The sequence below is a fragment of the Inquilinus sp. CA228 genome, from assembly GCF_052078665.1.
Taxonomy (GTDB): Bacteria; Pseudomonadota; Alphaproteobacteria; order DSM-16000; family Inquilinaceae; genus Inquilinus.
The window spans coordinates 1-55,206 of record NZ_JBQJIK010000032.1 but is presented as its reverse complement, the minus strand read 5'-3'; the positions used below and the strand labels follow the sequence as shown (position 1 = coordinate 55,206).

The 55,206-nt window shown below is 69.4% G+C and carries 53 protein-coding genes, 1 pseudogene and 1 riboswitch (1 of these 55 only partly in view); of the genes and pseudogenes, 20 read left to right on the top strand and 34 right to left on the bottom strand.

Annotated features, from left to right (window positions below):
* Positions 1-1,276: the 3' portion of an elongation factor G gene (locus ACTOWL_RS17520; protein WP_441322541.1), read on the top strand. It extends 761 nt beyond the left edge of the window; the window shows 1,276 of its 2,037 coding nt (coding positions 762-2,037); the start codon falls outside the window, past its left edge; it ends in the stop codon at positions 1,274-1,276.
* Between the two features lie 98 nt (positions 1,277-1,374).
* The gene (pseH, locus tag ACTOWL_RS17515) at positions 1,375-1,929 is read left to right on the top strand and encodes a UDP-4-amino-4,6-dideoxy-N-acetyl-beta-L-altrosamine N-acetyltransferase (RefSeq protein WP_441322540.1); all 555 of its coding nucleotides are present in this window, start codon (positions 1,375-1,377) and stop codon (positions 1,927-1,929) included.
* A 5-nt stretch (positions 1,930-1,934) separates the two neighbouring features.
* Here the strand turns inward: pseH and ACTOWL_RS17510 are convergent, their stop codons facing one another.
* The gene (locus ACTOWL_RS17510) at positions 1,935-2,681 is read right to left on the bottom strand and encodes a hypothetical protein (protein WP_441322539.1); all 747 of its coding nucleotides are present in this window, start codon (positions 2,679-2,681) and stop codon (positions 1,935-1,937) included.
* 224 nt (positions 2,682-2,905) lie between these two features.
* Here ACTOWL_RS17510 and ACTOWL_RS17505 point away from each other — a divergent pair, with 224 nt between their 5' ends.
* A complete protein-coding gene (locus ACTOWL_RS17505; protein ID WP_441322538.1) occupies positions 2,906-4,411 on the top strand; it encodes a S10 family peptidase in 1,506 nt (501 codons plus the stop codon).
* Here ACTOWL_RS17505 and ACTOWL_RS17500 read toward each other — a convergent pair.
* Positions 4,408-5,403, bottom strand: coding sequence for a serine hydrolase domain-containing protein (locus ACTOWL_RS17500; RefSeq protein ID WP_441322537.1), 996 nt, complete (start codon positions 5,401-5,403; stop codon positions 4,408-4,410). The genes ACTOWL_RS17505 and ACTOWL_RS17500 overlap by 4 nt on opposite strands.
* A gap of 306 nt (positions 5,404-5,709) precedes the next feature.
* Here ACTOWL_RS17500 and ACTOWL_RS17495 point away from each other — a divergent pair, with 306 nt between their 5' ends.
* Genes ACTOWL_RS17495 through ACTOWL_RS17470 form a run of 6 tightly spaced genes read left to right on the top strand, consistent with a single transcriptional unit; the run spans position 5,710 to position 11,540 of the window.
* Positions 5,710-6,573, top strand: a complete 864-nt coding sequence (locus tag ACTOWL_RS17495) for a hypothetical protein (RefSeq protein ID WP_441322536.1) — start codon at positions 5,710-5,712, stop codon at positions 6,571-6,573.
* 42 nt (positions 6,574-6,615) lie between these two features.
* On the top strand, positions 6,616-7,197 hold the full coding sequence (locus ACTOWL_RS17490) for a helix-turn-helix domain-containing protein (protein WP_441322535.1): 582 nt from the start codon (positions 6,616-6,618) through the stop codon (positions 7,195-7,197).
* 8 nt (positions 7,198-7,205) lie between these two features.
* Complete coding sequence (locus tag ACTOWL_RS17485) at positions 7,206-7,751, top strand: GNAT family N-acetyltransferase (RefSeq protein ID WP_441322534.1); 546 nt, start codon at positions 7,206-7,208, stop codon at positions 7,749-7,751.
* Positions 7,752-7,809: 58 nt separating this feature from the next.
* Positions 7,810-10,923: an intermembrane phospholipid transport protein YdbH family protein gene (locus ACTOWL_RS17480; RefSeq protein ID WP_441322533.1), complete on the top strand. Its 3,114-nt coding sequence runs from the start codon at positions 7,810-7,812 to the stop codon at positions 10,921-10,923.
* Positions 10,924-10,937: 14 nt separating this feature from the next.
* The gene (locus tag ACTOWL_RS17475; RefSeq protein ID WP_441322532.1) at positions 10,938-11,129 is read left to right on the top strand and encodes a YnbE family lipoprotein; all 192 of its coding nucleotides are present in this window, start codon (positions 10,938-10,940) and stop codon (positions 11,127-11,129) included.
* Between the two features lie 54 nt (positions 11,130-11,183).
* A complete protein-coding gene (locus ACTOWL_RS17470) occupies positions 11,184-11,540 on the top strand; it encodes a hypothetical protein (protein WP_441322531.1) in 357 nt (118 codons plus the stop codon).
* 155 nt (positions 11,541-11,695) lie between these two features.
* Here ACTOWL_RS17470 and plsY read toward each other — a convergent pair whose 3' ends face one another.
* The 6 genes and pseudogenes from plsY to ACTOWL_RS17440 all read right to left on the bottom strand — a co-directional run bounded on the left by plsY (position 11,696) and on the right by ACTOWL_RS17440 (position 17,488).
* Positions 11,696-12,382, bottom strand: a complete 687-nt coding sequence (gene plsY, locus ACTOWL_RS17465) for a glycerol-3-phosphate 1-O-acyltransferase PlsY (RefSeq protein ID WP_441322530.1) — start codon at positions 12,380-12,382, stop codon at positions 11,696-11,698.
* Positions 12,383-12,685: 303 nt separating this feature from the next.
* A pseudogene (locus ACTOWL_RS17460) lies at positions 12,686-12,817 on the bottom strand (SRPBCC domain-containing protein); the annotation flags it as partial.
* 168 nt (positions 12,818-12,985) lie between these two features.
* Positions 12,986-14,152 carry a porin gene (locus tag ACTOWL_RS17455; RefSeq protein ID WP_441322529.1) on the bottom strand — a complete coding sequence of 389 codons (1,167 nt, stop codon included), beginning with the start codon at positions 14,150-14,152 and terminating at the stop codon, positions 12,986-12,988.
* 360 nt (positions 14,153-14,512) lie between these two features.
* On the bottom strand, positions 14,513-15,547 hold the full coding sequence (locus ACTOWL_RS17450) for a cupin domain-containing protein (RefSeq protein WP_441322528.1): 1,035 nt from the start codon (positions 15,545-15,547) through the stop codon (positions 14,513-14,515).
* Between the two features lie 70 nt (positions 15,548-15,617).
* Positions 15,618-16,748, bottom strand: coding sequence for an ATP-grasp domain-containing protein (locus tag ACTOWL_RS17445; protein ID WP_441322527.1), 1,131 nt, complete (start codon positions 16,746-16,748; stop codon positions 15,618-15,620).
* A 14-nt stretch (positions 16,749-16,762) separates the two neighbouring features.
* The gene (locus tag ACTOWL_RS17440) at positions 16,763-17,488 is read right to left on the bottom strand and encodes a hypothetical protein (protein ID WP_441322526.1); all 726 of its coding nucleotides are present in this window, start codon (positions 17,486-17,488) and stop codon (positions 16,763-16,765) included.
* A gap of 157 nt (positions 17,489-17,645) precedes the next feature.
* Here ACTOWL_RS17440 and ACTOWL_RS17435 point away from each other — a divergent pair, with 157 nt between their 5' ends.
* Complete coding sequence (locus tag ACTOWL_RS17435) at positions 17,646-19,139, top strand: CoA-acylating methylmalonate-semialdehyde dehydrogenase (protein WP_441322525.1); 1,494 nt, start codon at positions 17,646-17,648, stop codon at positions 19,137-19,139.
* A gap of 72 nt (positions 19,140-19,211) precedes the next feature.
* Here ACTOWL_RS17435 and ACTOWL_RS17430 read toward each other — a convergent pair whose 3' ends face one another.
* Entirely contained in the window at positions 19,212-19,835 is a 624-nt protein-coding gene (locus ACTOWL_RS17430; RefSeq protein ID WP_441322524.1) for an FMN-dependent NADH-azoreductase, read from the bottom strand.
* A 123-nt stretch (positions 19,836-19,958) separates the two neighbouring features.
* Here ACTOWL_RS17430 and ACTOWL_RS17425 point away from each other — a divergent pair, with 123 nt between their 5' ends.
* From ACTOWL_RS17425 to ACTOWL_RS17405, 5 genes are all read left to right on the top strand, one after another.
* Complete coding sequence (locus tag ACTOWL_RS17425; protein ID WP_441322523.1) at positions 19,959-20,975, top strand: LysR substrate-binding domain-containing protein; 1,017 nt, start codon at positions 19,959-19,961, stop codon at positions 20,973-20,975.
* Positions 20,971-21,166: riboswitch (cobalamin riboswitch) on the top strand. It overlaps the preceding gene by 5 nt.
* Before the next feature lie 102 nt (positions 21,167-21,268).
* Positions 21,269-23,164 (top strand): TonB-dependent receptor plug domain-containing protein, encoded by a 1,896-nt coding sequence (locus ACTOWL_RS17420; protein WP_441322522.1) that lies wholly within the window; start codon positions 21,269-21,271, stop codon positions 23,162-23,164.
* A 20-nt stretch (positions 23,165-23,184) separates the two neighbouring features.
* Positions 23,185-24,000 carry an ABC transporter substrate-binding protein gene (locus tag ACTOWL_RS17415; protein WP_441322521.1) on the top strand — a complete coding sequence of 272 codons (816 nt, stop codon included), beginning with the start codon at positions 23,185-23,187 and terminating at the stop codon, positions 23,998-24,000.
* A 187-nt stretch (positions 24,001-24,187) separates the two neighbouring features.
* Positions 24,188-25,084, top strand: a complete 897-nt coding sequence (locus tag ACTOWL_RS17410) for an iron chelate uptake ABC transporter family permease subunit (protein WP_441322520.1) — start codon at positions 24,188-24,190, stop codon at positions 25,082-25,084.
* A complete protein-coding gene (locus tag ACTOWL_RS17405) occupies positions 25,084-26,013 on the top strand; it encodes a DUF6925 family protein (protein ID WP_441322519.1) in 930 nt (309 codons plus the stop codon). The genes ACTOWL_RS17410 and ACTOWL_RS17405 overlap by 1 nt, the downstream gene beginning before the upstream one ends.
* A 13-nt stretch (positions 26,014-26,026) precedes the next feature.
* Here ACTOWL_RS17405 and ACTOWL_RS17400 read toward each other — a convergent pair whose 3' ends face one another.
* Together ACTOWL_RS17400 and ACTOWL_RS17395 are read right to left on the bottom strand one after the other, a co-directional pair.
* Entirely contained in the window at positions 26,027-28,360 is a 2,334-nt protein-coding gene (locus tag ACTOWL_RS17400) for an LPS-assembly protein LptD (protein WP_441322562.1), read from the bottom strand.
* A 140-nt stretch (positions 28,361-28,500) separates the two neighbouring features.
* Positions 28,501-30,099, bottom strand: a complete 1,599-nt coding sequence (locus ACTOWL_RS17395) for a DEAD/DEAH box helicase (protein WP_441322518.1) — start codon at positions 30,097-30,099, stop codon at positions 28,501-28,503.
* Positions 30,100-30,267: 168 nt separating this feature from the next.
* Between ACTOWL_RS17395 and ACTOWL_RS17390 the strand changes: the two genes are divergently transcribed.
* Together ACTOWL_RS17390 and ACTOWL_RS17385 are read left to right on the top strand one after the other, a co-directional pair.
* Positions 30,268-30,810, top strand: a complete 543-nt coding sequence (locus tag ACTOWL_RS17390; RefSeq protein WP_441322517.1) for an isochorismatase family protein — start codon at positions 30,268-30,270, stop codon at positions 30,808-30,810.
* Entirely contained in the window at positions 30,807-31,511 is a 705-nt protein-coding gene (locus ACTOWL_RS17385) for an alpha/beta fold hydrolase (RefSeq protein ID WP_441322516.1), read from the top strand. The genes ACTOWL_RS17390 and ACTOWL_RS17385 overlap by 4 nt, the downstream gene beginning before the upstream one ends.
* Positions 31,512-31,772: 261 nt before the next feature.
* On the opposite strand, the gene ACTOWL_RS17380 is transcribed toward ACTOWL_RS17385, so the two are convergent.
* The 4 genes from ACTOWL_RS17380 to parE all read right to left on the bottom strand — a co-directional run bounded on the left by ACTOWL_RS17380 (position 31,773) and on the right by parE (position 35,807).
* A complete protein-coding gene (locus tag ACTOWL_RS17380; protein ID WP_441322515.1) occupies positions 31,773-32,414 on the bottom strand; it encodes a hypothetical protein in 642 nt (213 codons plus the stop codon).
* 149 nt (positions 32,415-32,563) lie between these two features.
* Positions 32,564-33,112 (bottom strand): hypothetical protein, encoded by a 549-nt coding sequence (locus tag ACTOWL_RS17375; protein ID WP_441322514.1) that lies wholly within the window; start codon positions 33,110-33,112, stop codon positions 32,564-32,566.
* Positions 33,113-33,173: 61 nt separating this feature from the next.
* Complete coding sequence (locus tag ACTOWL_RS17370) at positions 33,174-33,698, bottom strand: hypothetical protein (protein WP_441322513.1); 525 nt, start codon at positions 33,696-33,698, stop codon at positions 33,174-33,176.
* Between the two features lie 126 nt (positions 33,699-33,824).
* The gene (gene parE / locus ACTOWL_RS17365) at positions 33,825-35,807 is read right to left on the bottom strand and encodes a DNA topoisomerase IV subunit B (protein WP_441322512.1); all 1,983 of its coding nucleotides are present in this window, start codon (positions 35,805-35,807) and stop codon (positions 33,825-33,827) included.
* A gap of 94 nt (positions 35,808-35,901) precedes the next feature.
* On the opposite strand from parE, the gene ACTOWL_RS17360 reads away from it, so the two are divergent.
* Entirely contained in the window at positions 35,902-36,303 is a 402-nt protein-coding gene (locus ACTOWL_RS17360) for an acyl-CoA thioesterase (RefSeq protein ID WP_395678233.1), read from the top strand.
* 183 nt (positions 36,304-36,486) lie between these two features.
* Here ACTOWL_RS17360 and ACTOWL_RS17355 read toward each other — a convergent pair whose 3' ends face one another.
* The 12 genes from ACTOWL_RS17355 to ACTOWL_RS17300 all read right to left on the bottom strand — a co-directional run bounded on the left by ACTOWL_RS17355 (position 36,487) and on the right by ACTOWL_RS17300 (position 47,628).
* Entirely contained in the window at positions 36,487-37,683 is a 1,197-nt protein-coding gene (locus ACTOWL_RS17355; RefSeq protein WP_441322511.1) for a multidrug effflux MFS transporter, read from the bottom strand.
* 11 nt (positions 37,684-37,694) lie between these two features.
* A complete protein-coding gene (locus ACTOWL_RS17350; protein WP_441322510.1) occupies positions 37,695-38,423 on the bottom strand; it encodes a class I SAM-dependent methyltransferase in 729 nt (242 codons plus the stop codon).
* Between the two features lie 262 nt (positions 38,424-38,685).
* Entirely contained in the window at positions 38,686-38,865 is a 180-nt protein-coding gene (locus tag ACTOWL_RS17345; protein WP_441322509.1) for a hypothetical protein, read from the bottom strand.
* Between the two features lie 66 nt (positions 38,866-38,931).
* Positions 38,932-39,156, bottom strand: a complete 225-nt coding sequence (locus ACTOWL_RS17340) for a YMGG-like glycine zipper-containing protein (protein ID WP_441322508.1) — start codon at positions 39,154-39,156, stop codon at positions 38,932-38,934.
* Positions 39,157-39,169: 13 nt separating this feature from the next.
* Positions 39,170-39,544 carry a hypothetical protein gene (locus ACTOWL_RS17335; RefSeq protein WP_441322507.1) on the bottom strand — a complete coding sequence of 125 codons (375 nt, stop codon included), beginning with the start codon at positions 39,542-39,544 and terminating at the stop codon, positions 39,170-39,172.
* Positions 39,545-39,672: 128 nt separating this feature from the next.
* Positions 39,673-39,897: a hypothetical protein gene (locus tag ACTOWL_RS17330; RefSeq protein ID WP_225766854.1), complete on the bottom strand. Its 225-nt coding sequence runs from the start codon at positions 39,895-39,897 to the stop codon at positions 39,673-39,675.
* 59 nt (positions 39,898-39,956) lie between these two features.
* Positions 39,957-40,970 (bottom strand): NADP-dependent oxidoreductase, encoded by a 1,014-nt coding sequence (locus ACTOWL_RS17325; protein WP_441322506.1) that lies wholly within the window; start codon positions 40,968-40,970, stop codon positions 39,957-39,959.
* Between the two features lie 89 nt (positions 40,971-41,059).
* Complete coding sequence (locus ACTOWL_RS17320) at positions 41,060-43,321, bottom strand: calcium-binding protein (protein ID WP_441322505.1); 2,262 nt, start codon at positions 43,319-43,321, stop codon at positions 41,060-41,062.
* A 562-nt stretch (positions 43,322-43,883) separates the two neighbouring features.
* Positions 43,884-44,882 (bottom strand): calcium-binding protein, encoded by a 999-nt coding sequence (locus ACTOWL_RS17315; RefSeq protein WP_441322504.1) that lies wholly within the window; start codon positions 44,880-44,882, stop codon positions 43,884-43,886.
* 395 nt (positions 44,883-45,277) lie between these two features.
* On the bottom strand, positions 45,278-45,931 hold the full coding sequence (locus tag ACTOWL_RS17310) for an amino acid ABC transporter permease (protein WP_441322503.1): 654 nt from the start codon (positions 45,929-45,931) through the stop codon (positions 45,278-45,280).
* A 10-nt stretch (positions 45,932-45,941) separates the two neighbouring features.
* The gene (locus tag ACTOWL_RS17305) at positions 45,942-46,601 is read right to left on the bottom strand and encodes an amino acid ABC transporter permease (protein WP_441322502.1); all 660 of its coding nucleotides are present in this window, start codon (positions 46,599-46,601) and stop codon (positions 45,942-45,944) included.
* A 184-nt stretch (positions 46,602-46,785) separates the two neighbouring features.
* Complete coding sequence (locus ACTOWL_RS17300; RefSeq protein ID WP_441322501.1) at positions 46,786-47,628, bottom strand: transporter substrate-binding domain-containing protein; 843 nt, start codon at positions 47,626-47,628, stop codon at positions 46,786-46,788.
* Positions 47,629-47,742: 114 nt separating this feature from the next.
* Between ACTOWL_RS17300 and ACTOWL_RS17295 the strand changes: the two genes are divergently transcribed.
* Entirely contained in the window at positions 47,743-48,507 is a 765-nt protein-coding gene (locus ACTOWL_RS17295; protein ID WP_441322500.1) for an IclR family transcriptional regulator, read from the top strand.
* Positions 48,508-48,599: 92 nt separating this feature from the next.
* On the opposite strand, the gene ACTOWL_RS17290 is transcribed toward ACTOWL_RS17295, so the two are convergent.
* The 4 genes from ACTOWL_RS17290 to ACTOWL_RS17275 form a co-directional block, all read right to left on the bottom strand.
* Complete coding sequence (locus ACTOWL_RS17290) at positions 48,600-48,899, bottom strand: DUF1330 domain-containing protein (RefSeq protein WP_441322499.1); 300 nt, start codon at positions 48,897-48,899, stop codon at positions 48,600-48,602.
* 115 nt (positions 48,900-49,014) lie between these two features.
* Entirely contained in the window at positions 49,015-49,422 is a 408-nt protein-coding gene (locus ACTOWL_RS17285; RefSeq protein WP_441322498.1) for a GFA family protein, read from the bottom strand.
* A 73-nt stretch (positions 49,423-49,495) separates the two neighbouring features.
* On the bottom strand, positions 49,496-50,485 hold the full coding sequence (locus ACTOWL_RS17280) for a zinc-dependent alcohol dehydrogenase family protein (RefSeq protein WP_441322497.1): 990 nt from the start codon (positions 50,483-50,485) through the stop codon (positions 49,496-49,498).
* 45 nt (positions 50,486-50,530) lie between these two features.
* Positions 50,531-51,259: an SDR family NAD(P)-dependent oxidoreductase gene (locus tag ACTOWL_RS17275; protein WP_441322496.1), complete on the bottom strand. Its 729-nt coding sequence runs from the start codon at positions 51,257-51,259 to the stop codon at positions 50,531-50,533.
* A gap of 217 nt (positions 51,260-51,476) precedes the next feature.
* Here ACTOWL_RS17275 and ACTOWL_RS17270 point away from each other — a divergent pair, with 217 nt between their 5' ends.
* Positions 51,477-52,382, top strand: coding sequence for a LysR family transcriptional regulator (locus ACTOWL_RS17270; protein WP_441322495.1), 906 nt, complete (start codon positions 51,477-51,479; stop codon positions 52,380-52,382).
* Between the two features lie 162 nt (positions 52,383-52,544).
* On the opposite strand, the gene ACTOWL_RS17265 is transcribed toward ACTOWL_RS17270, so the two are convergent.
* The 3 genes from ACTOWL_RS17265 to ACTOWL_RS17255 all read right to left on the bottom strand — a co-directional run.
* Positions 52,545-52,940: a VOC family protein gene (locus ACTOWL_RS17265; RefSeq protein ID WP_441322494.1), complete on the bottom strand. Its 396-nt coding sequence runs from the start codon at positions 52,938-52,940 to the stop codon at positions 52,545-52,547.
* A gap of 8 nt (positions 52,941-52,948) precedes the next feature.
* Positions 52,949-54,802 (bottom strand): adenylate/guanylate cyclase domain-containing protein, encoded by a 1,854-nt coding sequence (locus ACTOWL_RS17260; RefSeq protein WP_441322493.1) that lies wholly within the window; start codon positions 54,800-54,802, stop codon positions 52,949-52,951.
* Positions 54,803-54,891: 89 nt separating this feature from the next.
* Positions 54,892-55,206 (bottom strand): class D sortase (locus tag ACTOWL_RS17255; RefSeq protein WP_441322492.1); only part of this gene is annotated, 315 nt, incomplete at its 5' end.

Genomic DNA, 55,206 nt, shown 5'->3' with positions numbered 1-55,206 from the left:
GTTCTTCGGCTCGGCCGAGCACGGCAACGGCGTCACCCGGCTGTGGAAGGCGCTGCGCCACGAGGCCCCCGCGCATGAGGCGGCGGCCACCCGGCTCGGCTACGACGCCCATGGCGGCTTCGCCGCCACCGTGTTCAAGACCCAGCACCAGCCGCACACCGGCAAGCTCAGCCTGGCGCGGCTGTGGAGCGGCCGGCTGGCCGACAACAGCAATCTCGGCAGCCGCCGCATCTCCGGCGTGTACCGGCTGAAGGGCGGCGAGAACCAGAAGCTGGCCGAGGCCTGGGCCGGCGAGATCGTCGGCATCGCCCGGCTCGACGACCTCGCCACCGGCCAGACGCTGCGCGCCGACGGCACCGCCGAGGCGACCTGGAACTGGCCGAAGCCGGCGGAGCCGGTGCACGCCGTGGCGCTGTCGCTGTCGGACCGCAAGGACGACGTCAAGCTGACCACCTCGCTGGCCAAGCTGTGCGAGGAGGACACGGCGCTGTCGGTGCATCACATCGACGCGACCGGCGAGCTGACCCTGGCCGGGCAGGGCGACATCCAGCTGCAGATCGCGGTCGAGCGGCTGAAGAGCCGGTTCAACGTTTCGGTGACCACGGTGCCGACCCGCACCGCCTATCGCGAGACGATCCGGCGGCCGACCAGGCAGCATTCCCGCTTCAAGCGCCAGACCGGCGGCCACGGCCAGTTCGCCGACATCCAGGTCGAGATCCGGCCGATGCCGCGCGGCGCCGGCTTCGTGTTCGAGAACAAGGTGGTCGGCGGCGCCGTGCCGAAGAACTACATCCCGGCGGTGGAGGCGGGGTCGCGCGAAGCCATGGTCCGGGGCCCGCTGGGCTTTCCGGTGGTCGACCTCGCCGTGGCCCTGACCGACGGCCAGCACCATTCGGTCGACAGCTCCGACCAGGCCTTCCGCACCGTGGCGCAGATGGCGATGTCCGAGGGGCTGGCGAATTGCGACCCGGTGCTGCTGGAGCCGATCCAGGCGGTGACCATCGCGGTGCCGGCGGAATACACCGCCAAGGTGCACGCCATCGTCTCCAGCCGGCGCGGCCAGATCCTCGGTATGACCGCGCGCGAGGGCTGGACCGGCTGGGACCTGATCGACTGCCAGCTGCCGGAATCGGAGATGCATGGCCTTGCGGTCGAGCTGCGCTCGGTCACGCTCGGCGTCGGCAGCTTCACCGCCCGCTTCGACCATCTGCAGGAGCTGATGGGCCGGATCGCCGAGCAGGTGGTGGAGGAACGCCGGCGGGCTTTGGCGGCGTAGGCTGGGACGGTCGGTCCGATCACTCGCCGCGGCCCCTGGCAGCGGCGAGTGGCCCAGCCTATCACAGCACGAAAGACGACGATCGGGGGATCACAGGAATGCTGAGCCTGAGGCGGGTCGAGCCGAGGGATTCCGACCGGCTGTTCACCTGGCGGAACCTGCCGCATGTCGCGGTCCACCAGTACACCGACCACGTCATCACGCGACCGGAGCACGATGCCTGGTTCGCCCGCGCCATCGCCGATCCGCGCCGGGTCTACTGGATCATCCTCGATGCCGGTGAGCCGATCGGCTTGGCCAACCTGGTCGATATCGACCAGCAGAACAGCAAGTGCGCCTGGGCCTTCTACCTCGGCGCCAGCGACCTGCGCGGCAAGGGCATCGGCAGTTGGGTCGAGCTCAAGGTGCTGGACCATGTCTTCCTCGAGCTGAAGCTGAACAAGCTGTGCTGCGAGGTGTTGACCAGCAATCCGGGCGTGGTGCGGATGCACAGGCGCTTCGGCTTCCAGGAGGAGGGGCTGCTGCGCCAGCATGTGCGCAAGGGCGGCCAGTTCCTCGACGCCCATCTGCTGGGCCTGCTGCGCGACGACTATCTGCCGCAGCGCGACGCCCTGGTGACGATGCTGCGCGAGCGCGGGGTGCAGACCGAGTAGGCCGCCTACCGGGCCTGCGCCGTGGCCCCGTAGCCCGCGGCGGAATCCACGATCACCAGCATGTTGCCGGCCAGCGGCGTCGGGGTGCGGTCGGGGCGCAGCACCGCATCGTAGCGCGGGTCGGACTTCGCCGCCGCCTCATAGTCGACATCGAGGATGCCGTTGCGGTCGAGGAAGACGTTCATCGGGCCCGGGACGCGGATGCATCCCTTGGAGGCCGGGCGGCCAAGGCGCTGCTCGAGATAATCCGGGTCGGTTGCGTGCACCAGCAGCCGGATGGTCGATTCCCGGCCCTCCGCCTCCCAGCCCCGCTCGGCGGTCTGCCAGCCGAAATCCCACACCCGCATGCCCGCCAGGCCGAGGCCGCGGATGCCGTTCGCGTTGAAGGTGCCTTCGGCGCGCCAGTCGAGGATCTCGTCCGTGTGCAGGAACACACCGGTCGGCGAGATGAAATAGCCGTTCCGCCCCTCCTGCCCGGTCGAGACCTTGACGCCGCCGAGGCTCTGCCAGCCGCCGGAGGGCTGCGCCAGCAGGATGCGCATCTCCTGGACGGCGGGGTTGCGATCGACCACCACCACCAGCTGCGGGCGACGGATGGCGTGGCCGCGGGCCTTGATCTCGGTCTGCGCCAGGGCCGCCCATCTCTGTTCGCCGTCGGGCGCGTCCGTGATCCCGCCGGGCACATCCCGTGCCAGCGCTGCTTGCAGGCGGGCAACCTCGCCGGCTGTTCCGCTGGACGCAGCTTCGGGCATCGTAGAGCTTGGGGGAGGCGGCCGATCGCATCCCGAGATCAGGAGCAGGGCGGCGGCAAGCAGGAAACGCGCGGACATCGGGTCTGCACAATCGCAATGGCAGAGAACAAGAAGCGTCCGATTATCTTTGTTCCGCTCATGTATTTATAACAGGGATTGTGCGGAATTTCATCGGGATATTGAGGGTGGTAAAGTCGGATGAATGTCTAGCCGGACGGGTGACCATGCTGCGCCGGATTTCGTTCCGATCGTTCCTCGCCGGGCTGGTCGTCCTGCTGCTGGCCGCCGCCGCCCAGGCGCAGCCGTCGGAGGGCGGTGCTGCGGGCCGTGCCGCCCCCGCCGGCGGCGTGCTGGCGCTGCTGCCGGAAGATTCGGTCACCCAACACACTGTGACGGCCGGCGGCCGGACGATGGCCACCACCGCCACCGCCGGGACAATTCCCCTGTTCGACCAGACGGGCAAGCGCTCGGCCGCGGTCTTCTACACCGCCTATGTCCTCGACGATGCCCCGGCCGAGACCCGCCCGGTCACCTTCGTGTTCAATGGCGGGCCCGGCGCGGCCTCGGCCTATCTGCAGCTCGGACTGGCGGGGCCGCGGGCGGTCGGGCCCGATTTCGCGCGGGATCCGGCCAGGGCGCGGCTGCACGACAACCCCGACACCTGGCTGGCCTTCACCGATCTGGTCTTCGTCGATCCGGTCGGCGCGGGGTGGAGCCGCGCCGCCGATCCCGACACGGCGAAGGATTTCTGGAGCGAGCGCGCCGACGCCCAGTCGCTGGCCAAGGTCGTCGCGCTGTACCTGGCGCAGAACCGCCGCAGCGTCTCGCCGAAATTCCTGCTGGGCGAGAGCTATGGCGGCTTCCGCAGCGTCAAGCTGGCGCGCGCCCTGCAGCGGGAGCAGGGCGTCCTGGTCAACGGCATCGTCATGGTTTCGCCCTTCGTGGAAGGCCGGCTGATGTTCGGCGCCGGCCGCTTCGCGCTGGTGGCGGCGCTGCGGCTGCCCTCGCTCGCCGCCGCCGCGCTCGACCGCCGCGACGCCTTCACCCCCGAAGCGCTGGCCGCGGCCGAGCGCTTCGCCCTGACCGACTACCTGACGACCCTGGCGGGCCGCCCGCCCGAGGGCGAGGCGGCCGACGCCTTCTATGCCCGCGTGGCCCAGCTGACCGGGGTATCGCCCGACATCGTCGCCCGGTCGCGCGGCTTCATCGGCGACGCCTATCTCGACCAGGCCGGCGCGGACGGGATCGTCAGCGCCTACGACGCCGCCTTCCTGTCGCCCGACCCGTTCCCGGACTCCCCGGCGGATGACGGCTTCGACCCGGTGCTCGACGGCTATACCCAGGCCCTCGGCGGGCTGTTCGTCGGCCATGCGCGCGACGCGCTCGGCTTCAAGACCGTGCTGACCTTCAACCTGCTGAACCGTGACATCGCCGGGCAATGGCGCTGGGAGGCCCGCGGCATCGTCCAGGCCAGCATCGAGCGGGACCTGCGCGAGCTGCTGGCGCTCAACCCCGATCTCGACGTGCTGGTGGCCCATGGCCGCAGCGACATCGTCACGCCCTATTCGGTCAGCCGCTACCTGATCGACCACCTGCCGCTGCTGGGGCGCGAGGGGCGCGTGGCGCTCCGGCTCTACAAGGGCGGCCACATGTTCTATTTCGACGCGTCCGCGCGCACGGCCTTCACCGCCGACGCGGCGGCCTTCTACCGTTCGCAGGAAGCGCCCTAGGGTTGCGCCAGGGCCGGCAGGACATGGCGGTCCAGCACGGTCCGGCCGAGCTGGTCCTGCAGGTCGGGCCGGTCGTAGAGCCCGGCGGTGACCACCACCAGCAGGTCCCGGTCCGGCACCAGGAACAGCCGCTGCCCGCCCCAGCCGATTCCGGCGGCCCAGCGGACCTCCCGGCCGTCGACCAGCGAGCGGCCGAGCCACCACTGGAAGCCGTAGGCGACCTGGTCCTCGACGGCGATCTGCGATGCCGTGGACTGCCCGATCCAACCGGCCGACACGATCGGCTTGCCCTGCCAGGCGCCGCGGTCGAGCACCAGCCGGCCGAGCTTGGCGATGTCGCGCGGCCGCAGCCGCAGGCCGGAGGCTGCGACCGGGTCGCCATTCGGATAGCGCACCCATTCGACATCGACGATGCCGAGCGGCGCGAACAGCACCTCCTGCGCCAGCACGTCGAGCGACCGGCCGGATGCCTGCTTCAGCACGGCGGAGAGCAGGGCGGTCGATCCGCCGCTGTAGGTCCAGCGCTCGCCCGGCGCCGCGGCGAAGGGCTGCTCCAGCACATAGCGGTACGGGTCCGGCGCGTCCGACATCAGCCGCTCGCTGTTGCGCGGGTCGCTGTAGGGCAGGTCCTCGCTCCAGGCCAGCCCGCTCGACATGGTCAGCAGGTGCCGCAGGGTGATGCGGTCGGTCTCGGGCGAGCGCAGATCGGCGTATTGCGGCAGCAGCGCCAGCACCGGCGCGTCGATGTCCTTGATCCAGCCATAGTCGACGGCGATGCCGACCAGCAGCGACGTCACGCTCTTGGTGATCGAGCGCAAATCGTGCTTGGTCTCCGCATCATGCGGGATCTTCCCCAGCGGCTGGCCCCAGCGCTCATCCTCGCCGGCGAAGTAGTGCTCATAGACCAGCCTGCCGTGCCGCACGACCAGCACGGCGTGGGCGTTGCCCTCCGGCCAGGCCTCCAGCGCCGGGCCGAGGGCGCAGAGCTGCACCGGGTCGAAGCCCTCGCCTTCGGGCGAGGCGACGGCCCAGCCGTCGTCCAGCGCCGCCGGCGCGCGGCATTCGGGCAGCGTGTCCGCGGCGGCGGGGGAGGCGAGGAGGGCGATCAGGGGCAGGGCGCGGCAAGCGGCATGGTCGTCTCCGTCTGGCGGGCGGCAGGCCCATCGCCGATCGGTAGCAGGGCCGCTGGCCCGCCATTGTACCGGGATTGCTCGGCCGCCGAATCACCTCCACCCCGCCACGGCTTCGCCGCAGAGCGGGACCGATGATGCCGCGCTGGATATCTCTGGGGAGAGATCATGCGCATTCTGTCGAAGATCCTGATGGCCGGGCTGCTGCTGGCCCTGGCCGCCTGCGTGTCGTCGCGGCCGGCGGTGCAGGAGTTGACGCTGTATCAGGAGCCGGTTTCGCGCCTCGCCGCGCCCGGAGTCGCCGACGGGCTCGTGCCGTTGGAGAGCCAGGGTGCGGCAGCGTCCCAGCCGCGCCGGAGCGAACCCGTCCGGCCGCCGGTTGCGGAGACGGAGCGGCTGGGCACGCGCTGGGGCGAGGAGATCCGGTCGCCGATCCGCTTCGTCAGCCTGACCCGCTTCTGGCCGGACCGGCCGGAGGCGCAGGTGACGATCCGCTATGACGGCCGCCGCAGCGCGGCGATGGGGCCGGTCAGCACGATCCGCAGCCTGCCGGTCGCGGACGGCACCGTCGAATTCTCGGTGCTCGGCGCCAGGGGCACGCCGCTGCGGCTGACGCCGACCAGCGGCGGCGACCTCCGCCTCCAGGGCCGATCCGGCAACCTCTACCGGCTGGCCTTCAGCAACCGGGGGCGGCGGACGGTCGAGGTGGTGGCCACGGTGGATGGGCTCGACGTGCTGAACGGCCGGTCCGGCAGCATCGCCAACCGGGGCTATGTGGTGCGTCCGGGCGATATGCTGGTGATCGAGGGCTTCCGCAAGAGCGAGGACGAGGTCGCGGCCTTCCGCTTCTCCGCACCGGACGACGCCTATGCCGCCAACACGCCGCAGGGCGACCCGCGCAATATCGGCGTGATCGGCGTGGCGCTGTTCACGCTGGACGACCCGGCCAACGAGGTCGTCGCCAACTCGCCCCGGCCGTTCCCGGGCGACGCGCCGCGCGATCCGCGCTTCGCCCCGCCGCCAACGCCGTAACGGCGCTTGCCTGTTTCTCATGATCGGGATAGTTTCCCGATCATGAGAAGTGACCTCGCCAATGAATTGGAGCCGGTGGATGCCCGGCTGGCCGCGCGCCTGGCGGCGCTGCGGGCGGAGCAGGGCTGGTCGCTGGATGCGCTGGCCGAGCGCAGCGGCGTCAGCCGGGCGACGCTGTCGCGGCTGGAGCGCGGCGAGACCAGCCCGACCGCCTCGCTGCTCGGCCGGCTCTGCACCGCCTATGGCCGCACCATGTCCGGCCTGATCGCCGAGGTCGAGACCGACCCGCCGCAGCTGCTGCGCCGGGAAGACCAGCCGGGCTGGACCGATCCCGAAACCGGCTTCCGCCGCCGCAGCGTCTCGCCGCCCGCCACCGGCTTCCGCGGCGAGCTGGTCGAGGGCGTGCTGCCGGCCGACGCCGTCGTCAGCTACGACACGCCGCCGATCCACGGCCTCGAGCAGCATGTCTGGATGCTGGACGGGATGCTGGACCTGATGGTGGACGATGTGGTGCACCGGCTCCGCCCGGGCGATTGCCTGCGCTACCGCCTGTTCGGCCCGACCCGCTTCCACTGCCCCGGCCCGCAGCCGGCCCATTACGTCATCGCCCTGTGCAAGCCATAAGCGCCGCCATGCCCGACACCCCCGGTCCGTCCCCGGTCACCCTGTCGGAGGTCGCCCCCGACGGCCTCGCCGCGCATCTCGACGACCTCGCCGAGGTGCTGCAGGCCTGCGTGCTGGACGGCGCCAGCGTCGGCTTCGTGCTGCCCTTCACGGTCGCGGCGGCGCGGGAGTTCTGGCTGGGGCTGGAGCCCGCCTTCCGCAGCGGCGACCGGCGGCTGATCGTGGCGCGGCTGGACGGACGCACGGTCGGCACGGTGCAACTGGTGCTCGGCATGCCGGCCAACGGCATTCACCGGGCCGAGATCGCCAAGCTGCTGGTGCATCCGGCCGCGCGGCGCCGCGGCATCGCCCGGGCGCTGATGCTGGCGGGCGAGGATCTGGCGCGCCGGCACGGCCGCACCCTGCTGCTGCTCGACACGCGGCGTGGCGACAGCGGCGAGACGCTCTACGAGAGCCTGGGTTTCCGCCTGTTCGGCATTGTCCCCGGCCATGCCTGTTCTCCGACGGGCGTGCTGGAGGACACCAGCTATATGCTGAAGGATCTCCGGTCTTAGGTTGCCCCGGACCAACCTGCACGCTGCTTTGGCGCTCCGCCTCGGTTAGAGTGGCAGGATGGCGCGCTTCCTTCCCCGTCGCCGCTGGACGATCGGCCTCTCCGCTTTGCTCGCGACCCTGGTCGGGCTCGCGATCGCGGCGCGCGGGGTGTTGCCCGGCTGGGTCGAGGCCGAGGCGATCGCCCGCCTCAGGGCCGAAGGCGTGCCGGTCGAGCGGCTGACCGTGTCCAGCGTCGATCTCGGCTCGGCCGAGATCGGCGGCATCGCCGTGGCGGATGGGCGGATCACGATCGACCGCATCTCCCTCGGCTTCAACCCCTGGACCCTGATCCGCGAGGGCCATCTGTCCTCGATCGCTCTGTCCGGCGTGTCGATCCGGCTCGGCATCGACCGGTCGGGCGCGCTGGACCTGCCGCGGATGGAGGTGCTGGAGGGCGGTGGCGGCGGAGGAGGGCTGGGCGCGATCCCGTTCCAGACCATCTCGGTCAGCGACAGCACGATCGTGATCGACACCCCCTGGGGCCGAATCCGCACCCCGGTCGAGGCCGAAGGTGCGGTCAACGAGCTGGGCCGGCTGGTGTGGAGCGGACGGCTGCGCCCGGCCGGTGCCGGTGCCGCGGCCCAGGCCAAGTTCGACCTGACCAACACCCCCGAGGGCCAGATCTATGGCGGCGTGCAGCTGGAGCAGGCCAGCTTCCGGTCGGACCAGCTGTCGCTGGACGGGGTCACCGGCTGGATCGCCTATGGCGGGGGGCGCGACAGCAGCGGCGAGATCCAGGGCGCGCTGACGGTCGCCGAGGTGGTGCGCGGCACGGCCCGGTTCCGCGATTTCGGCGTGCAGGGCAACGGCACGCTGCAGCGGCTGCAGCAACTGATCATCGGTGCCAAGATCGGCACCGGCGAGGGCAGCTTCGGCCTGCAGCTGCAGGGCGCGAAGCAGGGCGACGGCACCGACCTGGCGGTGCAGGTCGCGGCCAACGACCTGGCGGCGGTGGTGCCGGCCCTGGGCTTCGAGGGCGGGGTGACCGGCAAGGCCAATGTCAACGCCTGGCTGACGCTGCGCACCCCTGGCCTGCCCAGCCTCGACCAGTTGCCGCAGCTGCTGGCCGACGGCTTCATCCGGGTCTCGACCGACGGCGTCCAGGCCGGCAGCGGCGTGGCGCTGCAGACCGGGCAGCTCAGCGCCACCATCGACCTGTCCGGCGGCACGCTGACCCTGGCCGGCAGCCGGCCCTGGAAGGTGGCGGGCCGCTTCGCCTCCGGCAAGCTCGCGGTCGATCTCGACTGGCTGCCCGGCGACGGCGGGCCGCAGCGCCTGGAGTTCAGCCGCGAGGGCGACACCTGGTGGACCCGGCTGGCCGGCGCCACCAAGGGCAATGTCGCCGGCTACGACGTCGCCGGCTCGATCGACGCCGAGCTCGGGCTGAACGATGCCGGCCAGGCCAAGGTCCGGGTGCCGAAGGCGGTGCTGGACCTCGACCCCTTCGAGGCGATCGGCCTGACCATCGACCCCGGCCCGATGACGGCGTCGGGCGAGACCACCGATGGCGGCTGGACGGTGACGCTGTCGGGCAGTTCGGCGATCGGCCTGCCGGGCAAGGCGGGCGGCAACGCCACGGCCCAGGGCACGGTCCGGGTCGACACCGTCGGCCAGCATCTGACGGTGCGGCCGGTGCATGGCGAATGCCTGTCAATGACGGCGCCGGCGCAGGACTTCACGCCGCGGCTGCGCCTGGCCGAGCCGGCGGCGGCGTTGCTGTGCCCGGATGCCGAGGGCCGGCCGCTGCTGGAGACCGACCTCGACAGCGACCGGCCGCCGCTGGTGCGGGCATCGGTGCCGGCCCTGGCGCTGGTCCTCTCGATCGGCGCCGGCGCCAGCGCGACCCGGTTGACCGCGACCACGCCGGTCCTGGCGATCGCGCCGGCCCAGCCCGACGGCAGCTACCGCCTGACCGCGGCGGACGGCAAGCTGGCGCTGCCGGGGCTGTCGGTCGAGGATGTCGACGCCGAGGCCATGGTCGTCCCGGGCGCGCCAGTGCCGATCGACGCCAGCCTGACCGCGGCGCGGCTGGCGATCGAGGGCGACCCGGTGGTGCCGATGAAGGCAGCGCTGCGCAGCCGGCTCGACGCCGCCACCGACACGCTGTCGCTCGAGGCCGAGCTGACCGATCCGGAGGGCCGGGCCCGCGCCGCCGGCACCGGCTCGCACGACCTGACGACCGGCGACGGCGGGCTCGACCTCGTGCTCGATCCGGTGCGGTTCCGCCGCCGCGGGCTGCAGCCGAAGGATGTGGTGCCGGCCCTGGCCGCGCTGCCGCTGGCCTGCATCGACGGCCGGCTGGAGGGCAGCGGGCGGATCGCCTGGGGCAGCGCCGCGGAGACCGCGCTGGATCTGCGGCTGCGCAACGGCGCCTTCCGCACGCCCTGGGGCCGGGCCGAGGCGGCGGCGGCCGAGCTGCGGCTCGACCGGTTCTCGCCGCTGCGGCTGCCGGCCGGGCAGCGGGTCCGGATCGGCCGGTTCGTCCTGGACGGCGAGATGCCGCCCCTGACCGATGTCGACGCCCGCTTCGGCTGGAGCCAGGCCGGCGGCGTCGACCTGCGGCGGCTGGCGCTCGACTGGACCGGGGCGAAGATCGGCGTCGAGGGCGGCTCCGGCCGGCGCCGGCCCTCGGTGCTGAAGATCGAGGGGCTCGACCTGGCCCGCGCCGTAGCCGCGGCCGGGCTGGACGATGTGCGGGCCACCGGCATCGTCGACGGCACCATCCCGTTCCGCCTCGACCGCGACACGATCGTGGTCGAGAACGGCGTGCTGGCGACGCGCGGCCCGGGCGAGATCCGCTATGGCGGCGAGGCGGCGCCGGACGAGATCAAGGCGGCGGCCGCCGCCGACCCGGGCATGGACACGCTGATGACGGCGCTGCGCAACTTCCAGTACCAGTCGCTGCGGGCGACGCTGGACGGCCGCAGCGACGGCGAGGCGAATGTCAGGCTGGCGGTGCGCGGCTCCAACCCCGACCTCTATGGCGGGTTCCCGATCGCGCTCAACGTCAACCTGTCGGGCGAGCTCTACGTCATCGCCCGGCGCAGCCTGGCGCTGGCGCGGATCGGCGACCGCATCCGGGACTATTATGCGGAGCGGCTCAGGCGCCGCACCGCCGAGCCGCCATGCTGAAGGGAAGAGGCCCGATGACCGACCGATCCCGCGCCGCCGGCCTGTGCCTTGCCGCGCTGCTCGGCGCCTGCTCGCCGGTGATCCGGGTCGAGGCGCCGGACAAGCCGATCGAGATCAACCTCAACATCAAGGTCGAGCAGGACGTCAAGGTCCAAGTCGACCGCGAGCTGCAGAAGGTGGTCGGCAAGAACCCGGCGGCGCCGTGAGGCGGGGCCGTGAAAGAGAGTGCCGGAAGGGCGGGAAGCGGAAGTCCCTCTAATATGAAGACCATCGGGATTGGGCTATTGTTCTTAGCCCTGACGGTGTCGGTCGACGCAGCAGAGGCACCGAAGCGTGACCAACCCCAGCGATGCGATATTGGTCCTCTGCACCGGACTTATGGCGGCAGAGGATGGTTGGTTTACAGCTGCCCTGATAAATCAACTTTGATTATTTCGGCTGACAAAGACAATCCTGCAGTCCCGTTTGTCTTCATGTTTTACTATAAAGATAACGCCTATCACCTCTATGGTGAGGGCGCGGGTCAGAAAGAATACACCGCAGCGGCATTCGAGGAACTCAACAAGCTCAATGCGCGCGACATCGCATCTCTGATTGCGGCAACGCAGAAGGAATAGTCCCAATCTACGATCGATGGTCAGCTTCTGGTCGCGTGCGGTCAGGTCCGCTCTCCGGCACTGAGTGCAATCGCCACTATCGGGGCGGGCCAGACTGACTGAGATGGGCCACAAGCAGCCCATGTTGACGATCTCGACAGCCCAGAGTGCACGCACTATATTCGCACTTCCGTTTTTGATTCTGGGCTACTTTGCCCCAGGCGGGGCTCTGTTCCAGACAGTAGCCGCTGAATGTTGGCGCGATGGCGCACAATCACGTAAATGCACCCTGCAATTACCAATAACCGATAGGGCAGCGGTTGCTCCCAGCCGCAGATGAGAGCGATCGCAGTCAACGCCGCTAGCATCGAACCAAGGGAAACAATTCTAAAAATAGCCAAGGCAACGCCAAAAACCATCGCAGCCCCTAAACCTACCGGCCAAGACATCGCCAGCAACACGCCTAACCCCGTCGCAACGGATTTGCCGCCTGCAAAATTCAACCAAATCGAACGGCTATGCCCCAACAACACGGCAAGTCCGGCCAAGCAAACAGCCCAAGGCACCCAGGTTTTCAGATCAAGCGCTGTCGGTGGCGTGACGGACGGCAATGTATAGAACCAAGGATAAAACCAGCGGGCAAAGACGATCGCCCCCACACCTTTCAGCACATCGACCAGGAGCACCACCAACGCAGGCCATTTCCCCAGGGTTCGCAATACGTTCGTTGCCCCAATGGATTTGGAGCCGTGCTCTCGGATATCGATGCCTTTGAGCAGTTTCCCCGCCAGATAGCCCGTGGGCGTAGAACCGAAGAGATAAGCGATCGCCAATCCAACCACGCTCGCTATCCAGAAAACCATGGGCTTTACCTTTGACCGTTATGGGTCCGAAACCGGCCTGCTGGTATCCGCGGCCGGCTTCGCAGTGACCCGCTGCGTCCCTTGGTGGCGCAGGGGAGCACGAACATGTACAGGCCGGTGAACAGCAGCAGGAAAAGCGGCAGCAGCGGTGAGTACAGCACCCATTCGGGAGGCTCCCTCAGCCCCGTGGCGACGACGGTCATCGTGAAGGCGATGGACAGCCAGCGGTGAATCTGCCGGATTTATAGGCTCAAGGAAACCTCCTGTCGAAGACGAGCGGATCGGGAATTTCGGGCGACGGTCTCAATCCTGGCGCGCCAGGACGTGCTCCAGATCGGCTAGGAACTGCTGCCACCCGGCCTTGGCGCCGCCATAGGCCTGCTTCTGGCCGGGTCGGAAGCCCGACTGCTCCATGCGCAGATGCGTTCCCGTGTGCGTCGGGGTGAAGGGCGCGGAGCGCCATCATGATCCTCGAATGAAAATAGGGGATGCGCGGCCGGCAGCGCCGCGCATCCCCATCGACCGGACGCGATCTTCAGCCTAGGAGGGAACGAGACAGTGGCCGTTGGGAGCGGTCCGTCGCGTCCGGATCGACCCGGAACCTCAGAACGCCAGGTTGATGCCGGTCAGCAGGTTGGCGTTCTCGAAATCCTTGCCCTCGCGGAAGTTCTGCTTCTCGTAGATCACTTCGGCATAGGTGTTCAGGCCCGGCGCGAGCGTGTAGGTCAGGTTCACGCCGGCGATGTGGTTGTCCTGCAGGTCCGTGGCTCCGGTGTAGGGCTGCACCAGGCCGTTGTTGCTGCCGGCCCAGGTATAGGCATAGGACACCGAGGTCAGGAACGGACCCCACTGGTAGCTGACGTCGCCGATGACCGTGTCCACCGACTTGCTGGTCAGGTACAGGCTGGAATAGTGGGTCCAGTCCACGCTGGCGGCGATGCCGCCCGACTTGACCCGGCCGCCGAGGGTGTAGGCCTCGAGGTCGTGATGCTCCGGATTGTTGTCGGTGGTGACGCCGTTGCCAGTGGCGGCGGTGGCGGAGATCTTCAGGTCGGTCCCGCCGCCGATATCGCCGTCCCATTGCGCGCCGCCGGTGACGACGTTCTCGTACAGCGTGCTGCTGTCGTTGACCAGGTCGTTGCGGCCGCCGGGGCCGGCATGGGTCGACCCGCCCACGACCGGGGTGAAATCGACGCCGAAGCTGAAGCCGTTGATCGTCGGCGAGGTGTATTTGATGCGCGTGTCGTCGTTCGCCAGGCCGCCGAGATAGGTGGCATCGATCGAGTAGAAGTTGCCGCCGCCCACCGGGAAGTCGCCGTCCAGCAGGTCGCCGAAATCCATGCCGCCGGCGCCGATGGCGCCGGCCAGCTCGTCATGGGCGTAGACATAGCCGAAATCGTCGGCGACGGTCGGCCCGTCACCGAAGGTGATCGTGCCGAAGTCTCCCTTCACATAGACATAGGTGCGGTCGACCAGGACGCCGTCCCGCCGGTTGACCGAGTCGAAGCGGATGCGGCCGCCATATTCCAGGCCGGAATCGGTGACGTTCTTGACGTCGAACTGCATCCGCGCGTTGGTCTGGAAGTCGTAGTCGCGGTCGAAGCTCGAGTGGTCGGTGTCGGAGAGCACCAGCGCGGACTGCGCGGCGATGAATCCGGTGATCTTCAACTGCAGTCCGGACGTCACATTCGCATCGGCTGCCGATGCCGGCATGGCCCCGATCAACGCGGCAGCGGCCAGCGCCGTGCCTCCCAGCAGTACCTGCTTCATTCTGCCTCCCTTCGCCCGCACCGATGCGGGGCGATTCACTCGCGACGCCCGCCTGCCGGCAGAGCTCTGTGTCCTCGAAGGCACAGTCGCGTTGGCTTGATTTGGCCGCTTTGGACGGGTGCCTGAGACGAACAAACCCTAGGCCGGCACAAATTCGTAACATACATACAAAAATGTATACTTCGTCGTAACGACACTCTGTTGCCCGCGGGCCACAGCCGGGCAACGGCGGCGCAGGCGCATGATGATGTGGGCGGGGGAGGCGTTGGGCGTGCGCGGTCAATCAGACCCGGCAGCCGCCGGGACGTTCAATCGCCGGCAATCAGGTCGCGCCGGTATTTCCTGGCCGGGCGCAGATGGCTAGCCGGCCGTCTCCTCGCCGTCCCAGTACCGCCGCAGCCCCGACATGTCGAAGATGTCGTCCCGCGTGCGCAGGGCGCCGACCGCCATCTTGTTCGAATCCGGGTAGACGCAGACCTCGTTCGGGTTGCGCTCGCCGATCATCAGGGTGCGGCAAGGGCCCGGGCCGCTGTTGATGAAGGAATGGCCGAGCTTGCGGCCGGCGGGGAAGCAGACATAGTCGCCGGCCGTCAGCTCGTGGCGCTCGTCGCCGAGGATCAGCGTCACCTGGCCCTCGAGGACCAGCGCATGCTCCTCCTCCAGCATATGGTAATGGGTCGGGCACAGGCGCTTGCCGGGCGCCGGCGATTCGATCAGCACGCCGACGCGATAGCCCGCCCCGACCGCCGCATGGGTCAGGTGCTTCGAGCGGCCGCCGAACCGGTCGCTGCCGGGCACGCCGTCGTCATGCCAGTCGACCGCGGCTTCGGCGATCGGCGGCTTCGGCACGACCGGAGCCTCGGGCTCCATGGCATCGGCGGGCGGGGCGACGCCCGGCGGCAGGCCGGTGTCCTCGCCGTCCCAATAGCCGCGCGTCGCCGCCAGGTCGAGGATCACGCGCCGTCCCAGGGGCCGCACCAGCACCTTGTTGGTGTCGGTGTAGACGCAGACCTCGTTCGGGTTGCGCTCGCCCACCACGACGTAGCGGCAGACGGAGTCGCCGGTGTTGACCAGGCAGTGCCCGGCCTTCTGCCCGGCCGGGTAGCAGACATAGTCGCCGGCCTTCATCTCATGGGCGTCGGCGCCGAGGCGCGCGGTGACCGTGCCTTCGAGGATGTAGACATGCTCCTCCTCGAAGATGTGATAGTGCGCCGGCGAGCTCTGCTTGCCCGGCCCCAGGTCCTCGATGGCGACGCCGACATGGTAGTCGCCGCCGACCGCGGCCCGGGTCAGGTGCCGGTAGCGCGTGACGAAGCGCGGGATGTCGGACCAGTCCTCCCACGGGACGTCGTTCGACGAGATCGGCCCGGCCGGTGCGTCGGTTTCGCTCGACATGCGTGTGCCCCCCTTTGCGATCAGGCCGCCGGATCTTGGACCAGAAGCGGCGGCGGTCAATGCCGGCGCCTCACGGCTCCGCCGGCCGACGATGCGCCAGGGCCAGGGAGCGGGCGAGGGCGGCGCCGAGCGACAGGCCGTGGGCGTCGCGCAAATAGGTCTGGAAGTCGTAGATCGTCACCGCCGGGCAGGTCTCGAACTCCAGGATGTGGACACTGCCATCCTCGCCGGCGCGGAGGTCGACCGAGAAGTAGTCGCGCAGGCCGAAGAGTTCGGCCAGGCGGGGCACCAGGGCTTCCGCCGCCGCGACGATCCGGGCCGCCGCCGGGCCGGCCTCGACGCGCAGATCGGACAGCTGCGGGATGAAGGCACGCTCTCGGCCCTCGCCGAAGCCGCTCCGGCCGCCCTCGGTGTCGCGGCTGCCCGACAGGCTGGCATTGTCGCGCATGGTCATGAAGGCCCCGCCGGTCTCGCTGCCCGGATCCTTGCCCAGCCGGGCGATGCCCAGGGACGCGGCCAGCGGCCGGCCGACATCCATGAAACTGATCCGGATGTCGTGGCCCGGCAGGAAGGGCTGGATCACGGCCCGGTCGCGATAGCGGTCCCATAGCCGCGCCGCGACCTCCAGGGCCGCCGCCGCGTCCGCCGTCCTCGAATCGGCGAAGATGCCGATCTTGGCGCCGAGCGTGTTCGGCTTGACGAAGAACGGCCCCGGCCCGTCCAGCACCGCGGCGCCGGCGATCACCCGCCGGCCCTCGGCCAGGGCAGTCGGCGGCACCGGCAGGCCGGCCGCCGCGGCCAGGGCGGTGCATTTGAACTTGTCCTGGCACAGGTGCTGGGCCTGAGGCGGGCTGCCATAGCTGCCGATCCCGGCCAGCCGCGCCAGGGCGCTGACGGCGCTGCCGCGGTAATAGGCGATGCCGTCGGTCTGGCACCACAGGATGGTGTCGTCGCGCCGGGCGACGAGGTCGGGCAGGGCGCCGATCAGCCCGTCGAGCTCGACGAATTCGGCCTCCAGCCCGGCCTCGGCGAGCGTCGCCGCAAGCTCCGGCCGGATCGCGGCCAGATCCGTCGCCTGGGCCAGGTAGCAGGCGATTTCCGCCGCCGCGGCGGGATCGAAGCCGGCCGCCTCCAGCCGTGCCCGGCACGCCGCTTCGGGTTCGTACGTGATGACCACGCGGCGGAGCGGGGAGGGCGGCATCGGCGGCTCCTGGATCAGGGGAAGGCGCAGACCTCGTTGGTGACGCGGACGAAGCTGCGCTCGCCCTCGACCAGGCTGAAGCGGTACTCCTTGTCGCCGACCACGATGGTCTGGAACAGCGGCAGCACGCCGGTGGCGGTGGCCTGCTTGCCGTCGATGCCGCGGAAGGTGACGGTCACGGACTTGGCCGGGTCGAACCACGCTTGCGCCTTGTTGTTGTCGTCCAGCGCGCTCTCGCCGCGGCCGGTCACGGCGATGGTGTTGTTGGCGAAGGCAACCGAGCTGTTCGAGCCGGTGGCGTTCTGGGTCGGCAGGATGAAGCGCTTGCTCTCGCCCGGCTTGCAGTCGCGCGGCGCCGAGGCCTGGTCGATGTAGAAGGCCAGGCGCTGCGGGTCGAGCCCGGTCTGCAGCCGCTGCGCCACCTTGTCGGCCAGCTCGCGATAGGTGCCGGTCGGCACCTCGCGCTCGAATCGGGCCATCAGCTCGCGGTACTGGATCTGCGCCGTCTGCGCCGCCGCCTGCAGCCGCACCCGGTCCTGCTCCAGCCCGGTCTTGTCCTGAGACAGCGTGCCGACCTGGGCCTGCAGCGTCGCGATCTGACCGCGCGTCCGCTCGACCCCGATCTGATAGGCGAAGGCCGCCACCACCACCAGCACGGTGATCGAGAAGAACACGCGGATGATCGCGCCCCAGACGCGCCGCCGGTAGCGACTCTCCGGATCGTAAAGACCGAGACCCATGAACCCCATCCAAATCCTTTGCCGGCGGGCGCCGCCGCCGTAGCATGGCCGACAGTTACGACAGCGGGCCCCCGGCCGCCAAGCCCGTCGCGACGGGCGCGGCAAATCGGGCGGCTGTCCGACCTGTCGGCAAGAGAGAATTCTGGAGGAGCGCAGCGTGGGTTCGATCCATCACTTCATCGACGGCAAGGCCGCGCCCGGCCGCAGCGGCCGGGCCGGGGATGTGTGCAACCCGGCAACCGGCGAGGTCTCGGGCCGCGTCGACTTCGCCTCGGCCGAGGAGGCCGGCGCCGCCATCGACTCCGCCCGCAAGGCGCTGCCCGGCTGGGCGGCGACGCCGACGGTGATCCGCGCCCGCGTGATGTTCCGCTTCAAGCAGCTGATCGAGGAGAACATCGAGGAACTGGCGCAAATCGTCACCGCCGAGCACGGCAAGGTGCTGTCCGACGCCAAGGGGTCGATCCAGCGCGGCCTCGAGGTGGTCGAGTTCGCCTGCGGCATCCCGCATCTGCTGAAGGGCGAGTTCAGCGAGAATGTCGGGCGCGAGATCGACAGCTTCTCGATCCGCCAGCCGGTCGGCGTCTGCGCCGGCATCACGCCGTTCAACTTCCCGGTGATGGTGCCGCTGTGGATGTTCTCGGTCGCCATCGCCTGCGGCAACACCTTCGTGCTGAAGCCGTCGGAGAAGGACCCGTCCGCCGCCAACTGGCTGGCCGCCAAGCTGCTCGAGGCCGGCGCCCCTCCGGGCGTGCTGAACGTGGTGCATGGCGACAAGGTCGCGGTCGACACGCTCTTGACCCATCCGGGCGTGGCGGCGGTCAGCTTCGTCGGCTCGACCGCGATCGGCGAGTACATCTATGCGACCGCGGCGGCGCATGGGAAGCGGGTGCAGGCGCTGTGCGGCGCCAAGAACCACATGGTGGTGATGCCGGACGCCGACCTCGACAAGGCGGTCGACGCGCTGATGGGCGCGGGCTACGGCTCGGCCGGCGAGCGCTGCATGGCGATCTCGGTGGCGGTGGCGGTCGGCGATGTCGGCGACAGGCTGATCGCCAAGCTGGAGCCGAAGGTGCGGGCGCTGAAGGTGGCGCCGGGCACCGACCCCGAGGCCGAGATGGGGCCGCTGGTGACGAAGCAGCACTACGACAAGGTGCGCGGCTATGTCGACATCGGCGTCCAGGAGGGCGCCAGGCTGGTGGTCGACGGCCGCGGCCTGAGGCTGCAGGGCTATGAGAACGGCTATTTCGTCGGCGGCTGCCTGTTCGACCAGGTGCAGCCGGAAATGCGGATCTACCGGGAGGAGATCTTCGGGCCCGTGCTGTCGGTGGTGCGGACGCCGGATTTCGCCACCGCGCTGGACCTCGTGAACAAGCACGAATACGGCAACGGCACCGCGATCTTCACCCGCGACGGCGACGCGGCACGGACCTTCGTCAGCAACTGCAATGTCGGCATGGTCGGCGTCAACGTGCCGATCCCGGTGCCGATGGCGTTCCACAGCTTCGGCGGCTGGAAGCGCTCGGCCTTCGGTGATCTCGGCATGTACGGGCCGGACGGGGTGCGCTTCTACACCAAGCTGAAGACGGTGACCGAGCGCTGGCCGACCGGCATCAAGGGCGGGGCGGAGTTCACCATGCCGGTGATGCGCTGACCCTTCGGTCCGGGACTTGAGAACGACGAGGCGGGCGAAAGCCCGCCTCGTTGCGTTTCGGACGGTGGCGGCTCAGGCCGCCACGGCCAGGCCCAGGGTGGCCTTGGCCTGCTGGTGCGCCTCGGCGACGGCGCGATCGCGGTGCTCCGGCCCGTATCCCAGCCCTTCGGCGCGCACGAACTCGATGTCGGTGACGCCGATGAAGCCGAGCACGGAGCGCAGATAGGCCTCCTGGTGATCCAGGGCCTCGAGACCGGCGGTGTAGATGCCGCCGCGCGTGGAGACGACGATCACCTTGCGCCCGCCGGCCAGGCCGACCGGGCCGGTCTCGCTGTAGCGGAAGGTCCGCCCTGCCTGGGCCAGCCGGTCGATCCAGGCCTTCAGCTGGGTCGGCACCGAGAAGTTGTACATCGGCGCGCCGATCACCACCACGTCGGCCGACAGGAACTCCTCGACGACGCTGTCGATCAGCGCGCGCTCCTGCGCTTGGACCGGCGTCAGCTCGGCATCCTTGCCGAACTTGATCACGGCCAGACGCTCGGCGGTCAGATGCTCGGGCGCGTCGGCGACGAGGTCGCGATACGCCAGCTCGGCCTGCGGGTGGCGGGCGCGCCAGGCGTCGACGGTCGCCTTGGTCAGCTGGCGCGACACCGAGGCGTCGCCAAGCGGGCTGGAATCGATCTGCAGGATCTTCATGGACCCCTCCGTGGGTGTAAATGACATCGGCATTGCATTTACGGATGGAGGCAATCCACCTGTAGACTGGAATTTCGCGATGGATCGTTCTATCTGTGAGACAATAAACTGCGGGTGACGGCCATGCTCGACCTCAACGACCTCCGCCTCTTCGCCAAGGTGGCGCAACTGGGCGGCTTCACCGCCGCCGGCCGGGCCCTCGGCCTGCCCAAGTCGCGGCTCAGCCGCCGCATCGCGGCGCTGGAGGAGGGGCTCGGCGTCCGGCTGCTGCAGCGCTCCACCCGCCGGCTGTCGCTGACCGATGTCGGCGAGACCTTCCTGCGCCATTGCGAGACCATGCTGGCCGAGGCCGAGGCGGCGGAGCAGGCGGTGGCCCAGGCGCGGTCGGAGCCGAGCGGGCTGATCCGCGTCACCTGCCCGCACATCCTGGCGCAGACCATGGTCGCGCCGCTGATCAACAGCTTCCTGGCCGCCCATCCGGCGGTGCGCATCGCCATGGAGCTGACCGGCCGCCGCGTCGACGTGATCGACGAGCGGGTCGACCTGGCCTTCCGGGTGCGCAAGCCGCCGACCGAGCCCTCCGATGTCGTCGTCCGGGTGCTGGCCCAGACCCGCGGCGTGGTGGTGGCGGCGCCGACGCTGCTCGACCGGATCGGCCGCCCCACGGAGCCGGTCGATCTGATCCGCCTCGGCACGCTCGACCTGCACCATGCCGACGGTCGCCATGTCTGGACCCTGGTCGACGCGGCAGGCGCGCCGCAATCGGTGCCGCATGTGCCGCGGCTGGCCAGCGACGACATGTTCACCCTGCGTCAGGCCGCGATCGACGGGCTCGGCGCCGCGCTGCTGCCGGACTATATCTGCCGGCCGGCGATCGAGGCCGGGCTGCTGGAGCATGTGCTGTTCGACTGGCGCGTGCCGGAGGGCGAGGTGCAGGCGGTGTTCGCCTCGCGCCGCGGCCTGGTGCCGGCGGTGCGGGCCCTGGTCGACCATGTCGTGCGCTGGGTGCCGCGGATGGTGGCGATCTGCGACAGCGAGCTGCGCGAGGAGGACCGGCTGCCGCCCTATGCCGATTCCGGCGCCAACGCCGCCGCGCTCGGCCTCGATGCGCTGTTGACGGCGCGGCCGGCCGCCCACTAGCTTCGCTGCGACGGTTCCTTCGGGATCAAAAGGGAACGCGGTGCGGGCTTCGGCCCAACGCCGCGGCTGCCCCCGCAACTGTGAGCGGCGAGTCATCCGTCAACATGCCACTGGGGGTTTCGGGCCCCGGGAAGGCGACGGAAGGGCGACGACCCGCAAGCCAGGAGACCTGCCGTCAGTCGTGGTCACGCGCGAGCACGCCGGGCGGGGTGTCCTGGTGGTTGCCGAACCGGCGCAGGCCGGGGAGACAGCGTTCGCGGTGACGTGCCACAAGCGTGTCCCCCGAGGTCTCCATGTCCGTTCCGTCCCGCTACATCCTGGTCCTGCTCGCGGCCGGCGTCTCCATGCCCGCGGAGGGCCAGGAGGCCGAGCCCGGCCTGACGCTCCCGCCGATCGTGGTCACCGCCAACCGCACGCCGACCCCGGCGGACCAGGTCGGCAGCGCCGTTACCGTGATCACCCGGCAGGAGTTGGAGGACCGGCAGATCCACCAGCTTTCCGACGTGCTGCGCGAGGTGCCGGGCGTCGCCGTCAACCGCACCGGCCCGCTCGGCGGGCTGACCCAGCTGCGCATCCGCGGCTCGGAAGGCAACCAGACGCTCGTGCTGATCGACGGCATCGAGGTCAACGACCCCTCGGCGGGGTCGGAGTTCGACTTCGCCCATCTGATGGCCGACGACATCGAGCGGATCGAGGTGCTGCGCGGACCGCAGAGTGCCCTCTATGGGTCGGACGCGATCGGCGGCGTGGTCAACATCGTCACCCGGCGCGGCGAGGGACCGGTGGGCAGCACCGCCTCGGTCGAGGGCGGCGGCTACGGCACGTTGCGCGGAAACGCCTCGGTCAGCGGCGGCAATGACGACCTCGACTATCTGATCGGCACCGCCGGCCTGCGCACCGACGGCGCGTCGTCCGCCCGCCATGGCAGCGAGGCCGACGGGTACCGCAACGGCACGATCTACACCAAGATCGGGCTGCACCCGAACGAGCTGGTCGATATCGACGTGGTCGGCCGCTACACCCGCTTCCGCACCGATCTCGACGGCTTCGCCGGGGGCGTCGGCGCCATCGACAGCAAGGACGACGTCGACGGCTCGACCTTCCTCGGCCGCATCCAGGGCAAGCTCAAGCTGCTCGACGGCCGGTGGGAGCACATCGTCGGCCTGTCCTACACCGACGACAGCCGCGACTATCGCGACGGCGACGACGTCATCACCAGCAGCTATCGCGGCAAGACCACAAGGGTCGACTACCAGACCAACCTGACGCTGGACAGCGAGGCATTGCTGCCGGCCGAGCACCGCCTGACCTTCGCCGTCGACCATGAGGAGCAGCAGGCCGACAGCAGCAGCGGCTTCGCCGATTTCAGCCGCCGGATCGGCGCCACCGGGCTGGTCGGGCAGTATCAGCTCGGCCTGCTCGACAGCCTGTTCCTGACCGGCAGCGTGCGGCACGACCTGAACGACCTGTTCAACGACACCACCACCTACCGCCTGACCGCCGCTTACCGGATCGAGGCCACGGGCACCAAGCTGCGCGCCTCCACCGGCACCGGGGTGAAGAACCCGACGCTGTTCGAGCTGTACGGCTTCACCAACACCTATCGCGGCAATCCCGACCTGAAGCCGGAGCATGCGGAGGGCTGGGACGCCGGCTTCGACCAGGAGATCTGGGGCGACCGGGTGGTGCTGGACGCGACCTGGTTCGAGCAGCGGATCAGCGACCTGATCGTCGGCAACGGGCAGAGCTCGGCCAACCTGCCGGGCACGGCCACGGCGCGCGGGGTGGAGCTGGGTCTGTCGGTGACGCCGGTCGACGACCTGACCATCCGCGCCGCCTACACCTACACCGACGCGGAGGACGCGACCGGGGCGGATCTGGTGCGCCGGCCGCGCAACATCGCCAGCCTCAACGTCAACTACCGGTTCCTGGAGGGTGCTGCGAACGTCAATCTCGGCGTCGACTACAACGGCCGGCAGAAGGACCTGGCCTTCGACGAGGTGTTCAATTCCTCGCCGGTGACGCTGGACGGCTATACGCTGGTGAACCTGGCGGCGTCGTACCAGATGAGCGACAGGGTGCAGGTCTATGGCCGGATCGACAACCTGCTGGACGAGGATTATGAGGAGGTCTGGACCTACGGCTCGCTGCGGCGGGCCGGCTATCTCGGCATGAAGGTCAGCTTCTGATCGCGATGCGCCGCCCTGCCGTGCTCCCGCTGCTCCTGGCCCTCGGCCTCGCGGCCTCGCCCGCCCTGGCCCGGCCGCATCGGATCGTCTCGCTCAACCTCTGTGCCGATGCGCTGGTGCTGCGCCTGGCCGACCGCGCCGATGTGCGGTCGGTGACCTGGCTGGCGCGCGACCCGGAGAATTCGGTGGTGGCGGCCGAGGCGGCCTCGATGCCGGTCAATCACGGGATGGCGGAGGAGGTCGCGGCGCTGCAGCCGGACCTGGTCGTGGTCGGGGCCTTCACCACCCGCAGCACGGTGGCGCTGCTGCGCCGCCTGGGCATGCCGATCCTGGAGCTGGGCGTGCCGCAGGACCTGGACGGCGTCCGCGCCCAGATCCGTCAGGTGGCGGCGGCCCTGGGCCAGCCGGAGCGTGGCGAGCAGATGATCGCGGCGATGGACGGCCGGCTGGCGGCCATCCGCAGCCCGGCCTCGCCGCCGCTGGCGGTGGTGCTGCGCCCGAACGGCTTCACCGCCGGCCGTGGCTCGCTGGTCGACGAGATCCTGCGCCGGGCCGGCGTCCGCAACCTCGCCGCCGAGCAGGGGCTGGAGAATTACGGCGAGATCCCGCTGGAGAGCGTGGCGCTGGCCGGGGTGCGGCTCTTGATCCTGAACCAGCCGGAGAACCGGGCGCCGTCGCTGGGCGAGGCGATGCTGGACCATCCGATCCTGGCCGCGCTGCCGGATCTGCGCCTGGTCCGGGTGCCGGCGCGGCTGTGGACCTGCGGCGGCCCGGAGGTGGCCGACGCCGCCGCCCTGATCGCCGCCGCCGCGCGGCAGGCGGAGGAGGGGCGGTGAAAGAACAATCAAGGCCATTTGCGTTGCCTCTCCCGCTTGCGGGAGAGGTCGGAGACGCGTCAGCGGCTCCGGGTGAGGGCCCTTTGTCGAGGCTCGGGCCAGCCCTCACCCGGTCGTCCTGCGGACGCCCGACCTCTCCCGCCAGGCGGGAGAGGCGACGCGCTCCTTCTTGCCCCTGTGGTTCATCATGACCGCCGGAACCGACACCACGCCCCGCCAGGTCTTGGCTCCGTCCTATCCAGTCCTGGTCACCGGTCTCGCCATGGCCTCTGTGGCCTGCCTGGCCGGGTCGATCGCCACCGGCTATGCACCGCTCGACCTCGCCTCCGCGGCCGGCGACCTGCTGGCCGGGCGGCAGAGCCAGCCGGCGCTGGTGCTGCTGGAGCTGCGGCTGCCGCGGGCGCTGCTGGGCCTGCTGGTCGGGTTCAGCCTTGGCCTCGGCGGCGCCGCGATGCAGGGGCTGCTGCGCAACCCGCTGGCCGAGCCCGGGGTGATCGGCGTCTCGGCCGCGGCGGCGCTGGGCGCCGTGCTGGTGTTCTACACCGGCCTCGCCGGCAGCTTCGCGCTGGCCCTGCCGCTGGGCTGCATCGCCGGGGCGGTGCTGGCGACGCTGATGCTGCTGGCCCTGGCCCGGCGCGGCGCCGGGACCATGACCGGGATCCTGGCCGGCGTCGCCATCAGCAGCGCCGCCGGCGCCCTGACCGCGCTGGCGCTGAACCTGTCGCCGAACCCCTATGCGGCGCTGGAGATCGTGTTCTGGCTGATGGGGTCGCTGGCCGACCGCAGCCTGGAGCATGTCTGGCTGGTGCTGCCGCCGATGGCGGTCGGCTGGGCCCTGATCCTGGCCGGCGCCGGGGTGCTGGTGGTGCTGCACGACCTGGCGTTGGCCGGTCGGTTCTGCGACCGGCTGGTGCTGCTGCGGGGCGGCAGGATCCTGGCCAATGGTTTGCCCGCCGCGGTGCTGACCGACGACCACCTCCGCCGCGCCTATGGCGTGGAGGTGCAGCGCGGCGTGCGCGACGGGGTCGGCTATGTCCTGCCCTGGTCGCGCATCGCGGCGCCAGAGCAGGGGGAGGGGCGATGATGACGGAGGCGGTGCGGCGGCTGATCCTGGACCAGGCCGAGGAGCCGGAGACGGGGTGGAGCCTGGGCGGCTTCGGCGCCATCGCCGAGTTCATGCGCACGCCGGAGGAGCCGGCGTCGGTCGTCGCCGACGAGGCCGGCGTCGCCGTGGTCACCGGCCTCGGCGCGATGCGGATCGACTGGATCGCCGGTCTGCGGCCGGTGGCCTATGAGACCGCGACCGGGCAGGGCGACCGCTGGAGCCACGCCGTGGCGCTGTGCCTGGAGGCGGAAGCAGCCGCGATGAGCCGGCGCACCGTCGTTGCCGAGCTCGGCCCCGACCGCGCGGCGCTGCGGCCGCAGGACCGCGACGCCGTGCTGTTCGACCTCGGCCTCGGCGTGGCCCAGGCCGATATCTGCGTCCGCACCGCCGACCCGGCGCTGCTGGTCCAGCTGCGCGCCGGAGCCGGCCGGTCGCTGTTCGAGCCCGGCAACCCGCTGATGGGCGCGGTGATCCATGCCGGCCCGCACCGCGTGTTCCTGGGGCGGCCGGGGCGGATCGAGGTGTACCAGCCGGTGCCGCCGGCCGACGGCAAGAGCCCGGAGGGGCCGCACACCCATGTCCTGCCGAAGCTGCTGGCCAGCGGCCGGACCCATGCGGTGACGGCGCCGATCCCGGCCGGCTGGGTGCCCTGCGCCCATCTGTTCCCGCCGCATCCGGCGCGCGACGCGCTGGGGCGGCGGCAGCCGTTCCAGGCGGCGAGGCACCGGGGCTTCCAGGCGCTGTGGCGGGCCTTCGGCGACCCGCGGGCCGTGGCGCTGAAGGACGAGGTGCTGGCCACGATCGGCGAGGGGCGGGAGCTGCCGCCGCTGGCCAGCCGGGCCGACCGTGCCGTCGCCAGGGTAGCGCGCTGCCAGGCCCGGACGTTGGCGGCGGCCGGGCCGGGCTAGTCGGACCGGCGGGTCAGCTGCCCGCGGCGCGGCTCTCCTCGCTGCTCAGCTTCACCGGCACCTCGCCGAGATTCTTCAGGTTCAGCGTCAGGAAGACGGAGTAGCCTTCCTTCTGGTCCTCGGCGGTGGTGAAGCGGCGCTGTACCGTGACGCCGAAGGTGAAGCACTCGTCCTGGTACTGCGCGCCGACGTTGTAGGTGAACGGCCGCATGTTCTGGATATCGTAGGTCATCCCGGTCGACAGCGACCAGTAGTCCGAGACCTTGGCGGTGCCGCCGGTGCCGAGCTGCTGCTGGTTGAAGATGTTGCCGTCGTCGTCCGGGCCCTTGTCGTCGAGCAGGCTGTAGTTGACGTGCAGGTTCAGCCACTCCGTGGGGGTGGTGGTGGCCTGGATGAATTGCCGGCGGCTGTAGAAATTGTCCTTGTCCAGCCGGAACCGCCAGTCGAGGTTCAGATACGGCCCCGGATGGAAGGTCGCGCGGCCGACATAGTCCGAGACCTTGTCGCGCAGGCCGGAGCTCTCCGGGAAGTCGTCGTCCTCCTCGAACCGGTAGCTCTGGCCCAGGAAGAAGGTGGCGGAGGCGCCGTCCGGCGCGTAGAGGCCGTAGCGGAAGCCGTAGGAGACGTGCTGGCCGCCCTCGACCCGGTCGAGGCCGGGGAAGCGGTTCTCGCTGAACAGGTTGATCTCGTCGAACTCGATGTCGGCGCTGTCGTTGTTCGGGATCTTGTTGCCGTTGCTGATCTCCGGCGCGACGCTGAAGCTGACGATCGGCTCCAGCATCTGCTGGTAGGTGCCGATCTGGCCGACGAAGGGGTAGCGCGCGGTCAGCGTGGCGACCGGGAACAGCCGGGCGGCGCTGGCGTCGCGGGTCAGCACCTCGTCGGGCCCGCCATCCACCACCTTGGTCCCGTCCGGCATGTCGCTCGACTGGTACAGGTCGCCGCGCAGATAGGTGCGCGCGTTCAGCACGATGCCGCTGTCGGTGTAGAAGTCGCGCTGCCAGCCGACCTGGCTGGACAGGCGGCGGGTGTCGACGCCGCGGGTGGGATCGCTGGTCACCGGGTCGTAGTCGCGCAGCAGGCTGATGGCGCTGGCGTTGACGAACCACTGGCCGCCGAAGACGGTGTTCGGCTCGCTGACGTAGTTGCCCTGGGCCCAGGGCAGGATGGTGGGCGAGAAGCCCTTGTTGCCGATCCCGGTGCCGGGGGTGCGCAGGTCCTGCCAGTCCAGCGCCTCGACCGAGATGTAGCTGAGGCCGTAGAAGCCCTCGGCATAGGCGCGGCTCTGCAGCACGTCGGAGCCGGAGATGTTGAAGTTGTCGAGATAGGTCCGGTCCGAGGTGCGCTGGACATTCACCCCGAAGCGCCAGTTCTGGTCGAAGTCGTAGGCGGCGGTGCCGAAGAAGTGCCAGCGCACCTGCTGCGAGCGGAAGTCCAGGTTGCTGCCGTTGAAGCCTGAATTGTCGTTCAGGATCTTGTCGTAGCCGCTCTGGTTGATGCTGCCGTCGAGGGTGACGAGGCCTTTGTCGAAGCGCTTGCGATACTCGCCGCTGAACAGCGTGCCGGCATCCCGCGTGATCATGGTGCCGAGCGTGGCGTCCTGGTCCGGCGAGATGTCGAAATAGTATTGCAGCCCGAAGAACGGCCCGACATCGGAGGTCGAGCCGAAGGTCGGGAACAGGAAGCCCTGGCGCCGGTCGACCGAAGGGTCGGGCATCGAGAAGTAGGGCGTGTAGAACAGCGGCACGCCGAACAGGTCGATGAAGGCGTCGTGGTAGATGATGTCCTTCGCCACCGCGTCGTTGGTGACCCGCACGGCGCGGATCTGCCACAGCGGCGGCTGCGTCGGATCGTCCTTGCACAGGTTGCAGGGCGAATAGACGGCGCGGTCGATGGTGGTGACCTCGCCGCGCTCGCGCACCGCGCTGTTGCCGACCATGCGCGAGTTGTCGGACAGGATCAGCGACACCTGCTGGATGAAGCCGTCCTTCAGGTCGTCGGTCAGCTCGGCATACTCGCCGAACATCACCTCGCCGCCCGGCTGCACCATGGTGACGTGGCCGCTGGCGGCGACCACCTGGGTCTTCTGGTTGTAGGTGACCTGGTCGGCCCGCAGGATCTGGTGATTCTGGTGAATCTCGACCTTGCCGCGGGCGGTGACGAGACCGAGGGTCTGGTCGTAGATCAGCTCATCGGCGCTGATCACCGGGGGCTGCTGCTGCCCGGCCGGCTGCGAGGGTTGCTCCGCGGCCGGTGCGGCTGGCGGCGTCTGCTGCTCCGCGGCCGGTGTGGCCGGCTGCGGCTGCTGGCCCTGCTCCTGGGCCGAGGCGCCGATCGACGTGAGCATAGCGGTCACGGAAACGGCGCCGAGAAAGATCGATAACCGATTGATTCGCTTCACTGCCGCTTCCATGCTCCGACGCGAGCTGTCGCCCCTTGTGCCGAAAGCGAAGGGGCGAAGTCAACGCCGGTCACGGCGGTGCGAACCTAGGCGGCGGTTTCGGTGACCTCCGCCGCGCTGCGCTTGCGCTGCGGCACGGGGCGAAGCAGGAAGGCCGGGACGTGGTCGCCGAGGCCGAGCACCGGCGTGTCGTCGCGATCCTCACGCGGCGAATGGCGCCGATCGCGGCCCCGATCCTCGCTGCGATCGTCGCGGCGCGGGCGGTCCGGCACCGGCCGCGGACGGTCTTCGCCGCGGTGGGATGCGACCGGAGCGGGCTCCGCCTGGCGCGGCTCGTCGCGACGGGAGTCGGCCTGATGGGGGGCGGCGGGGCGGGGCCTGCCACGGCGCGGCCGGTCCTCGACCGGAGCGCGGACCTCCTCGGCGACAGCCTGGGGCTCTTCCGTGCGGCGCGGTTCGGGCGCCGAGTCGCGGATCCTGCGCTTGGGTGCGTCGGGGCGCTCGCCGCGCCGGCGGGCCCTGCCGCGCTGCTTGATCTCGTCCTCGGACAGGAAGCCTTCCAGACCGATCTCGGGCAGCACCAGCACCGGGATCTGCTTCTTGATCAGGCTTTCGATCGCCTTGACGAAGCGCCCTTCCTCGGGTGCCGCGATCGAATAGGCCTTGCCGGTCTTGCCGGCCCGGCCGGTACGGCCGACGCGGTGGACATAGTCGTCGGCATGGATCGGCACGTCGAAGTTGAAGACATGGCCGATGTCGCTGACATCGAGGCCGCGGGCCGCGACATCGCTGCACACCAGCGTGGTGATCTCGCCGCGCCGGAACCGGTCCAGCGTCTCGTTGCGCATCGACTGGACCAGGTCGCCATGCATCTGCGCGGCGTTGAAGCCGTGGCTCTGCAGCGACTTGAACACCACCGAGACATCGCGCTTGCGGTTGCAGAACACGAAGGCACTCTTGACGTCCTCCGCCCGCAGCAGATGACGCAGCGCCTTGCGCTTGTCCTCGGCCTCGACGATGACGATGTGCTGCTCCAGCAACTCGCCGGTGGTCGCCGGCGGCGCCACCGAGATCTGCTTCGGGTTGCTGAGGAAGGCCTCCGACAGGCGCCGGATCTCCGGCGGCATGGTGGCGGAGAAGAACAGGGTCTGCCGCAGCGGCGGCAGCAGGCCGACGATGCGCTCGATGTCCGGGATGAAGCCCATGTCGAGCATGCGGTCGGCCTCGTCGATCACCAGGATCTTGACGTCGGCCAGCAGAACCTTGCCGCGCTCGAACAGGTCGAGCATGCGGCCGGGCGTGGCGATCAGCACGTCGACGCCGCGGTCCAGCTTCTTGATCTGATCCTCGAAGCTCTCGCCGCCGATCAGGAGGGCGTAGGACAGCTTCTCATACTTGCCGTACAGCTCGAAATTCTCGGCCACCTGGGCGGCCAGCTCGCGAGTCGGCTCCAGGATCAGCGAGCGCGGCATGCGTGCCCTGGCCCGGCCGGAGGCGAGGATCTCCAGCATCGGCAGGGTGAAGCCGGCGGTCTTGCCGGTGCCGGTCTGCGCGATGCCGAGGACGTCGCGGCCCATCAACACGTAAGGTATGGCCTGGGCCTGGATCGGGGTCGGCGTGGTGTAGCCGACATCGTCCACGGCGCGCAGGATTTCGGGCTTCAGCCCAAGATCCGAAAAGAGCATCGTACAGGAATCTTTACTAATGGGGGCGCGCCGAGCGGCCCGCCGCAGGCCCTTTAAATGGGAAAACACCGCGTCAAGTCAATTGAAACTATCGAGACATGCGGGCATGGCTCACCCTAGCGCGGTGCGAGTCATGCCGCCGTGACGATGAATGGGAAGAGGTGACGAATGCTGCTCGATCGGAACGACAGCGTCCTGCTGGTGGTCGATATGCAGGAGAAGCTGGTGCCGGCGATGCATGATTTCGCGGCGGCGCGGAAGGGGATCGAGACGCTGGTCCGCAGCGCCGTGGCGCTCGACGTGCCGGTGCTGTTCGCCGAGCAGTATCCGAAGGGGCTGGGCCCGACGCTGCCGGATCTCGTGGCGCTGGCGCCCGACGCGCCGGTGGTGCCGAAGGTCCGGTTCTCCGCGGTCGGCGAGCCGGCGCTGCTCGACCATCTCGAAGGCATCGGCCGCCGCACCATCGTGATCTGCGGGCTGGAGAGCCATGTCTGCGTGCTGCAGACCGCCTTCGACCTGCACGATGCCGGCTTCCGGCCGGTGGTCGCGATCGATGCCACCACGGCGCGGGCGCCGCGCAGCACGGCGGTGTCGGAGCTGCGGCTGGTGCAGGGCGGCATCGAGATCGTGACCGCCGAGATGGTCTGCTTCGAATGGCTGGGCGAGGCCGCGACCGACGAGTTCCGCACCGTCAGCGCCTTCCTGCGGTGACCCTGCCGGTCCTGTTCCTGCCCGGCCTGTTGTGCGACGCCGACCTGTGGACGGCGCAACTGAACGCCTTTTCGGCCCAGCGGCCGGTGGCGGTGGCCAGCCTCGCCGGGGCCGACTCGGTGGCCGGGCTGGCCGAGGCCGCTTTGGCCGCGGCGCCGCCGCGCTTCGCCCTGGCCGGGCTGTCGATGGGCGGCTATGTCGCGCTCGAGATCATGCGCCGGGCGCCCGAGCGGGTGGCCGGCCTGGTGCTGATCGACACCTCGGCCCGGTCGGACACCGACGAGCAGAGTCGCCGCCGGCGCGGCCTGCTCGCGTTGGCCCGGACCGGCAAGTTCAAGGGCGTGACGCCACGGTTGCTGCCGCTGCTGCTGCATCCCGCCCGGCTCGAGGATCCGGTGCTGACCGGGCGGGTGATGGCGATGGCCGCGCGGATCGGCCGCGACGCCTTCCTGCGGCAGCAGACCGCGATCCTGGGGCGGCCTGACAGCCGGCCGGACCTGCCGCGCATCGGCTGCCCGACCGTGGTGGTCTGCGGCCGCCAGGACGAGCTGACGCCGCTGCCGGTGTCGCAGGAGATGGCCGGGCTGATCCCCGGCGCCGAACTCGTCGTGGTCGAGGACAGCGGTCATCTCTCGACCATGGAGCAGCCGGAAGCGGTCAACGTGGCGCTGGCGGCCTGGCTCGGGCGTCTCGCGGATTAGAGCGGACTGAAGTGAGGTCGGGCCAGTGCATCCAGGCGGGGGCCGATGTCGAGCGTCTTTGGCGCTGGCGGGTTGGGGCGGGTCCCGGCCTCGACAAAGGGCCCTTACCCGGAGGCGCAAGCACCTCCGACCTCTCCCGCAGGGCGGGAGAGGCAAAGGAACCGGATCTCGTAGGTTGGGTTCGCGGCAGCGAACCCAACAGGATCGGGGGCCGCGATGGCGGCCGGAGGTTGGGTTCGCCCATAGCGAACCCAACCTACGTCACCCGGTGTCCGGAGGCTTGGGCCTGCGGCCGGAGGCACCGGAGCGAGGCCAAGGCGGATCCGCAGGTGGATTGGCGCCGTCCGACGGCCAGGTGGCGATCTCCGCCAACGCCGCGTCGCCGGTCTCGATCCAACGTTCCACCTCCAGGGGCAACCCGAACATCCGGCACAGCCGGTCCACGGCGACCGACGTCGGGCAGGTCTCGATCAGCTCCGCCAACTCCGGCCGCTCCAGCCGCTCGGCCATCTCGTCGAAGCGCCGGTTGGCCTCGTCCTGCTCCTCGCTCTCGACGCCGTCGATGACCGCCGCGCCCATGGCCAGGGTCACTCGCATCCGTGACCGCGATCTGTCGGCCCGCCCGACCTCGGCCTTCGGCCGCTCCTCGCGCGGCCGGGAGAGCTTGTCCTCCAGCAGCAGGGTCAGCCGCAGCGACTTGGTGATCACGGCGATCCGCTGGCCATAGTCGACGCCGGGCTGCGGCGCCTCCACCGCCTCGGTGCGGGTCGCCTCGATGATCTCCATATGGACGTCCGCCGCCCGGGCGAGCATGCGCAGGTGCCGCGCCGTCCGCTCCTCCTGGGGAGCGGACGGGGCTTCCGAGTTCGAATCGGTCTGCGCCTTGTCCATAGAACGTAGCATGAACAAGATTGCAAATTAATACAAGAGAACAATGTGTTAACAACCGGATGAGGTTGGATCGGATCACGCCGAAGCGATCGCACGGAGCCCGTTCGGCATCATTCTCCAGCCCGGACGGACCGGCGCGATTCAACCCGAACCATCATGTTCTAGGGGAAGTCGGGCCGGCCGAACGGCACCGGCAGGACATAGGGGAAGAGCTGGACGGTGAGGTCGTGGACCAGGGCGGTGAAGTTCGGGTCGTCCGGCCCGGTCGCCTGGTCGAGATAGCCCGCCACCGCCGACTGCTCGCGGCCGAGGATGCAGAAGGCGGCGCGCACCACGATCGGCCGCATGGCCGGCGCCGTGGTCCAGGTCTTCCTGTCGCACAAGTCGAAGGGGTTCACCGCGGGCTGGGCGTTGAACACCACCGAGACGAAGTAATTGTGATTCTCCGTCGGCCCCGGCGTGGTGGTGAAACGGGTCTTCGGCCCGACATAGGTGGCGGTCATGATCTCGGTCACCCGCTGGTCGAAGCCCGGCGTGGTGCCGAAGGGGTTGCCCTGGACCACGGTGCGCAGGTCGCGGCCGTCGGCGGCGGCGAACAGCTCGCCGGTCGAGTACATCATGCCGAGATCGCTGCGCACGATCCGCGGCCCGGAGCAGGCGGCCAGCGCCAGCACGGCGACGGCGAGCGCGAGGGCGCATCGGAGCAGCATCATGAGCTTCCCTTTCGGAGCTTCCGCAGGCGGCGCCGGACGGGCCGGCGCCGCGCCGCGATCAGTAGGGGAACATCGACAGCATCATGTGCTGGATCATGCTGACGAAGTTCGGGTCGTCCGACCCCTTGACATTGCTGACATAGCCGGTGACGGCCGTGGCTTCGCCGCCGGTGATGCAGAAGGCGGCGCGGGCAGTGATCTGGCCCGGGTTCGGCGCTGCGGTCGGGATCGGTGCGCTGTTGCACAATGCGAAGGGCACGACGTCCGGGGACGGGTTGAACACCACCGAGACGAAATAGTCGCGCTTGGCCGTGGGGCCGGGGGTGGCGGTGAAGTTGGCCTTCGGCCCGACATAGGTGCGGTTCATGATCCCAAGCACCGCCTGGTTGAAGCCCGGCGTGCCGAAGGGGTTGCCCTGGATCACGGTGCGCAGGTCGCGGCCATCCGCCGCGGCCGAGAACTCGACCCGGGAGTAGCGGGAGCTGATGTCATCGACCACCACGCGGTCGCTGGCACAGCCGGCCAGGATCGGCACGGCCACGGCAAGGGCGGCGAGGGGGAGGGGGAGGCGGTGCAGGATCATATCGGTTCTCGATGCTGCGGCCGGCCTGATGATATGAAGCGGCGCGGGGCGCCGCCAATCGGCCGGCTCCATCGATATAGGCCGCCCCACCCCGCCTAGCTTGTGCCCAGGGTCACATGTCGCAGGTCAGATGTCGAGTTCGGTCGCCTTGTCGGCGTTCTGCTGGATGAAGCGCAGCCGCAGCTCCGGCTTGCGGCCCATCAGCTGCTCCACCAGGTCGGCGGTGCGGCGGCCGTCGATCTCGTCCTCCGGGTCGTCCGCCAGATCGACCCGCAGCAGCGACCGCTTGCCCGGGTCCATGGTGGTGTCGCGCAGCTGCGCCGGCATCATCTCGCCGAGGCCCTTGAAGCGGCTGATCTCGACCTTCTTGCCTGCGAACTGGCCGGCCAGCACCTCGTCCTTATGCGCATCGTCGCGGCAATAGACCGTGGTGGTGCCGGCCTGCACCCGGTACAGCGGCGGCTGCGCCAGGAACAGGTGGCCCTCGGCGATCAGGCCGCGCATCTCCTTGTAGAAGAAGGTCATCAGCAGCGACGCGATATGGGCGCCGTCGACATCGGCGTCGGTCATGATGATGACCCGCTCGTAGCGCAGCTTGTCGCTGGCATAGTGGCTGCGGGTGCCGCAGCCCAGCGCCAGGGTCAGGTCGGCGATCTCCTGGTTGCCGGCCAGCTTGTCGGCCGAGGCGCTGGCGACGTTCAGGATCTTGCCGCGCAGCGGCAGGATCGCCTGGGTCTCGCGACTGCGCGCCGCCTTGGCCGAGCCGCCGGCGCTGTCGCCCTCGACCAGGAAGATCTCGGTGCCCTCGGGCGCGTTGCGGCTGCAATCGGCCAGCTTGCCCGGCAGGCGCAGGCGCGCGGTCGGGGTCTTGCGGCCGTTCTCCTTGGCCTGCTTGCGGCGCAGCCGCTCCTCGGCCCGCTCGGTCAGGAATTCGAGCAGCGCTTCGGCCGATTTCGGGTCGGCCGACAGCCAATGGTCGAAATGGTCCTTGATCGTGCCCTCGACCAGCTTGGTCGCCTCGGGCGAGGACAGCCGGTCCTTGGTCTGGCTCTGGAACTGCGGGTTGGGGATGAAGATCGACAGCAGCACCGCCACGCCGCCCATCATGTCGTCGGCGGTGATCTGGCCGGCGCGCTTGTGGTTGGCCAGCTCGGCGAAGCCGCGCAGGCTGCGCAGCAGGCCGCTGCGCAGGCCCTGCTCATGGGTGCCGCCCTGCGGCGTCGGGATGGTGTTGCAGTAGGTGTGGACGAAGCCCTCGTCATCGTCCTCGGGCCAGGCCACGGCCCATTCGATCTGGCCGCCGCCCTCCGGAAAGGTGGCGGTGCCGGCGAAGGCGGTCGGCGTCCGCATCGGCCGGTCGTTCAGCGCCGCCTTGAGATAGTCGGACAGGCCGCCGGGGAAGTGCAGCACCGCCTCGGCCGGGGTGCGGTCGTCGCCCGCCACCAGCGCCGGGTCGCAGCGCCAGCGGATCTCGACGCCGCGGAACAGATAGGCCTTGGACCGCGCCAGGCGGTACAGGCGGCCGGGCTGCATCCGGGCGTCGGCGCCGAAGATCTCCGGGTCCGGGTGGAAGCTGATGGTGGTGCCGCGCCGGTTCTGCACCGCGCCGCCACGCTCCAGCGGGCCCTGCGGCAGACCGCGGGAATAGCGCTGGAGATAGAGCTGCCGATCCCGCGCGACCTCGATCCGCAGATCGTCGGACAGGGCGTTGACCACCGACAGGCCGACGCCGTGCAGGCCGCCCGAGGTGGCGTAGACCTTGTTCGAGAACTTGCCGCCGGAATGCAGCGTGGTGAGGATCACCTCCAGCGCCGACTTGCCGGGGTATTTCGGATGGTCGTCGACCGGGATGCCGCGGCCGTTGTCGCGGACGGTGACGAAGCCGTCGGCGTCGAGCGACAGGTCGATCGTGTTGGCGTGGCCGGCCACCGCCTCGTCCATGGCGTTGTCCAGCACCTCCGCCACCAGATGGTGCAGGGCGCGTTCGTCGGTGCCGCCGATATACATGCCGGGCCGGCGGCGCACCGGCTCCAGCCCCTCCAGGACCTCGATGTCGCTGGCGGTGTAGCGGCCATTGGAATTGGTGCCGGGCTCGAACAGATCTGCCATGATCCGGATTCGGGGTCTTCTCGTGGGACTGCGGGCTGGCTCCATCATATAGACGCTTCCGACCTTCTGCGTAACCAAATCTAGGATTTCATCGGTGACCACCCTGCTGCTGCCGTCCGGGATGCCGGCCCTCCGCACCATCGCCATGCCGAAAGACGCCAACCCGAACGGCGACATCTTCGGCGGCTGGCTGCTGTCGCAGATGGATCTTGCCGGCGCGGTGGTGGCGCATGAGCGGGCACGGGGCCGCACGGCGACGGTGGCGGTCGACGCGATGAGCTTCCTGGCCCCAGTGCGGATCGGCGACACCGTCTCCTGCTATGCCGAGCTGGTGTCGAACGGACGGAGCTCGATGAAGGTGCGGATCGAGACCTTCGTGCAGCGGCGCACCGACCACAGCGTGGTCAAGGTCACCGACGGCACCTTCACCTATGTCGCGATCGACGGCGAGGGCAAGTCCCGCCCCCTGCCGCCGGAGCCGACCGCGATCGGGTAGAGCGGGCTCAGAGCCCCCAGGCGTAGCCGAACACGGCCAGGCCGTAGCACATGCCGAACAGCAGGGTGAGGGTCACGGTCTCGCGGATGAAGGTCCAGTCGCTCATGATGTTCCTCTTATGTTCTTACGAAGACAGAAGAACATAGGCGGAACATTCGGTCAAGCGAGTATCGCAGGCCCGGGTCAGGCCGGCTGCGGGCGGCGGGTGAGGGCGGCGATGCGCTCGGCCAGCAGCGCGGCGGGGGCGACCAGCGCCATGGTCACGGCGATTGCCAGCGGCGTGCCGTCGGACAGCGCCGCCGCCAGCGCCGCGGTGGCGGCGGAGAGGGCGAGCTGGGTGCAGCCGGCCACCGCCGAGGCGGCGCCGGCGATCTGCGGGTGGTCGGCCATGACGCAGGCGATGCCCTGCGGCAGGATGATGCCGACGCCGACGACATAGGCCGCGACCGGCAGCATGAAGGCGACCAGCCCGCCGTCGAGCAGATAGAGCGCCGGCAGCGCCAGGCCGGCGACGCAGCACAGCAGCACGCCGAGCGACAGCTGCCTGGTCACCGACAGCCAGCGGCCGAGCGCGGCGCTGAGCTGGGCGCCGACCATGAAGGCGATCGGCAGCACGGCGAAGATGAAGCCGAACCGGGCCGGCGGCACGCCCCAATGCTCGATCACGGCGTAGGGCGAGCCGGCGATGAAGGTGAACAGCCCGGCGAAGGCGAAGGACACGCACAGCACATAGGCGAGGAAGCGGCGGTCGCGCAGCAGCGTGGCGTAGCTCTGCAGCAGCTGGGCCAGCAGGTTGGCCGGCGGCCGGACGCCCGCCGTCCGCGTCTCGCCCAGGCCGAAGGCCACGGTGCCCGCCAGCGCCACCCCGGCCACGGCCAGGGCGGCGAAGATGCTGCGCCAGCCGAAGACCTCCAGCAGCGCGCCGCCGATGAAGGGGGCGACGGCGGGGGACAGGCCGATGATGGTGCTGAGATGGGCCACGGTCCGCGCCGCGCCCTCGACCGGGTAGCTGTCGCGCACCATCGCCACCGCCACCACGCCGCCGACCGCGGCGCCCAGCGACTGCAGCAGGCGCCAGGCGATCAGGGCGCCGATCGAGCCGGCGGACATGGCGCCGAGGCTGGCGGCCGCGAACAGCAGGAAGCCGCCGATCAGCACCGGCCGCCGGCCGAAGCGGTCGCTCATGGGGCCGATCACGAGCTGGCCGGCCGCCGAGCCGAGCAGGTAGATGCTCATGGTCAGCTGCACCCGGTCCGGCGTGGTCGCGAACTCCGCCCCGATGGTCGGCAGCGCCGGCAGATACATGTCGATCGCCAGCCCGCCCAGCGCGACCAGGGCGGCGAGCAGGACCAGGAAGGGCAGGCTGCGGGGGCGGATCATGATGGGGCCTCTCAGCGGTCGGCGGCGAGCAGCAGGAATGCCGGGCGCTCGCGCTCGATGGCGTAGTCCGGGTGTTCGGCGATCTGCTCCGCGGTCGGGGCCCATTCCTCGAGATGCGACAGGGTGAAGCCGGCCCGCAGCAGCAGCCCGGCATAGCTGCCGATGGTGCGGTGCCGCTTGACCACGCCCTTGGCCAGCCAGTCGGTGACGCGCGGCCCTTCGTCGAGGTAGCGGTCGACCGGCCAGACGTCGCGCCCGGCCTCGTCCCGCAGCCATTTCGGATCGGACGGGGCGGAGTAGATCGGGTGCTCGACCGAGGCCACCAGCCGGCCGCCCGGTACCAGCGCCCGGTGCAGCTGCGCCAGCAGCCCCTCCAGGTCGGCGATGTAGTGCAGCGCCAGCGAGCTGTAGGCGACGTCGAAGGCGGCTGGCGGCAGCGCCAGCCGCTCCAGGTCCTCGCGGCGGTAGGTGACGGCGCCGTCCGGGTCGGTGGCCCGGGCGCGGGCCAGCATGTTCTCGGAGACGTCGAGGCCGAGCACTTCGGCGGCGCCTGCCTGCCGGGCCCAGCGGCAGAACCAGCCGAAGCCGCAGCCGAGATCGACCACGCGGCGGCCGGTGAGGTCCGGAACCAGGGCGCGCAGGGCGGGCCATTCCGGTGCGCCGTCCAGGCCTTCGACCGACCGGCGCAGCCGGCTGTATTCGGCGAAGAAGGCGGGGTTGTCGTAGATGTTCTGGGTCATGCTGCGGACTCCATCTGAAAGGGGCGGACGGGGTGCGCGGCAAGCCGGGAATGCGGCCAAGAAAAAGCCCCGTCCGTTGCCGGCGGGGCTGTATGGGATCGGTGCGTCGACCGGGGTCAGCGCACACAGAGTCCAGGCGTCCCGCCGATGGCGATGCGGCTGCGTCTGACGACGATGCGGGATGCGATCACGGACATGGCTTCTCTATCGCGGGCAAAAGGCTTCGCGTCAAGGACAGGTTTCGGTGGGATGGAAATCGATCCTATCCCTTGCCCTTCCCTTTGCCCTTGGCCTCGACCACGACCGGCTTCACCACCGCGACGCATCCCATGAGTGCGGAGTCCCGCTGTCCAAGGCCTTCGAGTCTGCACCCGCCGGCATTCGCGGCGCCCGCCGCGAGGCCGATCCCGGCCAGGGCCACCAGCACGACCATCGCGCGCATCGTTCTCCCTCCTGTCGCTGTTCGAGCCGGGCGCGGCCCGCCGGCGCGGCGGACCGCGCCGCGGCGTCACCAGTAGCCCTTGCCCTTCAGGTTGCCGGCGATGGCGCCGGCCGCGCCGCCGATCAGGGCGCCGACGCCGGCATTGCCGCCCGCGAGCGCGCTGATCGCGGCGCCGCCGGCGGCGCCGATCGCGCCGCCGGTCAGCGTGGTCTGCTCCTCGCGGGTCATGTTGCTGCAGGCCCCGGCGAGCAGCGCGCCGCACAGCGCCACGGGCAGAAGAATCCGCTTCATCATCGCGCCCTCCCTATTTCCGCCGGGGTTCGACCTTGGCCACGTCGGTGACGATGACCTCGACCACCGCCCGCGACAGCTGGTCCGGATGGGCGGCGTAATAGTCGTCGACGCCCCTGGAGATGTCGGTCAGCGACATCGGCTCCAGCTTGGTGATCAGGGCGTTGATCATGCCCGGCCGGGCGCGGCGGTCATCCTTGCGCAGCTCGTACTCGACCGAGATGACGTTGGCGGCGCCGACCAGGAAGGCCTTCTTCTCGGCCTCGGACGCCTTGCTCCAGTGCTCGCCGGTGACCAGCGGGACATCCCCGGCCCGGGCCGGCATCGCGGCTGCGGCGGCGATCAGCACGGCGCCGACAAGCAGGGGTTTAATGGATATTAGGGCCATTATTTCCTCCCGACTGAAATGACGAAACTAGTCTTCCTCCTTTCGGGAGGAGAATCAAATGATAGATCGCGCGGGGGAGGGGCTGCGTGTCCGGATATGAGAAGCGGGAGAGGTTCCGCCGGGCTGGGTCACCAGTAGCCTTTGCTCTTCAGGTTGCCGGCCACGCCGCCGGCCGCGGCGCCGATCACGCCGCCGGCCAGCAGGCTGCCGCCGGTCAGGGCGGTCAGGGCAACGCCGCCCGCCGCGCCGATGCCGGCGCCGCTCAGCGTGCCCTGGGCCTCGCGGCTCATATTGGTGCAACCGGCGGCGAGCAGGGCGGCGGCGAGGGCGATCGGCAGGAGGCGGCGGGTCATCTGGCTCTCAGGCAGGACGGGACGGGTCAGGCAACCCGCGGTGCCCGTGCTTTGTTCCGCTATCGGTCCGCCAGCTTGACCAGCATCTTGCCGAAATTCTCCCCGGCGAAGAGGCCGATGAAGGCCTCGGGCGCGCGCTCCAGCCCCTCGACCACGGTCTCGCGCCAGAGCATCCGGCCCTCGGCGATCCAGCGCCGCATGTCGCGGGCGAAGTCCGGCAGCAGGTCGAGATGGTCGGAGACGATGAAGCCCTGCAGCGTCAGGCTGCGCTCGATCACCCGGAAGATATTGCGCGGGCCGGGCAGGGGGGCGCCGGCATTGTAGCGCTCGATCATGCCGCAGAGCGGGAAGCGGGCGAAGGGATTGGCCAGGGCCAGCGCCGCGTCGAGATGGTCGCCGCCGACATTGTCGAAATAGACGTCGATGCCGTCCGGGGCCGCCTCGGCCAGGGCCCGGGTCAGGTCGCCGCTGCTGCGGTAATTGATCACGGCGTCGAGGCCGGCCTCCTCGCGCAGCCAGCGGACCTTCTCCTCCGAGCCGGCGGAGCCGATGACGCGGCAGCCCCGGATCCGGGCGATCTGGGCGGCGACGGCGCCGACCGCGCCGGCGGCGGCGGAGACGAACACGGTCTCGCCCGGCTTCGGCTTGCCGAGGCGCAACAGCCCGACATAGGCGGCGAGGCCGGGGAAGCCGAGCGGCCCGAGCCAGGCCTGCACCGGCACGCCGGCCGGGTCCAGCGGGATGGCGGAAGCGGCATCGATCAGCGCCCGGTCGCGCCAGCCGGCGAAATGGCTGACCAGGTCGCCCGGGCGGATGCCCTCGGCGCCGGACTGCTCGACCACGCCGATCGCGGCGCCTTCCAGCGCCTCGCCGAGGCGGAAGGGCGGGATGTAGCTGGGGCGGTCGGCCATGCGGCCGCGCATATAGGGATCGACCGACATCCACAGGGTGCGGACCAGCAGCTGCCCCGCCTGCGGCACCGGCAGCGGCCGTTCCGCCAGCTCGAAATTCTCCGGGCCGGGCAGGCCCTCGGGGCGGGATTTCAGGCGGATCTCGCGGGCGACGACGGACATGGGCTCCTCGGCCGGATTGAATTTACCAAAGGTAAGTTACCATCGGTAAGATTGGGCGGCAATGAGGAGGAGCCCTGCGGTGTGGCCGGCTAGAGCACGAAGTCCATGGCCGTCAGGGTCAGGTCGCTGCCGATGAGCGCGATCGACAGGTCGGCATTGCGGTCGCCGTCGATGTCGGCGGCGACCACGGTCACAGACCCGCTGTCGTCGACGAGGCGCAGCTCGCCGGCCTGGCCGGAGAAGGCGTCGCCGCCGATGAAGGTGAAGGCGCTATCGCCGTTGCCGTCGTCGCCGTCGGCATCGATACCGCCGAGGTCGATCCGGTCGCCGTCGGCGGAGGAGAAATCGGCAATGACATCCCGGGTGTCGAAGCCGGTGCCGGTGTCGCCGGCCGCGGCATAGACGAAGCTGTCGGCACCGGCCTGACCGAACAGCCTGTCGGCACCCGCGCCGCCTTCGATCCGGTCGTCACCGTCGCCGCCGACCAGCTGGTCGTCGCCACCGCCGCCGATAAGGTTGTCCATCCCGGCGCCACCGCGCAGCAGGTCGTCGCCGTCGAAACCATCGAGCTCATTGCTGCCGGCATCACCGACGAGCGTGTCGTCGAAGTCGCTGCCCCACACGATTTCAATGCCGGTGAACTGGTCTCCGGCGGCATCACCGCCACTGGCCGCGCCGGTGGCGAGATTGATCGACACGGCAGCGGACGACAGCTCATAGGAGATCGAGTCGACGCCGTCCCCGCCATAGAGCATGTCGGCTCCGGCACCACCGTGCAGGTCGTCATCGCCGGCTCCGCCTGTGATGTCATCCGCGCCGTCCCCACCGATCAGCCAGTCCGCGCCGGCACCGCCGTCGATGGTGTCGTTTCCGCTCGCGCCGATGAGCCGGTTCGCGGCCGCATCGCCGGTCAGGGTGTCGTCGAAGCTGCTGCCCCACACATCTTCAACGGCGGTCAGCTGATCCCCTGCCGCGTCACCGCCGCTGCCCACGCCGGTGGCGAGGTTGATCGACACGGCGGCGGAAGAGTCATCGTAAAAGGCCGTGTCGATGCCGTCCCCGCCATCGAGCGAATCGGCCCCCGCGCCGCCGTGCAGCGCGTCATCACCGATGTCGCCTCTGAGGTCGTCCTCGCCGTCCCCGCCGTCGAGGGTGTCGACGCCGTCCCCGCCAATGAGCAGGTCGACCCCTCCGCGACCGCGCAGGAGATCATCGCCGGCGCCGCCATAGATGCCGTTCGAGAGGTCATCGCCCAGGAGCTGGTCGTCATGATCGGAGCCGGTCAGGCCTTCGATGCCCGTCAGGGTATCTCCAGCCGCATCGCCCCCGCTGGCCGTGCCGGCGAGAAGGTCGACCACGACAGCGGCAGACGAGCCGCTGTACAGCGCTACATCGAAGTCGCCGGCTCCACCATTGAGCGTGTCCGCGCCCGCGCCGCCTTCGAGGCGGTCCTCTCCTTCAAGGCCGTTGAGCGAGTTTGCAGCCGCATCGCCGGTCAGGATGTCGTTCAACTGGCTGCCGCTCACGCCTTCGATGCCGGTCCACTGGTCCCCGGCGGCATAACCGCCCTCTGCCTGGCCGGTGGCGAGGTTGACCGTGACGGCGGCATCCGAGTTGAGATACGCGATGACGTCGATGCCGTCCCCGCCATCGAGCGTGTCGGCTCCCCAGCTGCCATGCAGCTCATCGTCGCCCGCACCGCCAATCAGGACATCGTCGCCTTCCATGCCGATGATCTGGTCGTTGCCGGCTCGGCCTTCGAGTGTGTTCGCATCCGCGCTGCCGATCAGCACATCGTCGTGAGCGGAGCCCCACACATTCTCGATGCTGGAGAACGTATCCCCGGCCGCGGCCTCTCCGGACCCGGTTCCGGAGGTGAGGTTGATCTCGACGCCGGAGGTCAGGTTCGGATCGTCATAGCTTGCGGTATCGATGCCGTTGCCGCCGATGAGACGATCCGCACCCCCGACGCCGGACGCGCCCCCGGTGCCGGCCAGGACGTCGTCGCCGTCCCCGCCATCGAGCGTATCGTCGCCGCCGAAGCCATAGAACACGTTGTTGCCGGCGTCACCGATAAGCGTGTCGTCGAAGTTGCTGCCGGCCGCACCTTCGATTTCGGTCCAGGTGTCCCCGACGGCATCGCCGCCGCTTGCGGCGCCGGTGGCGAGGTTGATCGAGACGGCGGCAGACGAGGCCTCATAGCGGATCATGTCGATACCATCCCCGCCATTGAGCACATCGGCCCCGCCAACACCGTACAGGTAGTCATTGCCACCCAGACCATTGATCGTGTCGGCATCGCTCGTGCCGTGGAGGGCATCAAATCCCGCGGTTCCGTTGATAACGGCCATGGTTCATTCCCCTTCTCGTGCTGACGCGCCACGTCTGCGGCGCAGGGTCACGGTTGTGGATTGCCGCACTCCGGCGATCCGGGCGGCCAGACGCTGCGTCGATTACCGGCACGGGCGCCCTCGTGGCGTATGCATGGGCGGCGCTGTCGCCTGGCTGCGGGGGCTTGCAGTGCACCCGATGACCGACATGTCAGCCACTCTCGTTGTGCATACGCGACTGGGCATCTAACCACGAATTTCTTGAAGAGGCAGGTTAAAGATTCCTGAAATATCTGAGAATACGTCCTCTCAGGCTCATATCTGCAAGTTGATAGGATTTTGATCAATATCAGAATGACCTGATGTGCAGCGGCAGCGATCTGCGCGGCTGCCTATGACGGAAGCGCTTCCAGGGCATCGAAATACTCACCGAAATGTAATTATTGCCGGCCGGCCAGTGGCGTGCCGGCCAGTGGCGTGCCGGCAGCGTCGTCGCCGGCGACGGGCCGGCGCTGTCCCGGAAGTCCAGATCCAGCGTCGGCCCGCCGTCGGCCGCGATCAGGTCGCTCGTGTCACTCCGACGCTAGAGCACGAAGTCCCCGGCGGTCAGGGTCAGACCGCTGCCGATCAGCGCGATCGACAGGTCGGCCTGGCGGTCGCCGTCGATGTCGGCGATGACCACGGAGACCACGCCGTCATTGACGAAGCGCAGCTCGCCGGCCTGGCCGGAGAAGGCGGCGCCGCCGATGAAGCTGAAGGCGGTGTCGCCGTTGCCGGCATTGCCGTCGGCGTCGATCCCGGCCAGGTCGATCTTGTCGCCGTCGGTGGAAGAGAAGTCGACCATGATGTCGCGGGTGTCGAAACCGGTGCCGGTGTCGCCGGCCGCGGCATAGACGAAGCGATCGGCGCCGTCGTCGCCGAGCAGCGTGTCGGCGCCAGTGCCGCCCTCGATCCGGTCGGCGCCGGCGCCGCCGACCAGCCGATCATCGCCGCCGGCCCCGGTCAGCGTGTCGTCGCCGGCCAGGCCGCGCAGGGTGTTGCCGCCACCGTCGCCGGTCAGCGTGTCGCCGAACCGGCTGCCGTGGATCGCCTCGATGTCGCCGCTGATCACGTCACCCTCGGCGTTGCCGCCATGGTTCACATGGGTCGCCAGGTTGATCGAGACCGCGGCGCCGCTCTCGGCATAGCTGGCGACGTCGATGCCATCGCCGCCGCTGAGGATGTCGGCGCCGGCGCCACCGCGCAGCAGGTCATTGCCCGCGCCGCCGTCCAGCACATCGGCACCGTCGCCGCCGGAGATCTTGTCGCGGCCGGCCCCGCCGGTGATGACGTCGGCGCCTTCGCCGCCGCGCACCCAGTCGTTGTCGTCGCCGCCGTCGATGACGTCGAAGCCTTCGCTGCCGTCGATGACGTCGTTGCCGGCGCCGCCGGTGATCACGTCGAAGCCGCTGCCGCCGTCGATGGTGTCGTTGCCGCCGCCGCCGCTCACCACATCATTGCCGCCGCCGGCGTCGATGGTGTCGTCGCCAGGCGTGCCGATGATGATGTCGGAACCGTTGGTGGTGGTGCTGGTCGCAGTCATGTCCATGTCCCCCTTGCATGTCACACGCGATGTCCGAAGACGGTGCCCGTCGCGGGGCAGGGGCCCGGAGGCCGCCGCTCGCCCGACCGGGACGCGACCCTGCCGAAGGCAAAGGCCACGGACGGCCACGAAATCTGGCGGAGCCGGAGAGCCTTGAAAGGTTTCGCCGGCTTCTGTCTGACTTCACGGCCGATTCGAAGTCTATATAGACTCGATCTTGCCAGGATGGTGAGTGGATTCTGTTCAGCGAAATCTTATTTTCTGATGCGATGAAATTAAAGAAAATGATCGAGATCGGCTCTCGGGTTTGACGGTACATAAACCGGTAATATTTATTTGAAGCAATTGCAGCCGGAATGTCGAAGATTTCGGCAGTGGGGCGCCGGCATGCGCCCTCACCGCAGCGCGGCGCGGCGGCTGAGGGCCTTGCCGAGGCGCTCGATGGCGAAGTTGACGACGAAATAGACCGCCGCGGCCAGCAGATAGAACTGCAGGCTCATGTAGTTGCGGCTGATCACCTCCTTGGTGGCCAGCAGCAGCTCGGTGACGCCGATCACCGACAGCAGGGTCGACGCCTTGACCATCTCGGTGCCGGTGTTGACCCAGCTGGGCAGGATCTGGCGCAGCGCCTGCGGCAGCAGGACCAGGACCACGGTCTGGCGGAAGCTGAGGCCGAGCGACTTCGCCGCCTCGGTCTGGCCCGGCGGGATCGCCTGCAGCGCGCCGCGCACGATCTCGCCGACATGCGAGCTGCAGAACACGGCGAGCGCGAAGATGCCGGCCTGCACCGCGGTCAGCTGGATGCCGATGACGGAGAGGACGTAGAAGGCGGCCAGCACCAGGACCAGCACCGGCGTGCCGCGGACGAAGTCGACGAACAGCCGGGCCGGCCAGCGCAGGGTGCGGCCGCCATAGGTCAGAGCCAGGCCGACCAGCACGCCGAAGACGGTGCCGGCGGCGATCGACAGCGCCGAGATCTGCACCGTCAGCCAGGCTCCGTCGAGCAGGGCCCAGCGCGCCACCCAGACCTGCTGCAGGAAGGCATCCATCGCCGGCTCCTCAGGGCAGCCGCAGCCGCGCCTCGAGCCGGCGCAGCAGGTAGGCGATGACGGTGCAGGCGGCGACGTAGAGCAGGCTGGTGACCATCCAGGTCTCGATCACGCGGAAGCTCTCGGTGTTGATCTTGCGGGCGTAGAAGGTCAGCTCCGGCACCGCGATGGCGGCGGCCAGCGAGGTGTCCTTGAACAGCGAGATGAAGTTGCTGCCCAGCGCCGGCAGGATGTTGCGCAGCATCAGCGGCGCCACCAGCAGGCGGCGGATCTGCATCGGCTTGAGGCCAAGCGCCGTGCCGGCCTCGATCACGCCCTTCGGCACCGACTGGATGCCGGCGCGGAACACCTCGACCAGATAGGCTCCGGCATAGACCGACAGCGAGGCGACGAAGCTGTCGATCTTGTCGAGGCGGATCCCCGCCCGCGGCAGGGCGAAGAACACGAACAGCAGGATCACCAGGATCGGCAGGTTGCGGAAGAATGTGACGTAGGCCGAGGCGAGGCCGCGGGCGACCCGGCTGCGCGAGGTGGCGGCGAAGGCGCCGACCAGGCCGAGGACGCAGCCGATCAGGATCGACACCACCGCCAGGCCGAGCCCGAGCGCCAGGCCGCTCAGCAGCAGGTCGCGGCTGGCCCAGACCGCGCCGAAATTGAACTGGTAGTTCACCCGCGTCTCCGTTGGTGCCTTTCGGCCCCGTGCAGAGCACAGAGCCCGTTCGAGAATGCGCTGGCGTGAGTCGGCTGGCGGTGGTTTCGAGAACCGGAGCGCAGCGGACGTTTGAGTCCGTGAGCACCGGAAGCGCAGAAACCGCCGTCAGACGGCCACGCCAGTAGCATTATCGGATGGGCTCTCAGCGCATTTCCGTCGGGAAGCCGATGGCCGGGGCCGGCGGGCGCTGGCCGAACCACTGCTCGAAGGAGGCGGCGTAGGTGTCGTACTCGACCCCGGTCATCGCCTCGTGCAGCGCGGTGTTGACGAAGTTCAGCCAGTCCTGGTCGCCCTTCTTGACGGCGCAGGAATAGGTCTGCGGGTTCCAGCCATAGCCGGCGTCGAGATAGCGGTCCGGGTTCTGCTTCATGAACCAGCGCAGCGACGACATATCGGTGGCGGCGGCCTCGGCCCGGCCGGAGTTCAGCGCCTCGTACATCAGGTCGGTGCTCTCATACTGGTCGACCGCCGCCTCCGGCAGCGCCGCATGCACCATGGCCTCGGCATAGACGTTCTGCAGCACCGAGATGGTGACGCCGCTGCCGGCGGCCTTCAGCTCGTCATAGCTCTTGTACTTGCCGTCCTTCATCAGCAGCAGGCCGACGCCCTCGCGGTAGTAGGGGATGGTGAAGTTCACCTGCTGCGCCCGGGCGGCGGTGACGGTGATGAACTGGCAGGTAATGTCGACCTTGTCGGTGGTCAGGTTCGGGATGCGGGCATCGGAGGACTGGACCACGAACTCGACCTTGCTGGGGTCGTTGAACAGGCCCTTGGCGATGATCTTCGCCATGTCGATGTCGAAGCCGGCCAGGTCGCCCTGCTCGGTCTTGAAGTGCCAGGGCGGGTTGGTGCTGCCGGTGCCGACGATCAGCTTGCCGCGACTCAGCACCTCCTGGAGCTTGTCGGCCGCCAGGGCGCCGGCGGCGGTGCCCAGCAGCAAGGTGGCGGCGCTGACCGAAAGCAGCGTGCGGGTCACGATGCGCATCTCAGCCTCCATGTTTCTTGTCCGGTATATCGGACAATGATCTTGTATGTCGGACAATCGATACGATAGGCTCGGCTTGGGGCGAATGCAATCCAACGCAGCGAAGGGGCGTCCATGGCAACCAGCCGGGAGCGGGGCATCGACCGGGCGGTGGCGATCCTGGAGCATCTGCAGGCGCGGCGCGGGCCGGTGCGGATGGGCGAGCTGGCCAAGGCGATCGGCGCGCCGCGCTCGACCCTGTACGAGATCGTCGGCCGGCTGACCGCGGCGCGGATCCTGGAGCCGGTGGGCGACGGCGGGGCGGTGTTCTTCGGCCGTGCCGTGCACTACTACGCCCAGACTTATGTCGCCGGCGTCGACCTGCTGAGCCGGGCCCGGCGCGAGGTGCTGGGGCTGGCCACCGAGACCGGCGAGACGGCGCAGTTCTGCATGCTCGACGGCAGCCAGTATGTGGTGATGCTGAACGAGCCCGGGCGGCGCACCTTCCGCATCACCTCCGAGGTCGGGATCCGGCTGCCGATCCCCTGGACCGCCTCCGGCCGGCTGCTGGTGGCGCATCTGGACGCGGCCGGGATCGCCGATTTCATCCCGGACGAGGATTTCACGCTGCCCTCGGGCGAGCGGATCGAGCTCACCGCCTTCGTCGCCGAGACCGAGGCGGCGCGGGCGCGCGGCTACGCCGTGACCATGGAGTTGGTCGACCGCTTCACCTGCTGCCTGGCGGCCCCGGTGGTGGACCACGACGCCCGAGCGGTGGCGACCCTGTGCCTGGTCACCCCGCTGGATACGCCGGAGGCGCGGCGGCAGGAGCTGCTCGACACCCTGATCGCCGCCGCCCGCCGCCTGTCCCTGGCCCCGCCGGGGGCGGTGGGGCTGTAGGGGACTGGATTCACCGCCTGGTTCCCGTTGCGAAGTGCCCCTGGATGTCTCGGCGATCCAATAGCGGACAACGCTCCGGAGGGCCGGACAACCTACTCGACTCCGGTCAGCAGGCACGCGAAGCCATCGCTGGTGCTGGCGTTCAATCTGAACGGCAGCACCGCCTGATAGGCGTCGGAGGAATAGAAAGCCCTCACGGCGTCCGGGCTGTCGAACTCGACAACAATGAAGCGGCGTTGCGGCATGGTGCCATCGAACGGTTGCGGTTCTCCGCCGCGCACGAGAATTCGGCCGCCATGCGCCGAGATGATATCCGGGACTTTCACGCGGTAAGCCTCATAGGCGGCCGGATCGGTGATTTCGAATTCACCAAGGAAATATCCTCTGGGCATCGTCCTACCTTTCACAGGCGCGTTGGTCCTGGTGGACGCCGGCGAAGACCGGCGAGGTCGGGCGGCAAGGCAAGCCGGCGACGCCACGGCGATTCCCGGGCCGGGACCTCGGTGTCTAGGTTCCGCCCTCGAGCGCTGTGACGCCGTCGGGAACGGGAACCCAGCCCTGCGCGCTCTTCATCCAGATGAAGCGGTCTGGCCGGAGCCAACTCGTGTCATCGAGAGTGCCGGGCTTGAGGGAAAGCACATCCGGTGCGGACGGCAGGACATGATAGATGCGGACGCCGCATTCGGGACAGAACACACCCGTCACCTGGTTGCCGCTGTCGGCGATCCGCATGACCTGCTTCGTCGGGCCGGTCACCGTCAGGCTGTCTCTCGGCACCGGCATGGCCATGCCGAAGGCGCTGCCGGATTGACGCTGGCATTCCCTGCAATGGCAGGCGGCCACGCGCATCGGTTCCATCGTCAATCGATAACGCACGGAGCCGCATTGGCATCCGCCGGTGTAGGGCGCAGGCATGGTGTTTGCTCCTGTTCGGCCGCAATTGAAGGGCACCCGGCGATCAAGGGCTGATTGACGCGTCGCGCGGTGCTCACACCGTCACCACGATCTTTCCGAACTGGTCGCCGCTCTCCAGATAGCGGTGCACGTCCACCATCTCGTCGAACGTGAATATGCGATCGATCACCGGCTTGAGCGCGCCACTCGCGAGGCCCTTGACGACGTAGTTCACGGCCTCCGCCCGGTGGGCCCCGTCGCCCATGACCCGGCGCAGGCTGTATCCCTTCACCGTCGGCATCTTGAGGATCATCTCCAGCACCGGCAGCGGCGTGGCCCCTTCGTTGAGTGCGCCGTAGATGTAGATGGTGCCCAGATTGGCCAGGGCTGAAACCAGCTTGGGAAAGTCGTTGCCGCCCACGGGATCGAAGGCGATGCGTGCGCCATCCCCGTTCGTGATGCGCATCACTTCGGCGACCATGTCTTGCTCTCGTGTCGCGATGACATGCGGTGCGCCAGCCTCGTGCAGCCGCTGCTTTTTCACTGACGTGCGCGTCAGTGCGATGGGAATGGCGCCGGCGTGGTTGGCAATTTGAATCGCCGCCAGGCCGACGCTGCTGGACGCGGCGGGAATGATCACGAAGTCGCCCGGTTTCACCTGGGCGTCGACGATGAGCGCGCCATAGGCCGTGATGAACATCATCCAGATGGACGCGGCCTCGACGAACGAGAGCGTTGCCGGGTGCTTCACGACGGCATGGTCGGGCACCAGAACGACCTCGCCGTAGGTGTAGTATTGGTAGAATGAGAAGGCTGGAATCGTGCTGACGACGTCCCCCACGGCGACGTTCGCGACGGCCTCGCCCACGGCATCGACGATGCCGGCTGCTTCGTATCCCAGCCCCGCGGGAAATGTGACGCGCCCGACATACTCGTCGTTGCGCCACATGGATTCGGCACGGTTGATGCCGATGGCTTTGACCCTGATGCGAACTTCATGCGGACCGGGAGCGGGGACTGGCGTTTCGATGAATTCGAGGACTTCCGGGCCGCCGGCCTTCGCAAACTTGATGATGCGCGACATGGGTGTCTCCGTGTTGGGACCGGTGTTGCCGCTGACTGGCGACCGTCAGACCTGGGCTCTGCCGCCATCGGCGAACAGTTCGATCCCGGTGACGAAGCTGGAGTCATCCGAGGCCAGGAAGAGTGCGACCCTGGCGATCTCCTCGGGTTCCGCCATCCGGCCCATCGGCACCGTGGACACGATGCGGGCAATGGCTTCGGGCGGCTGGAGCGCCACCTGCGGCGTGACGACGGGCCCGGGGCTGAGGACGTTCGCGCGGATGCGCCGGTCCTTCAGCTCGGCGGTCCAGGTTCGCACGAATGAGCGAACGGCCGCCTTGCTCGCGGCGTAGACGCCGAAATTGGGGGTGCCTTTGGCGGCCGCGGCGGAACCGGTCAGGATGATGGACGCGCCGTCGTTCAGCAGCGGCAGCGCCTTCTGAACTGTGAAGAGCAGTCCCTTCACGTTCGTGTCGAAGGTCCTGTCGTAATACTCCTCGGTGATGCTTCCCAGCGGGACAAATCCGCCCAGCCCGACATTGGCGAACAGGACATCGATCCGGCCCTTCGTCTTGACGCTCTCGTAAAGACGATCGAGGTCGGCCAGGTTCAGGACGTCGGCCTGAACGCCCGTGACGGCGTCGCCGATGGACGCCACGGCGTCTTCAAGTTCCTGCCGGCGGCGACCGGTAATGAAGACATGAGCCCCCTCGCCGGCGAAAAGCTTCGCCGTGGCCAGGCCGATACCTTGAGTGCCGCCCGTGATGACGGCCACTTTGCCTTGCAATCTGCCCATCGTGCCTTCTCTCCACCGGTCGCGTCGCTGGTCACAGATATTTTGGCTGCGGACCCTGCTATCAAGCGCCGATGGGCACGCATTCGATCGGCATTTCCGATCAATCTTCTCTTGCCATCTGATGGGAAATGATCATGTAAGTTGTCGCGCCCCTGCCCGAGGCATAAGCTTGTCCATAATCGGCGCACCCGATCAATCGGTTGACGTGAGGATGGGCGTGGAACTGCGGCAGATCGACTGCTTCCTGGCGGTCGCTACGGATCTACATTTCGGAAGGGCAGCAAAGAGATTGTCTCTCGCCCAATCCTCCGTCTCCGAAGCGATCAATTCACTGGAGAAGGAGGTTGGCGGACAGCTCTTCGTCAGAACGAGCAGGCGGGTTCAACTGACGCCCCTTGGCGAGAAGTTCCGCCTCGGCGTCGAACCCGCCGCCCTGGTCCTCCGCGCCACGCTGGACGATTGCAGGAAGACCGCCCTGGGCCAGTCAAGCCGGCTGCGGATCGGTTTTCTCGGTGGCGGTCTCTACGAGTACACCTTGCCGTTTGTCCGGCATCTCCGGAGCAAGTTCCACATCGATATCGATTGGGTGGAGCTTTCGCTGCTGGACCAGTTCGAGGCGGTTGCAATCGGCAAGGTCGACGCGGCGTTCTGCAGGCTGCCGCTGTCCCATGACGGCCTGGTGCAATGCGCGGTCCTGTTCGAAGAGAAGAAGAAGCTGGTCGTGCCTGCCGATCACAGGCTTTGCGACCGTGAGATGATCGATCCGGAGGAGCTTGCGCTCGAGACCTTGCCGACATTGCCGGACAATCATCAGCTGGGCGCGTGGGCGGCGATTCATTTCCCTGACCACACTCCATCCGGGCGGGCGATCGCGCGAGGGCCGGTCGTCACGACGATCAGGGAATGCCTTGCGGTCGTCGAATCCGGCGAGGCCGTCGTCATCGTTGGCGAACGCGTGGAGCGTTACTATTCGAATCCGGCAATCCGATACGTCGAGATCGGCGTTCCTCCCGTGGAAACCGCTCTCGTGAGACGCCGGGCCGATCGGCGGCGCGTGATACAGGATCTCGAGGAATGTTCACGCGATGTCGCAGCCGGGTTGGTCGATACAGTCGAGCGTTGAGGGATGCCGCCGGGACAGCGATGCCATGTCGGCTTTTTCGCGCGATCCGGATGTCTTGCCGTACCCTCCGGAAGGACCGGTCCCCGCCCTCTGCCGCTATTCTTGGCCGCGTGCCGCGCTCTGCTTCGAGCTTGGCAGTTGGCAATCCGATTCGACGGCGGCTCACCCCACCCGGTGGCACACCGCCTCGATCCGGTTGCCGTCGGGGTCGAGCAGGAAGGCGGCGTAGTAGCTCGGGTGGTACTCCGGCCGCAGGCCCGGGGCGCCGTTGTCGCGGCCGCCATGGGCCTGGCCGGCGCGCCAGAACGCCGCCACCGCGGCCCGGCTCGGCGCCCTGAAGCACCAGTGGCGGCGCGGCGCGTCGTCCGGCCGCGGGCCGAGCCGGATCGAGAGATAGCTGCGCTCCGGATGGTCGGCGTCGCTGCGCTCGCCATAGCCGATCCAGGCCTCGGCGGGAAGGATTCCGACCTTGGCGATGCCGAGCGCCGCCAGCACCGCGTCGTAGAAGCGCTCCGCCGCGGCCAGGTCGGAGACGGTGATCGAGACGTGGTCGAGCATGGCGGGCCTCAGTGGGAACCGGGCGGAGGCGGACCCTCCAGCCGGAAGATCTCGATCTCCGTCCGCCGTCCCGGGACGGCGTGGGGGCCGAGGCTGCGCAGGTCCGACCGGTCGCCGGCCGCCAGCTCTACCGTCTCGCCGCTGGCCAGCACCACGACCTCGTCAGCTGGCGCCACCGCCTTGCCCAGCTGCTCCAGCCGGTTGCCGAGATTCACCGCGTCGCCGACGATGGTGTAGCCCGACCGGCCGCTCATGCCGATATTGCCGGCCACCACCGGGCCGCTGTGCAGGCCGATCCGCACGCGCAGCGGCGCCAGGCCGCAGCCGCGCCGGGCGGCATTGTCCGCCGTCACGGCCGCGGCGATGGCGCGGGCGGCGCGCAGGGCCCGGTCGGCGTGGTCGGGCTGGTCGTCCGGGGCGCCCCAGAACGCCATCACGCAGTCGCCGATGAACTTGTCGATGGTGCCGTCCTCGGCCTCGACGCAGCGGCCCAGCAGGTCGAAATGGGCGTTCAGCAGGGCCGCGACCTCGGCCGCCGGCATCCGCTCGGCCGTGGCGGTGAAGTCGACGATGTCGGTGAACATCACCGTCACCACCCGCTCGGTGGACGGCATGGCGCCGCCGCCGCGCAGCAGGCGCCGCACCAGCGCCTTCGGCACATAGGTCTCGAGCCAGCGCAGCCCAGTCAGCATGGTGTTGTAGGCGCGGGCCTGCTCGTTCAGCTCGGAGAACAGGCTGCCGGGCAGCGGGCGCAGGGCGGCGAAGTCGAGCGAGCCGACGGCGCGCACCTCCCGCGCCATGGCGCCGACCGGCCGGGCGATGGCGCGGCTGACGACGATGGCGACCAGGATGGCGATCGCCAGCACCGCCAGCCCGGCCAGGGCGGCGCGCAGCAGGTCGTCGGTCGGCTTGTCGAGCACCTCGACCGGCACCTCGACGCCGACGATCAGCGGCCTTGGGGCGTAGCCCTCGACCGTGCGGGTCAGGATGACGCGGCCATCGTCGCCCAGCCGCACGACGCGAGCCTCCAGGTCGATCTCGCCCACCGTCTCGCGCTTCGCCTCGGTCCACAGCCCCGCCAGGAACGGGTCGCCGACCTCGTCCAGCGAGGGCAGGGGATGCTCGGGCGACAGCGCCGGCCGCTGCGTCGCCATGGCGGGATGCGCCAGCACCCGGTCGGGGCCGTAGAGGATGAAGGGCGTGGTGCCGGGATTGGCCTCCGCGATCGTCCGCAAATGGTCGGAGAGCGCATCGACCGTGATCGTGGCGGTCAACACCCCGACGAAGCGGTCGTCGGCATGGACCGGCCGGTGCAGATTGGCGACCGAGGTGCGCATCACCTCCGCCGGCACGAAATGGACCGGCCCCCAATAGGCGTCCCGGCGCCCGCGCGCCGTCTCGATCTCCTGCCGTTCGTCGTCCCGGTGGATGGTGTCGGTGAAGGTGAAGACGCCGTGCGGGCCCTGGGTGACGCCGCGGATCGCGCCGTCGAGGCCGGTCAGGGACAGGACCCGGACCTGGGGCGTGCCGGCCAGGGCGCCGGTCATCAACCGGTCCAGCGCCGCGCCGTCATCCGTATGCCCGGCCGCGATCTCGCGCGCCAGGAAGGCGAGCTGGTCCTCGACCGGGGTGAAGCGGTCGGCGATCCGGGCCTGGACCGAATCGAGGCCGAGCTGCGCCGCCCGGGCCAGCAGGTCGCGCGTGGTGCCGGCGGTCATGAACCAGAACACGGCCAGCACGTCGACCGCGGTCAGCGCCACCAGCCCGGCCATGACCACGGCCAGCGTGCCGGACAGCGGGATGGTGCGGCGGTGGGTGCCGGCGGCGCGCCGATCCGTTGTGGTCTCCGCCTCTGTCGCCAACCCGTCGCCTCCTCGCGCTGGCCGCACTGTATCCGGCCGGGCGGGGAGAGGCGACGGGGTTATGGCCGCCCACGGTGGCGCCGCTGACCTCACGGAGCCGCCTCGGCGACCACCGCGCCCGCCGGACCGGGCTGCCGGACCTCCTCCGCCTCCACCAGGTAGCGGTAGGGGCCGCGGGTCGTGGCGTCGAACGGCCAGCAGGTGGCCAGCACCAGGTTGCGGCCGGGCGCCCGCGGGTCGATGCCTGAGACGTCCCAGACCGCCACCCGGGTGCCGGTCACCTTGAAGGTGACGCGGCGCCCGTCGCGGCGGGTGATGTCGATCTCGTCGCCCGGCTTGACGTCGCGCAGGACCCGGAAATGGGTGTCGCGATGGGCGGCGTAGACCGCGGTGCCGGGGTCGCC

Excerpts from the sequence above, each read along its gene's own strand:
- pseH (WP_441322540.1), top strand. The coding sequence starts at position 1,375 with ATGCTGAGCCTGAGGCGGGTCGAGCCGAGGGATTCCGACCGGCTGTTC.
- ACTOWL_RS17510 (WP_441322539.1), bottom strand. The coding sequence starts at position 2,681 with ATGCCCGAAGCTGCGTCCAGCGGAACAGCCGGCGAGGTTGCCCGCCTG.
- ACTOWL_RS17505 (WP_441322538.1), top strand. The coding sequence starts at position 2,906 with ATGCTGCGCCGGATTTCGTTCCGATCGTTCCTCGCCGGGCTGGTCGTC.
- ACTOWL_RS17495 (WP_441322536.1), top strand. The coding sequence starts at position 5,710 with ATGCGCATTCTGTCGAAGATCCTGATGGCCGGGCTGCTGCTGGCCCTG.
- ACTOWL_RS17490 (WP_441322535.1), top strand. The coding sequence starts at position 6,616 with ATGAGAAGTGACCTCGCCAATGAATTGGAGCCGGTGGATGCCCGGCTG.
- ACTOWL_RS17485 (WP_441322534.1), top strand. The coding sequence starts at position 7,206 with ATGCCCGACACCCCCGGTCCGTCCCCGGTCACCCTGTCGGAGGTCGCC.
- ACTOWL_RS17480 (WP_441322533.1), top strand. The coding sequence starts at position 7,810 with ATGGCGCGCTTCCTTCCCCGTCGCCGCTGGACGATCGGCCTCTCCGCT.
- ACTOWL_RS17475 (WP_441322532.1), top strand. The coding sequence starts at position 10,938 with ATGACCGACCGATCCCGCGCCGCCGGCCTGTGCCTTGCCGCGCTGCTC.
- ACTOWL_RS17470 (WP_441322531.1), top strand. The coding sequence starts at position 11,184 with ATGAAGACCATCGGGATTGGGCTATTGTTCTTAGCCCTGACGGTGTCG.
- plsY (WP_441322530.1), bottom strand. The coding sequence starts at position 12,382 with ATGGTTTTCTGGATAGCGAGCGTGGTTGGATTGGCGATCGCTTATCTC.
- ACTOWL_RS17455 (WP_441322529.1), bottom strand. The coding sequence starts at position 14,152 with ATGAAGCAGGTACTGCTGGGAGGCACGGCGCTGGCCGCTGCCGCGTTG.
- ACTOWL_RS17450 (WP_441322528.1), bottom strand. The coding sequence starts at position 15,547 with ATGTCGAGCGAAACCGACGCACCGGCCGGGCCGATCTCGTCGAACGAC.
- ACTOWL_RS17445 (WP_441322527.1), bottom strand. The coding sequence starts at position 16,748 with ATGCCGCCCTCCCCGCTCCGCCGCGTGGTCATCACGTACGAACCCGAA.
- ACTOWL_RS17440 (WP_441322526.1), bottom strand. The coding sequence starts at position 17,488 with ATGGGTCTCGGTCTTTACGATCCGGAGAGTCGCTACCGGCGGCGCGTC.
- ACTOWL_RS17430 (WP_441322524.1), bottom strand. The coding sequence starts at position 19,835 with ATGAAGATCCTGCAGATCGATTCCAGCCCGCTTGGCGACGCCTCGGTG.
- ACTOWL_RS17425 (WP_441322523.1), top strand. The coding sequence starts at position 19,959 with ATGCTCGACCTCAACGACCTCCGCCTCTTCGCCAAGGTGGCGCAACTG.
- ACTOWL_RS17420 (WP_441322522.1), top strand. The coding sequence starts at position 21,269 with ATGTCCGTTCCGTCCCGCTACATCCTGGTCCTGCTCGCGGCCGGCGTC.
- ACTOWL_RS17410 (WP_441322520.1), top strand. The coding sequence starts at position 24,188 with ATGACCGCCGGAACCGACACCACGCCCCGCCAGGTCTTGGCTCCGTCC.
- ACTOWL_RS17405 (WP_441322519.1), top strand. The coding sequence starts at position 25,084 with ATGACGGAGGCGGTGCGGCGGCTGATCCTGGACCAGGCCGAGGAGCCG.
- ACTOWL_RS17400 (WP_441322562.1), bottom strand. The coding sequence starts at position 28,360 with ATGCTCACGTCGATCGGCGCCTCGGCCCAGGAGCAGGGCCAGCAGCCG.
- ACTOWL_RS17395 (WP_441322518.1), bottom strand. The coding sequence starts at position 30,099 with ATGCTCTTTTCGGATCTTGGGCTGAAGCCCGAAATCCTGCGCGCCGTG.
- ACTOWL_RS17390 (WP_441322517.1), top strand. The coding sequence starts at position 30,268 with ATGCTGCTCGATCGGAACGACAGCGTCCTGCTGGTGGTCGATATGCAG.
- ACTOWL_RS17380 (WP_441322515.1), bottom strand. The coding sequence starts at position 32,414 with ATGCTACGTTCTATGGACAAGGCGCAGACCGATTCGAACTCGGAAGCC.
- ACTOWL_RS17375 (WP_441322514.1), bottom strand. The coding sequence starts at position 33,112 with ATGCTGCTCCGATGCGCCCTCGCGCTCGCCGTCGCCGTGCTGGCGCTG.
- ACTOWL_RS17370 (WP_441322513.1), bottom strand. The coding sequence starts at position 33,698 with ATGATCCTGCACCGCCTCCCCCTCCCCCTCGCCGCCCTTGCCGTGGCC.
- parE (WP_441322512.1), bottom strand. The coding sequence starts at position 35,807 with ATGGCAGATCTGTTCGAGCCCGGCACCAATTCCAATGGCCGCTACACC.
- ACTOWL_RS17355 (WP_441322511.1), bottom strand. The coding sequence starts at position 37,683 with ATGATCCGCCCCCGCAGCCTGCCCTTCCTGGTCCTGCTCGCCGCCCTG.
- ACTOWL_RS17350 (WP_441322510.1), bottom strand. The coding sequence starts at position 38,423 with ATGACCCAGAACATCTACGACAACCCCGCCTTCTTCGCCGAATACAGC.
- ACTOWL_RS17345 (WP_441322509.1), bottom strand. The coding sequence starts at position 38,865 with ATGCGCGCGATGGTCGTGCTGGTGGCCCTGGCCGGGATCGGCCTCGCG.
- ACTOWL_RS17340 (WP_441322508.1), bottom strand. The coding sequence starts at position 39,156 with ATGAAGCGGATTCTTCTGCCCGTGGCGCTGTGCGGCGCGCTGCTCGCC.
- ACTOWL_RS17335 (WP_441322507.1), bottom strand. The coding sequence starts at position 39,544 with ATGGCCCTAATATCCATTAAACCCCTGCTTGTCGGCGCCGTGCTGATC.
- ACTOWL_RS17330 (WP_225766854.1), bottom strand. The coding sequence starts at position 39,897 with ATGACCCGCCGCCTCCTGCCGATCGCCCTCGCCGCCGCCCTGCTCGCC.
- ACTOWL_RS17325 (WP_441322506.1), bottom strand. The coding sequence starts at position 40,970 with ATGTCCGTCGTCGCCCGCGAGATCCGCCTGAAATCCCGCCCCGAGGGC.
- ACTOWL_RS17320 (WP_441322505.1), bottom strand. The coding sequence starts at position 43,321 with ATGGCCGTTATCAACGGAACCGCGGGATTTGATGCCCTCCACGGCACG.
- ACTOWL_RS17315 (WP_441322504.1), bottom strand. The coding sequence starts at position 44,882 with ATGACTGCGACCAGCACCACCACCAACGGTTCCGACATCATCATCGGC.
- ACTOWL_RS17310 (WP_441322503.1), bottom strand. The coding sequence starts at position 45,931 with ATGGATGCCTTCCTGCAGCAGGTCTGGGTGGCGCGCTGGGCCCTGCTC.
- ACTOWL_RS17300 (WP_441322501.1), bottom strand. The coding sequence starts at position 47,628 with ATGCGCATCGTGACCCGCACGCTGCTTTCGGTCAGCGCCGCCACCTTG.
- ACTOWL_RS17295 (WP_441322500.1), top strand. The coding sequence starts at position 47,743 with ATGGCAACCAGCCGGGAGCGGGGCATCGACCGGGCGGTGGCGATCCTG.
- ACTOWL_RS17290 (WP_441322499.1), bottom strand. The coding sequence starts at position 48,899 with ATGCCCAGAGGATATTTCCTTGGTGAATTCGAAATCACCGATCCGGCC.
- ACTOWL_RS17285 (WP_441322498.1), bottom strand. The coding sequence starts at position 49,422 with ATGCCTGCGCCCTACACCGGCGGATGCCAATGCGGCTCCGTGCGTTAT.
- ACTOWL_RS17280 (WP_441322497.1), bottom strand. The coding sequence starts at position 50,485 with ATGTCGCGCATCATCAAGTTTGCGAAGGCCGGCGGCCCGGAAGTCCTC.
- ACTOWL_RS17275 (WP_441322496.1), bottom strand. The coding sequence starts at position 51,259 with ATGGGCAGATTGCAAGGCAAAGTGGCCGTCATCACGGGCGGCACTCAA.
- ACTOWL_RS17265 (WP_441322494.1), bottom strand. The coding sequence starts at position 52,940 with ATGCTCGACCACGTCTCGATCACCGTCTCCGACCTGGCCGCGGCGGAG.